Source organism: uncultured Draconibacterium sp. (genome assembly GCF_913060805.1).
Classification (GTDB): Bacteria; Bacteroidota; Bacteroidia; order Bacteroidales; family Prolixibacteraceae; genus Draconibacterium.
In genome coordinates this window covers 1-56,676 of the sequence record NZ_CAJXTC010000030.1, presented here as the reverse complement: position 1 = coordinate 56,676, position 56,676 = coordinate 1, and the positions used below count along the sequence as shown (strand labels likewise).

Below are 56,676 nucleotides of genomic sequence, written 5' to 3'. Positions count from 1 at the left end.
AAACCTCAACCTGTTGCTCATTCAACAAAAAGAACAAATCGGGAAGCTGGAACAATTAATTACGAACGACGAAAACCTGGTTGAACTGCGTGCCGGGATTACCAAAGCAGCCGCCTCAAAATTGGAAAACGAAACCATTACAACTTCCGACTATGTTCAGGAATTACAAGCAGAAACAGTAGCAAAACTTAAACAAGAAGTGCACAAGATTCAGCTCAACGAAGCCCGCGAGAAATACGTCCTGATAAAAGGAAAAACAATAACGGGCACATCAACACAGAACTAAATAAACGCATGAAAAACAAGATTACCATGAAAAAGATACTTTACATTATTTCGCTGCCATTACTTTTTATCGCCTGCCAATCGGATAACGATGCGGCCGACGCGTATGGCAATTTCGAGGCGGAAACCGTTATTGTTTCAGCAGAAACTCCGGGCAAGATCCTTGAACTAAATGTTGACAAAGGAGACAAGATTGATGCCGGTTATCCTACAGCTCTTATCGACACGGTTCAACTCCATTTGCAACTGTTGCAACTTGATGCTCAACAAACTGCCGTCGTGGCCAAACGTCAGTCGATTCAGTCGCAAATTGCTGTGTTCGAAGAGCAAAAAGCAAATCTGAAGATCAACGAAGAACGCATAAAAAAGATGCTGAAAGACGGAGCTGCCACACAAAAACAACTTGACGATATTCAGGGGCAGATTAGTGTAATCGACAAACAGATTGCCAATACCAAAACACAATTCACACTCGTCAGCAAAGAGCAGGAAGTTTTGGAGGCGCAAAAAGCTTCGGTTGCCGATCAGTTAAGCCGCTGTACTATAAAATCACCGGTTTCAGGAACCATTCTTGAAACATACGCTGAGCAAGGAGAATTAACTACTGCCGGAAAAGCGCTTTTCAAAATTGCAGATATCAGCGAACTGGAACTTAAAGTTTATGTAAGCGGTGCTCAACTTCCACATGTAAAAATCGGTCAGCAGCTCGATGTTTTGGTCGATCAGAATGCTGCCGAAAATCAACATTTCACAGGAACCATTACCTGGATTTCATCGGAAGCGGAGTTTACACCTAAAATCATCCAAACCAAAGAAGAACGTGTAAAGCTGGTTTACGCTGTTAAAGTAACAGTAAAAAACGATGGAACATTAAAAATCGGAATGCCCGGGGAAGTTCGTTGGAACTAATCAATGTCAAGTATTTCATGATCGAGATTAACAACATAACAAAGTCGTACAAGGAAACCATGGCACTTTCGGGTATCAACCTGCATGTGAATGAAGGAGAACTTTTTGGATTGATCGGTCCTGACGGAGCAGGGAAATCAACTTTGATCCGCATTCTTATGACGCTGCTTTTACCCGATTCTGGTGAAGCAAAATTAGATAATCTGGATGTGGTTGAAAATTACAAGAAGATCCGCAAAATGGTCGGCTATATGCCGGGGCGTTTTTCATTGTATCAGGATCTTAGCGTGGAAGAAAACCTGAACTTTTTTGCGACTGTTTTTGGCACCACGGTTCAGGAGAATTACGATTTGATTCGTGACATTTTTTACCAGATCGAGCCCTTTAAAAGCCGCCGTGCAGGGAAACTGTCGGGTGGGATGAAACAAAAACTGGCGCTTTCGTGTGCACTAATCCATAAACCCAAAATATTGGTACTCGACGAACCAACAACCGGAGTAGATGCTGTTTCGCGAAAAGAGTTTTGGGAGATGCTAAAAAACCTTCAGCAAAAAGGAATTACCATTTTGGTGTCGACACCTTATATGGACGAAGCCGATCTTTGCGACAGGGTAGCATTAATCCAAAACGGACAGATACTGGATGTGGATTCTCCAAAACAGATAACCGAAAAATTTCCACGAAAGATCATTCAGGTAGGCGCCCGAAATATGTATCAACTGATCAACGATTTACGTGCTTACGATAAAGCCGAAGCCGTTTATGCTTTTGGACAGTACGCCCATTTTACGGGACTGAATGATGAAGTGGAAACGAACGAGCTCGATAATTATCTTCAAAACCTGGGGCATGAAAAAATACTTGTAGAAGAAATTCCTGCCGGTATTGAAGATGTATTTATGAACTTAATGGAGCAGTAAGAAGTCGCAGTTGACAGTCTCAGCTTTCAGTAAAAATAAAATAAACAGTATGGATTTTAAAAGTTTAATAGTATATCAAAAAAGTTCTCGGAAGTACCCCGATTCTTTAACTGTAACTGAGACTGAATACTGAGACTGCAAACTATCTAATATGGAAAGAGAAACAATCATTTCAGCAAGAAACCTGGTCAAAAACTTTGGTCATTTTACGGCAAACGACAACCTGTCGTTTGAGGTAAGAAAGGGTGAAATTTTTGGATTTCTGGGAGCTAACGGAGCAGGTAAAACTACAGCTATTCGTATACTTTGCGGACTGTCATCACCAACATCGGGCGAGGTGGAAGTTGCAGGTTTTGATATTTATCGTGAAACCGAAAAAATAAAAAAGAACATCGGTTATATGAGCCAAAAGTTTTCGCTTTATGAAGACCTGACCATTTTGGAGAACATTAAGTTGTATGCAGGAATTTATGGAATCAGCAGAAAGCAGCGCAAAGAAAAAGAATCGGAATTGCTAAAAAAACTGGAGCTGGAAAATGTAAAAAACAAGCTCATTGGGGATTTACCGCTGGGATGGAAACAAAAGCTGGCTTTTTCGGTGGCTATTTTTCACGATCCGAAAATTGTATTCCTCGATGAACCAACAGGAGGTGTTGACCCGGTTACACGACGTAAATTCTGGGACCTAATTTACGAAGCAGCCCACAACGGTATCACCGTTTTTGTGACTACTCATTACATGGATGAAGCTGAATATTGCGACCGCGTATCGATAATGAATGCCGGTAGAATTGAGGCACTCGACACGCCGGCAAAACTGAAAGAAAAATACAATGCAACAAACATGGACGAAGTGTTTTTGAAGATAGCGAGATGAAAGCCACAGAACAATGTCATTTCGACGAGCCTGCGAGGAGAAATCTGTAACCAATGAAATAGATTTCTCAGTCATTCTTCCTTCGAAATTACAACTGGTAATTAATAAAAAATGAAACAACTAAGATCATTCATAAAAAAAGAATTCTTCCACATTTTTCGTGATGCGCGGACGATGCTGATTCTATTTGGTATACCGGTCGTGCAACTGCTGGTTTTCGGAACGGTGATTAAAAGCGAGATCAAAGATGTGCATATTGCCATTTATGACCAGTCAAAAGATGAAACCACACAGGAAATAACTAATAAATTGCTGTCATCGGGCTATTTCCTGTTAGATGAAAACCTTGACAACCTCGACGATATCGATGCCATTTTCCGGAAAGGCAAAGTGCGCGAGGTGATTGTTTTTGAAAACAACTTCGGGCAAACTCTCGGAAAAGAAGGCATTGCAAAAATGCAGCTGATAGCCGATGCTTCCGATCCGAACATTGCTAAGCTGGCTATATCCTACACAACTGCCATCGTAAACGACTACATCCGAAAACTGTATCCCGAAATGCAGTTACCCATGCAAATTACTCCTGAAGTACGTATGTACTTTAACGAAGAAATGAAAAGTGCTTACATGTTTGTTCCGGGAGTGATGGCACTGATTCTAATGCTCATTTCAGCCATGATGACTTCCATTTCCATAACCCGCGAAAAAGAATTGGGAACAATGGAAATTCTTTTGGTTTCACCACTTCGCCCCGTTCAAATTATTGTTGGCAAAGTACTTCCCTATCTTTTATTGTCAATCGCCAATGCTTTTATCATTGTGCTGATCGGGCATTTTGTGTTTGGCGTACCGGTGAGCGGCAGTTTCATTTTGCTCATGCTGGAAACCATTCTTTTCATCATGATGGCACTTTGCCTGGGAATTCTGATATCGACGGCGGCAAAAAACCAAATGGCAGCCATGTTTATCTCAATGATCGGATTAATGCTGCCCACCATTTTATTATCAGGTTTTATTTTTCCTATCGAAAATATGCCAGTGGTGCTGCAATATTTCAGTCACATAATGCCCGCCCGATACTTCATAACGATTGTAAGAACTATCATGCTCAAGGGAACCGGTATCTTTTTTATCTGGAAAGAGACAGCAGTTTTGATTGGCATGACATTGTTTTTTATTGCGGTAAGTGTGAAGAAGTTTAAGATTAGATTAGAATAGCTGATAGCCATTAGCTTATAGCCGCGAGCAAATGAAATAAGAATTAATACATATAAATATTAACCTTAATAACAAAAAAGATGAAGAACTTCAAAAAGTTAAAAGTATGGCAGAAAGGAATTGAACTGGTGGTTGACATCTACAAAAGCACCAACACATTTCCTAAAGAAGAATTGTATGGTTTGACGAGCCAGATAAAACGTTCAGCAATCTCTGTTCCTTCAAATATTGCAGAAGGATCTGGGAGAGGCTCCGATAAAGATTTTAATCGATTTTTAGACATCGCATTAGGTTCATCATTTGAGTTAGAAACACAGCTAACAATTGCAAAAAGATTGAATTTTATTTCTGATAAAGATTTTTCAGAAATTATAAATAGTCTGGATGAAGAACAACGAATGATCACCGGACTTCAAAAGAATTTAAAACAAAGCTAATAGCTCGGGGCTAGAAGCCAGAAGCTCACTATGAAAACAATACTATACCTACTGCAAAAAGAATTCCGCCAAATATTTCGGAACAAGACCATCCTGCCGATGATCTTTGTTGTGCCGATCATGCAAATGCTGATTTTAGTATTTGCGGCCACTTACGATATGAAACGTATCGATTTGGTTGTGGTCGACCACGATATGTCCGAAAACTCGCGGCAGCTGATCGCCAAATTTGATGGAATTCCGTTTTTTCATGTGCATCATTTAGAGCAATCAGAAAAGCTGGCCGAAGACAAATTATTGAACGATGAAGCAGATGCTATTCTTGTTTTCCCGGTTAATTTTGAACGTAACCTTATTCGTGACGACGAGACAAAAGTGCAACTTTTGATAAATGCCATCGAAAGCAACTCGGCACAACTGATTTATGCTTATTCCGCAAACATCATCAGCGATTTTAACAAAGACATAATTGCCGAATGGAAAGGAATTCCGGAATTTACACCCCCTACAAAAGTTGAAATTACAGAGAATTACTGGTACAATCCCGAGCTTGATTACAAATGGTTTATGGCGCCCGGTATTTTGGCGATTCTTGTTACCATTATCGGAATGTTTATGTCGGGGATGAACCTGGTGCGCGAAAAAGAAATCGGCACCATCGAGCAACTGAACGTAACACCGCTAAAAAAATACCAGTTTATCATTGGTAAACTTATTCCGTTTTGGATAATTGGTCTGTTTGACCTGGCTTTTGGTTTAACCATCGCCTGGCTGGTTTTCGACCTCCCAATTGTTGGCAGTTTGTTCACCCTGTTTTTTATGGCTGGCATATACCTCATCGGGGTGCTTGGTCTCGGACTGTTTATTTCAACTTTAGCTGATACACAACAGCAGGTAATGTTTGTCAGCTTTTTCTTTATGATGATTTTTGTATTGATGGGAGGCATTTTCACTCCGGTAGAAAGTATGCCCAACTGGGCACAAACCATCGACCGGCTCAACCCGATCTACTATTTTATGCGGGTAATGCGTATGGTCGTTTTAAAAGGCTCCAACATTACCGACCTTTTACAAGAACTCGTTTCCCTGTCGATTTTAGGCATTACATTCTTAAGCCTTGCTATTTGGCGTTACCGGAAAACGGCATAACTTACAGCGGTTAACCTTTTTATACCGAACTCGTTTATCTGTAAGCAGTCTGATGGTAGTGTCAATAGTTCAAAGCGAAAAGAATGAGTGAAGATTTTAGTCTGGAAATAAAAGAACGTGAATATTTTGAAGAGGGCATTTTTCGTGTGCTCGACAAACTACATTCCGATTCTGCCAGATTTATTGTTCATACCAATCGACAGCATTACTACATTCACGAAGTTCGCACCAATGTTAAAAAGATACGCGGATTGTTGCGTTTGCTTCGTCACGAAATCGGGGAAGACAGCTACAATGAAATGAACGGCCATTATCGTGATCTTGCATTGGAAGTTGCTCCTTTGCGCGACGATACTTCGCAAATTGAACTTCTACAGGAAATAAAAGTAAAACTACGTAATCCGGCAGTTACAAAAGCGCTCGATAAAATTATTTCCCAACACCGGCGAAACAGGAAAAAAGCATTTGACCATTTTAAGGAGACAGGGCATGCCGAAGATATAAAGCAAATGATACTGAGTCTTCAGCAATTGATACACAGCCTGAATTTTACAGGCGATCCGGAATTTTTTATTCTCAAAAGTCTGCAACATATTTATAAACGTGCGCGAGGTGCATTTGAAACTACTGAATTTTTGAATGACGACGAAATTTACCATTACTGGCGGAAGCAGGTAAAATACCTGACCTACCATTTAATGCTACTCAACAAAGCCTGGCCAAATTCCATTCGGGTCTACCTTAGCGATTTGAGTTTATTGGGAAGCACCCTTGGAAATTTGCACGACCTGGATTTATTTCACGAGGCGATTAAATACAATAGCATTTCAATTACCGATAAAGATTCGCGCAAAAAGCTGATGCGTTATTTGTATAACCGTCGATCGGTTTTAAGAAAACGTGTTCAGGCGCTTGGCGAACAATGTTTTGCAGAAAGCAGCGACGCTTTTGCCCTGCGCATTTTCAAAAACTGGGAAAATTCGGTGATGCATAAAAATCATCTCAAGCTTTTTAGAAGCCGCAAAACAAAGAATGACATTCAATGCAATTGTGACGACGATTAAACTTCAGTTTTATTCGCCATTTCCAACAACTTCAAGGTAGTTTTCCAATTGCGAGTAGTTGCAGTCACTTTCAGTTGACTTTCAAAAAAGTTATTGTTGAGTTTGGTTTTTCCATAACCGTGCGGACAATACAAATAAACTGCACATTCGGAAACCTCAAATTCCTCTTCGGCTTTTACATACGAGTTGATTTTTTCGTTATTCACATTTTTCGGAGTTTCCTTCAAGAAAGTAACATGCAGGAACTGAACTTCTTTACTTTCGTCGCCAACAAAAGGATTGTTTTTAACAATTGTCTCCAACTGCACGGAATCCAAAACTAAAACCGGTACATCAAATCCAAAGTCATCCAGAATTTGTTTGTTTATCAGTTCTGCTAAATCTTCGCTACTCATCTCTTGATATTTAAAAACCACATTCCCGCTTTGAATATAGGTCTGTACCTGTTCGAATCCAAGACTGGAAAAAGAGGATTTCAGCGCATCCATCTTTATTTTGTTTTTCCCGCTAACATTTATTCCGCGCAAAATGGCTACATACGTTTTCATACTTTCATAACATCAGGTGCTAAACATAGTTTTTATGTTTCTTCTTTTTACCAAAAACTAATTTTCTTCAACAGAAAGAACAAAGGTTGAAATGTAAGCGTTAAATTTGAAGCGAAAGCAAAACAGACATGACAGCACCAACAGATCACAAACTGATTTACTACATAAAAAAATGGGTAAAAAACATTTCTGAAGACGATGAGAAGTTGATTCTTTCCGCTTTCGAACCGATTACAGTAAAAAAGAAAAAAGACCTGTTGGAACCCGACGAAACCTGTAAATACATTTATTTCGTGATTAAAGGTTGTTTGCGCTCGTATTACGTTGATGCCAAAGGAATCGAACATATCTACCAGATTCGATTAGACAACAGCTGGATAAGCGACCTGGAAAGTTTCTTTTCGCAACGCCCCTCGAAATATTACCTCGAAACCTTGGAAGATTCGCAACTGCTACGCGTTTCATACGAACGGCTGGAGCAACTTTATGACGAAGTACCAAAACTGGAACGTTACTTTCGAATACTTTTCCAAAAGGCATACATTAATGCATTGGAGCGGTTAAATGCTACAATGTGGGAATCGGCAGTTGACCGGTATAACGACATGCTAAAAGAACATGGCGATATTTTCCAACGCGTGCCTTTGGTTTACATCGCCTCATATCTTGGAATTACGCCCGAAAGTCTGAGCCGGATACGTAAGAAACACTAAATCAACACTGAATACATCTCGAATAATTCAAACTTTAAAATTATTTCTCCTATACAACTTTTAGGATTTTTACCCCATCCCTAAAGGGAGAAATCCTAAAAATCAATCGAGCTCCCTTTAGGGATTCAGGCTTAAACATATTGATTTTAAAGGACTTTCAACAAATCCACCAATATTAAACTAACCTAGATCAATTTCATTTCTTAACATAGGTCAAGTGTGCGAGGCATGCCTGTGCCCTACTTTTGTATCGTACAATTAAAACAAATGACGATGCGAAAAATAGATCCAAAAAAATTATCAGTTCAGGAGCGAGTCGAAAAGCTAAACGACATGATCCTTGGAGGACACATTTTAGAAGCATTCGAAAAGTTTTATGCCGATGATGTCGTTCGAAAAGAAAACGACGAAGCAGTTGTAGGAAAAAATGCCTGTCGTTTACAGGAAGAAAACCTGGTTACCGGCATAACAGCGTTCAGAAAAGCCAATGTAAAAAATGTAATTATTGGCGAGAAAGTTTCGGTGGTGGAATGGGAATTTGATTTCTGCCACGAAGAATGGGGCGACCGTAAATACACCCACATTGCAGTGCAGCAGTGGAATTGCGACGGACAAATTATTAACGAATTAATTTATAACAACAATAAAAATTTAGAACAATGAAAAAATTAGGATTAGTAGCAGTGCTTGTATTAGCAGCGAGTGTAGCAACATTTGCACAGAAAAAAGAAGTAAAACAAGAAGCGTCGGTTGTAAAATGGACCGGTAAAAAAATTGGCGGTTCTCACCATGGCGAGATCGATGTAAAAAGCGGGTATTTCGAATTCAAAAACGACAAAATCGTTGGTGGCGAAGTAGTAATCGACATGAGCTCCATCGTTAATAAAGACCTTGATAACGAAGAGTACAACCAAAAACTGGTGGGTCACTTAAAATCAGATGATTTTTTTGGCATTGAAAAATACCCGACATCAAAATTTGTGGTTACCAAAGCAACAAAATTTGAAAATGGTAAAGCCAGCGTAACCGGAAAACTGACCATCAAAGAAAACACCGAGGAAGTTACTTTCGATGTGGTAAAAAACGGAAACACTTACAACGCAGAAGTTGAAGTTGACCGATCGAAATTTGATGTACGTTACGGATCAAACTCGTTCTTCGATAACCTGGGAGACAAAGCGATTAACGACATTTTTACGCTCGATATCTCTCTTGCACTTTAATGCGCAAGAACAATGTGAGGCATTTATCGGTTTTGAGATAACAGCCGACGGGCCCGAAAACAATTGCTAATACACGAAAACATGGAACGGAAACAATTTTTAAAAACAGTAATGGCAGCAGTGCCTCTAACAGTTGCAGGTATGAAACTCAACGCATTAAATAAAATAACAGAATCGTTGGAGAATACTCCAAAAATGCCGGTGCTTTTTCTTGGGCACGGAAGTCCGATGAATGCAATCACTGAGAACGAATTTGTTCAGGGATTCAGAAAAGTTTCTTCCGAAATTGAAAAGCCAAAAGCAATTGTAGTAGTGTCGGCACACTGGGAAACACAGGGAACAAGAGTTACCGCGATGGAACAACCATCAACCATTCATGATTTTGGTGGTTTCCCACAGGAACTTTACGAGGTGCAATATCCCGCACCGGGAATGCCACAATTGGCACAGGAAGTAAAAGACATGGTTCAGAATACTCCAGTTCATCTCGATGATAAGTGGGGCCTCGATCACGGTGCCTGGTCGGTAATCCGACACATGTACCCTGAGGCCGATGTTCCGGTGATACAGTTGAGCCTTGATTACCGAAAAACACCGCAGGAACATTATGCACTGGCGCAAGAGCTGAATAAACTACGCGAAAAAGGAATTTTGATCGTGGGCAGTGGTAACAATGTGCACAATTTACGGATGGTACACTGGGGTAAACTCAACGAAAACTTCGGTTTTGATTGGGCCAATGAAGCCAACGAAAAAATGAAGGAATTGATACTGGCCGGCAATCACCAGGATTTGATCAATTATTCAAAACTAGGCAGGGCTTTCCAGTTGTCGATACCAACACCGGAGCACTATTTGCCTTTGCTTTATGCACTGGCATTGCAGGACAAAAAAGATGAAATTAGTATTTTTAATGATGAACCGGTTGGAGGATCATTAGCAATGACTTCCGTAAAAATCGGATAAAACGTTGCACGCAGATTGCGCAGATTTTCGCAGAATTTGAATTTCTAAAATCAACGAAATCTGCGAGAAACAAAAAGGAATAATTTAAGTATAAACAATTAAAATTTTAATAAGATGAAAATAGGAGTAACAGGAGCAACAGGTCAATTAGGACAATTAGTTGTTGAACAATTGAAACAAAAAACAGCAGCAGAAAATATAGTAGCACTAGTGCGCACACCCGAAAAAGCTGCAGGACTTGGCGTTGAAGCACGCGCTTTCGACTACGAAAAACCGGAAGGACTGGCCGGAGCATTAGAAGGTATCGATCGTTTATTATTGATTTCGGGAAGCGAGATCGGTAAACGCGAACAACAACACAAAAATGTTATTGAAGCTGCGAAAGAAGCCGATATCAGCTGGATCGTTTACACCAGTTTATTGCATGCCGATACTTCATCGTTAAGTTTGGCTGGCGAACACCTGGCTACAGAAGCATTATTGAAAAACTCGGGCATTGAGCATACAATTTTGCGTAACGGTTGGTATACTGAAAACTATACCGGATCGATTGAAGGAGCACTTGGAGCAGGAGCATTTGTTGGTAGTGCAGGTGATGGAAAAATCTCATCGGCAACACGTGCCGACTTTGCAGAAGCAGCTGCAGTGGTGTTGACAAACGATGAATATAAAGGCAAACAATTTGAGTTGGCCGGCGACGAAAGTTATACATTAACCGACCTTGCTGCAGAGATATCGAAACAAACAGGAAAGGATATTCCATACAATAACCTTCCGGAAGGCGAGTACGCTAAAATTTTGAAAAGCGTTGGTTTGCCGGATATGTTTGCTGATGCAATTGCCGGATGGGATACAGGAGCGTCAAAGGATGATCTTTTTGATGACTCAAAACAACTTTCAAAATTGATTGGAAGACCAACAACGCCATTGGCTGATGCAGTAAAAGCCGTATTATAATTCGATCAAAATAGCATTTAATAAAAGCTGTTTGCAAATTCCGAAAAGGAAGTATGCAGGCAGCTTTTTTTATTACAACTCAATATTCAGGAACACGGCAGGAGTAAACGAAATCGCATCGGAATAAACACCAAGCACACTAACTTCGTCGATGGTGCTAATCCTGATATTTGAGTATTTAATATTTTCGGTATTTAAAATATTAAGTACTGAAATTCCGGCTTCGGCCTTAACTTTCCCCGGTCTGAATTTATAAACCAAAGCCGCATCCAGCCTGCTGTAAGCTTTATCAAAATTTAAGTCGTTATCAACCACAAAATCGTAACGTTCAAAGCCGGAGCCGTAAACGTAATTGGCCGACAGGTAAAACGATCGATAATTATAAACTCCGGCAAATTTCAACTCGTGTTTTTGCTGGTGAGGCGCGGGCTGCCAGGTGCTTAGCCGAAAATAAGGAAATCGCTCTTCGGTATTACTCAAGGTGTACGAAATCCAGGCCATGTTCCGCTTGTACTCCTTTTTTACAAAAACATCGAGCCCTTTACTTCTCGCCTTTCCCTGATAAAAACCCTGACGAACAAGGAAATTGCCATCCACATAGCGACTCAATCCATCGGTTGTTTTATAAAAAGCCTCGGCACTTGCTGTGAATCCATTTTTGTTATAGGATAATCCGGCCACAAAATGTTCGGCACTTAAAACAGGAATTTGCTCATCATCGGAATTTGACCAAAATTCGGTGTAATTATTTGTACTGTCGAGAACCGTTGTTTTCGATAAGAACTGGTTATACAGCCCCCATGAAGCATTTATTTTCATGTCGTCGAAAACAGAAAACGATGCCGATACTCGTGGCTCAAAATACCATTTACCGGGTTTGGTGTTATAAATAACCCGCACACCGGTTTTTAATTCCAGCAACTCACCAAGCGGATATTCGTCCTGCAAATAGGAATAAATGCGGGGCGACTGATTGTTAATGTCAATCTCCTGATCGCCTTCGGAAAAACGCGACAATTCAACCTTGTTATTAATTGCACCGGTACCAACCAGCAAGCGATGCCCCTCGCGAAAATTTAAAGTATGTTCTGCATTAAAACTCAGTTCATCCACGGTGTTTTCCGAATCTAAATCAGTTAAAATTCTGACATCCCCGTTTTGAGTACTTTCCAGCTGGCCTTTTTGATATAACTGACGCTCGAAAGCCGAATAAGCGAAAGTCAGATTCGTTGCATCTCCATTGTTCCACGGATAATTTAACTGCGCCGATCCGCCCAGCTGATTGTTCTTTTCCTGCTCTTCACGCGTCCATAAAAACCTGGTCAAACGAGCATCCGTATCATAGCTAAAGTCATCTCCTCCACCATATAAACTCAGCGAAATCCGGCTTCCGTCGTCACCTTTAAACGTATATTTCAGGTTGGCATCGCGAAAAACAAAATCGGGCTTCACATCTGTAAGGCGTTTGGTTGAAAAACCACCTCCATGAGAATTTCCGTAGCCTGATCCTGATGTCGGAATTTCTTCGCTTGAGACGATACTTATTCGTGTTGGATCGTACAACTGGTGGTAGGTTTGACGGTAGGCAGCCAGTAACGATGATTTTTTTGAAAGCGGCAGTTGCACCATCGAATTTACTGTAATCGAGTTAATGCTAAAGGTAAATGTAGGTTTTAACAGGGTTCCGTCTTTGCCCTGAATATCCACAATTCCACCAACTCGGTCGCCGTAGCGGGCTTCGTAACCACCTTTCATTACTTCAATATTTTTTACCACCAACGGATTTACGACGGCAATGTTATCGTTAAAATTCTTCAGTCCGAAAACCGTAAATCCATCAAATTGAATTTTGCTGTGGCTTTCGTACGCACCCCAAATAAGCAAGTCGTTGGATTGCTCGCCCGATGCCATAACTCCGGGCATTAAACGCAAAAGGTTAAACACCGAGTTATCGCCAAAGCCGGGCAGAATGGGCGCAATTTGGTGGTTAATTTTCATTCGGCCGGCATTGTAGCCAATAAGCGTTGATTTTTCGATGGGATTACTGTAAATCTGCACTTCTTCGATACGTTCAATTTGCGGATAAAGCAAAAAATTACGACTGAGACTTTGAGTTACAACCGTATCGTAAACAAAATAACCGAGGTGCGAAATCTGCAGATTATAGGAAGTATCGGCAGAGGCTATAAAATTGAAATGTCCCTGAATATCGGATTGTACCGGCCGGCGGTTAATAAGAATGTATGAATACGGAAGCGGCTCAAAAGTGTTGGCTTCCAACACCTGCCCTGAAATTTGTGTGAGCCCCGGTTTGTGTTCCCGTTTTGGAATAATGAGCAAAACATCGCCCGAGCGTTCAATTTCAAGCGGAAAATCTTTGATAAGATAACGCAGCGCTTCTTCATCGCTGCTGAACGTTTTGTTGTTGGCACTCACTAAAAAGCCGGAGAGTAAATCGCTGTCGTAAGCAAACTGAAAGCCATACTTTTCCTTTAAATCGATTAAAACCTGATTTAACGGGGTTTTGCGTGTGTTGATTTCTATTTTTTCCTGGTTTTGTGCCGCCAACTGCATTACGGTCAACAGCATTACTAAAACCACGACGGTTAACTTGTTCATTAACTTTCGTCTGTCACGATGTAAACATTATTCGATTGTTTTTCAAACTTCAGATTCATTGGTTTGCAAACAAAATCCAACACATCTTCAACGCTGTGCTGTTTCGAAAAATTACTTCCAAAGTTACGATTATTTAATTGCGGATCGAGTTTTATAGTTACGGCGTACTGGCGTTCAATTTCGTCAATCACCTCTTTTAACGGACGTCCGGTGAAATAGAAATAATTTTGTTTCCAGCTTATCGCTTTTTCCGGTTCAAACATTTTGGTAACCACCAGTTTTCCTTCTTCCAGTTCAACATGATTTTGCGGCAGCAGAATTACTTTTTCGTCGTTTGGCGATGTTACCTGCACTTTGCCCGTGAGGCAGGTTACGCGATAATTTTCTTCGCGGGCGTAAATATTAAACGATGTTCCGAGCACCTGTGTAGTTCCATTATCAGACTGAACAGTAAAAGTTGATCCTTTTTCCACATTAAAGAAACCTTCTCCTTCGAATTCCAGTTTACGTTGCCATTTCCATTTTAACGGATGATAAACCAGTTTTGATGCTGCGTTTAAATCTACACTCGATCCGTCGGGTAATTCGGCTACCAGGTGTTCACCCGGTAAACATTCAATGGTTTTTTGCCAGTACGAAGTGACTGCCCCGAATCCTAAGATTAACAGAACTACCGCAGCCGCTGCCCACTGAACCCATTCGTGTCGGAAAGAGACCACTTTAGCCGGTTTTTCGTCTAACTTGTTTTGAAGCTCATTCCAAACATCAGCCTCCGACTTCTCCCAGTTTATCTTTCCTTTTCCGAAAAGATCTTTTTCGAAATCGTTTAACGGATCGCTATGTCTATTTTTATCATTCATTTGTTTTTAAACTAGTTCGTAAAAAGTGAAGCGCGAGTTTCATTCTCTTTTCTACGGCTTTTACACTTACCCCAACCATTTCGGCAATTTCGCTGTAGGTGAGTTGATCAACGCGGCTCATCAGGAAAACGGTTCGTTGTTTTTCGGGCATTTTTTGCAGTGCGTGACTGTAATTTTCCTTCAATTGCTCGAAAACCAAATCCTCTTCCGGCGTGCGCGATTTCTCCTCCGGTTCATAATTTTTAAAGAATTCAAAAGAACGTTTTTCTTTTCGGTAGTACGACACAAACAGGTTGTTGGCAATTTTAAAAAGCAGGCCTTTCACCCTCGCGTCGTCAATTTTATTTTGCTTCTCCCAAATCTTCAGAAATGTTTCCTGCGCAATATCAGTAGCCAGTTCGGTATCTCCCGAACGATAGAACATATAGTTACGAACCTGGTTAAAATGTTCATCAAAGAGCTTTTTGAAATCTTCTTTTGTCAAAACGCAGCAACAATGATTAGAAAGTTAAAGTTACAGCAATTTGCGGGATTGAGAAATACCGGGAGACCATGAAATACATCCCGGTATTATCTCCCACTACTCACTATCCGTTGCCGTTATGGTTATTGTTTCCATTCTGATTTTGGTTCCCGTTTTGATTCTGGTTACCATTTTGATTTCCGTTTTCACCAGTATACTGATGTTGGTTTTGATGCATATTCTGTTTTGCCAGACCGTTATAATTTTTTTCCGAAAGGTCGATAACTTCTTTACCGGCATCGGTTGACAGCTGTGCATAATGGTCGCAATCCTCGCCACTTTCGTTATAACCGTAATCCAGTAACGAAACCACATCGCCTCCAACTTGAACTTCAACCAGACCTTCAACCATGTATCGGCACATTGCCAGTCGTTTTAACGGAGTGGTAATTATTTTGCTGTAGGTTTCTTCGGTTCCATCGGGCCAAACAATTAACCCGGTAACTTCGCCGGTAATGATCACAACATCATCACTTTGAATTTCTGGTGTATCAAGTCCTTCCAGCCACTGCCAAACACGGTCGGCACTTCTTGTAACGGTGGTTCCGTCAGGATAAACAAAAGTCATTTCCGATTCGAACTTGCGGAATGTACTATCCAGTTTGTCAACTACAACTTCCGAGGTTCCGTAAATCAACATCGAATCAACCGTAAAATCGTTGAAGCTCACAAATCGTGAATAATCCTGGCTATTTCGTGGCGCCGAGATTATCATTACAATTTCTCCACTCAACACTTTGCCATTGTTCAACACGGTGCTATCGCCATAATTCAGCGTAATCGTTAGCGGATAACCTGTATCTCCACCTTCTTCGATAGTTACATCCGGACACTGATTTTCGAAATAACGCAGATTGTTACTCCATCCAAAAAATTTGCCCATTTGCCACCAACGTGTAAGTAGAGGTTCGGCGTTGGCAAAAAATTCAACTTCGTAATTACATTCGGTAACTGCCGCTTCGGCCTGCACTTCGGCCACTGCAATTTCGGCCGATTTTAAGGTCTGTTCATCATTCATCTCAGGAATATCAATACCTTCGTCGGTGTTTGTATTACACGAGAACATGAACATTGCTAATGCAACAACTGAAAATCCAATAATTTTTTTCATGACATTATATTTTAATGATTATTTCTAACTCTAATCCGCACCAGAATCCCCACACCCTAATCTTTTGCGCACTTTTTTCAGAATTATTTTTGATCATTAGCTCAATCTTCTGACAAACAATATTTTGTGTTAGCTATTTTTTTATTGGCTTTATGAAAATCCTTTGTTGAAAGCATTCAAATTGTTTACTTTTGGCTGCTCAAATCAGTTTAGAATATGAAGGCAGGTGTAGTTCTAGTTTTAGGTTTTATTCTTTTATTTCATGGTGGCCAAACTCAGGCCCAAAACAATGAACCGCTTAATAGCGATAAACCCAAAGTAGTAATTGGTATTGTTGTTGAAAACATGCGCCCCGATTACATTCAACGTTATTGGGACAAATTTCAGCCCAACGGATTTAAAAAAATCTATACACAGGGGGCAGTTTGCCAGAATGTAAAACTTACGCTGCACGAACAAAACTACGCCAGCGGAACAGCAACACTTTTTACCGGAGTTCATCCGTCAATTCACGGAATTGTTTCGAATACATGGTACGACCGCCTGAAAAAAAAGGAAATTGACAGCACCGAAGACGATTACTATTTTACGGTTGGTGCCGATACCAAAGCCGGTGCCGCATCGCCTCAGAATCTGCTATCGACAACACTTACGGATAATTTGAAAATATTAAGCGGAGGAAAAGCTAAAATATTTAGCGCTGCTTTAAACCGCGAATCGGCGATTTTTGCTGCCGGCCATGCTGCCGACGGAGCTTACTGGTTCGACACCGAATCGGGAAGAATGATCTCGAGCTCGTTTTATGTAAGTACATTCCCGGACTGGGTGCGTTTGTTCAACAGCGAAAATTATGCTGATATTTATAGTCACCGCACCTGGACAACGCTGCTTCCGGAAACCGAATACACTGAAAGCCTGCGCGACGACTACCTGCTCGAGCGTGGTTATTTTGGAGAGTTTAATACTTATCCGCATTCCATAAACAAATACATTAGCCGCACCAACGATTTCAGACCGTTTAAAACAACGCCTTCGGCCAATATGATGATAAAGGATTTTACCCTGCGTTTGTTGGAAAACGAGGAAATTGGAACGGATAACGTAACCGATTTTGTTACGGCAGTATTTTCAAGTATGGATTATGAAAATGGTTCATTCGGTCCGGCATCGCTCGAAATGGAAGATACTTACCTGTATCTCGATCAGTACATTGGCGAATTGATTGATGCCGCCGAACAGAAATTCGGAAAAGACAATGTACTGTTTTTCCTTACGGCAAACACATCAGCTTCGTACCCAGTTGAGTACCTGAAAGAGGAATTTCACCTAACGGTTGATTATTTTAATGTGGAGAGTGCCATCGCGCTGCTAACTTCTTATCTGAATATTACCTACGGCGAGGAGAAATGGATCGAACATTATTCCAATCTTCAGTTGTATCTCGATCACGATATTATTAGCAATAACGATAATGTAACCTTGAATGAATTGCGCGAGGTTTCGTCAAATTTCATTAACCAGTTTACCGGGGTGCAGGTATCGATGCCCGCTTTCCAGTTGGAACAGGGAAGTTCGGCAAACGGATTGTTCGAACCACTGTATAATACTTACCACAAAAACCGCTCGGGCGATTTTATTTACACTTTAAAAGAAGGCTGGCAACCCGGTTATAAATACAAACGCGCCAACTACACCGATCAATCGCGGATTCCGATCGTAATCTGGGGAAAAGGAATAAAAGCACAAACAATTAGCACAACGCACAACGCTGTTGACCTGGTACCAACACTGGCCGAATTAATATCAGTGCCGTTACCCGATAAGTGCCAGGGAAAAATTATTAAAGAAATTGTGGAAAGAAAATGAAAATAACTGTCGGCGATATAAATCGCTAGAATAGTTTTAATCCCTTTCGATCGTTCTTCTTCTCAGGTTTTAGCTCTGCATGTACCTGATCGTTCTTCTTCTGTCGGTTTTTGCTGCTCAACAGCGGCTGAAGACTAACTACCAATGTTGTGTCGGAAACTGCTTCAACATGGTGCGAAACCGATTTAAATCCACCGTTTGTAATGGATAAATCAATATCGCCCTCATCGAGAATTAGCTTATAAAATCCATTCTGATTGGTAATTGTTCCGATTCCCGAATTCTTTTCAAAAATACTTACATTTTCCATTGCTTTTCCGTTGGAACCATTATTAACATAACCTGTTATGGTTACTATTTGGGCCCAACTCATGCCGGGAATAATTAATAATAGCAATGCGAAATGGGTGATTAATACTGTTTTCATTTTAATGAACTTGTTAAATTGTTATATGGCTCTATAAAATTAGACAAAAAAGACCATAAAAAGGTTGCTTCATCCTTTAATTTTCTTTAAATAAATTGTTAACGAATCTCAAATCGTAGCAGTAAAAAATTATCCTTATTTAGACTACATTGCATTCTTCACCCTTTTGAACCGTTTATAGAACACATTTATACATGACAAATATTAGGATATCCGATCTATTTAAAATCGGATTTAATTACGATTTATGTTTTCTGCTGAATAACATCATGTTATGAAACAAAAGCACTATTTTTTTTTGAGATTACTACTTACATTTGTTTATAATAAAATAAAGAATTATTTCTTTATTCAATACGACAACTAGCAACTGATCTTGCCTTAGCCGGCGCTCTATTTAACAATAACAACTAAAAACCAATTTTAAAAACTAAAACTTGCCTCATGGATCCAATCCAAACGTTAGTTAAAGACCTGGCGGAGAAACATGGTCGAAGCCGGGAGAGTGTTTTACCCATTTTACAAGGAGTGGTTGAACAGGAAAAATTCCTTTCGGAACGTTCGATGATCGAGATCGCCCGGGAAATTGATATTCCGGCTGCCGACGTGTACGGAACTGCCACCTTTTATTCATTCCTTGAAACCAAACCTACCGGAAAGTTCATTATTCGTGTGTGCAAAACCATTACCTGTGCCATGAAAGGCAAAAACCAGATTTTGTTTGCCATACAAGACATGCTGAAAATTAGTTTAGGGGAAACCACCCCCGACAAACAATTCACGCTGCTTGAAACCAACTGCCTGGGCTGGTGTCATAAGGCACCGGCAATGCTGATAAACGATGAAATTTATACCGAGCTCACGCCAGAAAAAGTGCGGGAGATTTTAACGGGTTATATGAAAGTAAATGTGAATCACTAAACCGGCAATTATGGCAACTTCAAATCAATTAAAACGTGTAGATTTCATTTTCAGAAATGAAAACGACTGGGAAAAAATTCTCTCATCAACACTAAAAAAGAAACCACAAGATCTTATCAACGAGCTGATCAGTTCGGAGTTAAAAGGACGCGGTGGAGCCGGTTTCCCGACCGGACTAAAATGGAAACTTACCGCCGAATCAAAAGAAAAAGAAAAATACGTAATCTGTAATGCCGACGAAGGCGAACCCGGCACTTTTAAAGACCGCGAGATTTTATCGCGCGTACCGTACAAAGTACTTACCGCCATGGCCATCTGCGGTTATATTACGGGAGCCAAAAGAGGTTATATCTACCTGCGGGGCGAATATAAATTTCTGTTGCCCGAATTAAACAAAGTCATCGACGAGTTCGACTACTACTGCAAAGAAACGGATCTCGATTTCAAAATATCGATTTTTATGGGCAGCGGTGCCTACATTTGCGGCGAAGAAACGGCTTTGATGGAATCGATGGAAGGCAAACGTGGCGAGCCGCGTAACAAACCTCCATTTCCCACGCAGTCCGGTTTCAAGGGAAAACCTACCGTAATCAACAATGTGGAGACGTTGGTGCACACTTTCACTATTTTTAAATACGGTGCAAAAAAATTCTACGATTTGGGTGTTCAGTACTCACGTGGCACCAAGTTGTTCTCGGTATCGGGCGATACACCAAAACCGGGTATTTACGAGTTGGAACTGGGAATGAGTTTGCAGGATTTTGTTTACGAATTTGGCGATGGCGATACCAAAGCGGTGCAGGTTGGCGGAGCTTCAGGCTTTCTTGTTCCGCGCAAAAAATTTAAAGATGCTGCCATTGGATTTAAAGGCAAACTTACGGGCATTTCGCTGCCCACCGGAGGCTCGATGATGCTTTTTAATAGTTCGCGCTCGATGTTTAATGTGCTCGATAATTACCTCGAATTTTTCCGCGAAGAATCGTGTGGCCAGTGTACACCGTGCCGCGTTGGATGCCAGCAATTGCTGCTGGGCATTAAAGCGGTGAAACGAGGTGAAAAACCTGCTTCCTACCTCGACAAACTATTGCGTCTTACCGAAACGATGCAATACACGGCTAAGTGTGGATTGGGGCAATCGGTGGCCAATTCGTTCTCGTCGATTGTAGAGAACTTTAGAGAAGAGATGATTTATTAATAAACCGGAAAAAGAAAGATTATGAGCAAAAAAGTAAACATCACCATAAACGGTTTTCCGGTTGAGATTACAACAGGAAAAACCATTCTGGAAGCAGCAGAAGAACAAGGAATTACCATTCCAACACTTTGTCATCATAAAGATTTGTGCGTTGCCGGAAACTGCCGCGTTTGTGTGGTTGAGGTAGCCGGGCAAAACCGATTGTCGGCGGCCTGTGCAACACCGTGCGAAGAAGGTATGGAAATCCTTACCAATAGTTTAAAAGTTCGTAATTCGCGCAAACAAATCATTGAACTGCTGTTGGCCGAGCATAATGCCGATTGTACCAAATGTTACCGAAACGGAAACTGCGAACTGCAAACACTTGCTTCGGAGTATAAAATTATGACCCAGGATTTTATCGAACTGGTTCCCTTAAAACATTTCTCGATCGATGCTTATTCGCCGTCGATAATTAAAGACGACAGCAAATGTATTCGCTGCCAGCGTTGTGTGCGAACCTGCGCCGGATTACAGGGCGTAAATGCGCTTACTGTGGCGCACAAAGGCGATAAAATGAAGATCACAACCTTCTTCGAAAAAGCCATGCGCGACGTGGTTTGTACCAACTGCGGACAATGTGTAAACCACTGTCCTACCGGAGCGCTGGTTGAGAAAAACTACATTGAAGAAGTTTGGGAAGCCATTGCCAATCCGAACAAACATGTTGTGGTGCAAACAGCGCCTGCCGTGCGTGTGGGATTAGGCGAAGAGCTGGGAATGAAACCCGGGAAAAGCATAACCGGCAAAATGGTGGCCGCTTTAAAACGTTTGGGATTCGATTCGGTCCTTGACACTGACTTTACCGCCGACCTTACCATTATTGAAGAAGGAACCGAACTACTTACCCGCCTGAAAAAAGCGTTAGTCGATAAAGATGAATCGGTTTCGTTGCCAATGGCAACATCGTGCTCGCCGGGATGGATTAAATACATTGAACACATGTTCCCGGAACATTTGAAAAACCTGTCGACCTGCAAATCGCCGCAACAAATGTTCGGAGCGCTGGTAAAAACCTATTACGCCAATGCTCGAAATATTAAACCGGAGGACATTGTTTCGGTTTCGATAATGCCGTGTACCGCTAAAAAATATGAAGCCTTCCGGCCGGAAATGCACGATAGTGGCTACCGCGATGTCGACTATGTTTTAACTACGCGCGAGCTGGCGATCCTTATTAAACAGGCCGGTTTGGATTTCAATAAACTGGAGCCGGCAAAATACGATCGTTTAATGGGAGAATCATCGGGAGCTGCAGTAATTTTCGGAGCTACCGGCGGCGTTATGGAAGCCGCTTTGCGTACTGCCTACGAGATTGTTACCGGCCGTGAGGTTCCGTTTGAGAATCTGAATATTACTCCGGTACGGGGAAGCGATGGTATTCGCGAAGCAACCATAAAAATTGAAAATCCGGTTGAAGAGTGGGCATTTCTAGATGGTGTTGAACTAAAATGCGCCATTGCTCACGGATTGATAAATGCCAAATCTGTTATGGAATCAGTGCGTGCCGGAACTGCCGATTATCATTTTGTTGAATTTATGGCTTGCCCGGGCGGTTGCCTCGGTGGTGGTGGACAGCCAATTCCTACCAATCCGGAAATCCGGCAGAAACGCGCCGAGGCGATTTACGCCGAAGACGAAGGATTGCCGATTCGTAAATCGCACGAGAATCATGAAATTACGAAGTTGTACAAAGATTTCCTGAAAGAACCACTTGGTGAAGTATCGCATCATTTATTGCATACAAAATATACGAAACGCGAAAGGTATTAACCTGCTAACCTAACTTACAGTAAAATCCGGTATCTTTGGTACCGGATTTTTTATGGCACAATTTACCCGATATATGGATTCTCCGGTTGGCTGGCTCAAACTTCAGTCGACAGAAACGGATTTAACGGCCATCTATTTTGATGCTGAAAAAACTAAGGATTCAGATATTCAACCAACAATTTTAAAAGAGACGGAAAGTCAACTACATGAATATTTTGCCGGCGAACGAAAAGAGTTCAACCTGCAATTGGCTCCTGAGGGGACAGAATTTCAACAAAAGATTTGGCAACTGGTGCAAAAAGTAGATTTTGGGGCAACGGCCAGCTACCTCGATATTGCCATTCAATCCGGGTCGGAAAAGAATACGCGAGCAGTTGGGCTGGCCAACGGAAAAAATCCAATTCCGATCATAATTCCTTGTCATCGTATTGTTGGAAGCTCAGGAAAACTTACCGGTTATGCCGGTGGTTTACACCGCAAACGCTGGCTACTAAATCATGAACTTTCGCACACGCCTTCTACTACCCGATTATTCTAACTGAGGGAATATTGTCCCAAAATGAAGTACTCCTTCAGCATTATAAAAATGCTACACCTCTGAATACTTGCACATTAAAGATTGTGGTATACTGTTTGCACATTTCTTATCGAAATCAGGAAGATAAAAAATAAGGAAACTGATAAAGTTAACCTTAAGAAATGGAGCTCAATTTTGGGTTCCATTTTCTTTTGATGGAAGTCTGAGATATCTTATATTCACACAAAAAATTTTATGCATAAAAAGTTAAGCCTCGTTGTTCTGTTGTTCTTCCTGGTTGGCATTTCGATTGCCCAGGAGCGATATACAGCCGACTTGTTTGATGAAATACGGGTAGAAACAGCTACTTACGCGACCAAGGATGGCGAAAATCTGGACATGGATATTTACCTTCCGCAAAACGATTACGAGCAGGAACGTGCCACGATTATTTATGTGCACGGCGGCGGTTTTAGCGGTGGCGAAAGAGACGGAGAGAATATTAAAACATTTTGCACCCGACTGGCTAATTACGGTTATGTGGTGGCTTCCATTTCGTACCGTTTAACGCGCAAAGGAAAACCAGAAGGTTTTGGTTGCGATTGCCCTGCTACCGAAAAACTGAACACCATTTATGCCGCCAATGAAGATTTACTGGATGCCGCTTATTTTCTTATCGAGAACCGTCATCAGTATGCCATTAATCCACAACAGATTATTCTGTCGGGAAGTAGTGCAGGAGCCGAAGCTGCGTTGTACACCGCTTACCAGCCTCCTTATTGTTATGGTTTGGACTCGGGTCCGGTTTCATTTGTAGGTGTAATTGGCATGGCCGGAGCCATTCCCGATACCACGGCGTTGTACGATGAATCGGCAATCCCATCGCTGTTATTCCACGGAACAGATGATAACCTTGTGCCTTACGGAACTGCTCCGCATCATTATTGCGATGAGGATGCCAAAGGTTACTGGTTGTTGCACGGATCGTACACTATTGCAGAAAAAATGGAGCAATTGGACGCTCCTTACTGGTTGCACACAACTTGCGGCGCCGGTCACGAAATAAACATCACACCGATTACGGATTATTTCGATGAGATTATTGAATTTTGTAAGGATTTTGCCATCGACAAGAAAGATGAGCAACGCGAAACAATCATTGAAGGAAAACAAAACACGGATAAATACACCACTTATAATTTCTGTTCAGAATGAAACGATTAATTTTAGGACTACTTTTAATCTTCCCAACAATATTATTTGCACAGCAAATGAATGTAATGACCTTTAATATCCGAATGAATACGGCTAGCGATGGCGTGAATGCCTGGCCAAACCGTATTGAAATGGTGAATGGCTTATTGCATTTTTACGATCCCGATGTTTTTGGTTTACAGGAAGCCTTATACGGTCAGCTTTTAGACATTGAAAAAGGTTTGCCCGAATACAAATGGTTTGGCGTTGGCCGCGACGATGGTGATAAAGCCGGCGAATTTATGCCAATCTTCTACAATCCGAAAAAATTGATTCTGGAAGAAAAAGGACACTTCTGGTTATCGGAAAATTGCGAAGAACCGGGACTGGGTTGGGATGCAGCCTGTAACCGAATTGTTACATGGGGAAAATTTAAATCGAAAGTTACCGGAAAGAAATTCTTCGTTTTTAACACCCATTTTGACCACGTGGGTGTGGAAGCCCGAAAAAATTCAGCAAAACTGATTCATGAGAAAATGGAAGAATTTACAGCGGGATCGGGTTTGCCGGTAATTTTAACAGGCGATTTTAACTTAAGACCGGATTCAGAACCAATAGCACTGATAAAAGGTTACATGAGCGACAGCCGCGAAGTTACCAAGGAAGCACCGTACGGACCTGTTGGAACTTACAACGGTTTTAAACCGGGCAGCGAAGGCGATAACCGCATCGATTACATTTTTGTGAACAACAAAATTAAGGTGCTGGAATACGCAGCCATCAGCGATACCAAAGAAGGCCGGTCGCCGTCTGACCATTTACCGGTTTTTGTGCAACTGCAGTTGAAATAAGAACCGTTCTCGCAGATTACGCTGATTTTCGCAGATAGGTCTCCTACAAGATTCTGCGTAATCCGCGTAATCTGAAAGAAATGTTTTCAATCTGAATTATCCAACTCAAAGATTTCATTCACCGGCTTTTCAAATATTTTCGAGATTTTTAGGGCTAAAACTGTTGACGGCACATACCTACCCTTTTCGATCGAATTAATGGTTTGGCGCGAAACACCAATTAATTTTGCCAGATCGTCTTGTGTGAGGTTTTTAATTGCACGTTCTATTTTAAGCCTATTCTGCACTTCGTATTTTTGATTTTGTAACGTAATAACTCACTAAGTATATTCCTAAAATAGTTCCCAGTAATGTGTCCGCTGAAAGTTGACTAAAACCATCTGAAACCCTATTTTCCATCCAGGTTAGAAAAAAGAATCCTACAATCCCTGCCACAAAACTACGATAAAATGATTTTAGCCTTATAAGGTTTGACATTTCGTCTTCAACCTTGTCTCTCGAAAAACAGATAACAGACAATCCAAAATTTACATATATCATTCCCAAATGGTTAGTCCCATCAACCAATAAGCGTTGAAAAATCCATGGCAAAGAAACCGAACAGAGAATAATTACCAATCCAATAAATTTAAACCATCGCGGAAGTAATTTGAGTTTCTTAAACACCGCCTCTTCATTCTTTTCTTTAAAAAGCAATGAAAATAGTCCGAGAGAGAGAATGAAAACTACGAACAATAGTGTTTGTAATAGTTTTGTATCCATAATTAATTCTGATTTTTAAGTGATCGGTATTTTGTGAAATGGAAGTAACCAAGATACACGATTAGGGTCGCATTTAACAACATCATAAACCAGGTAAACGAGTTCTCTGAAAATGAGTTTGGTTCAATAATTTCATAAGCAGAGTAGATTCCGACAAGCATAAACAAGGAAATTACTGAAAGAAACATCGCTTTTGTTCTTGTCTGTTCGGCAAACTCATCTTCATTTTTTTCTTTTGAAAAAGAAATCTGTATCAAACCAAAATACATCCCTGAAAGTAGAAAGGTACTTGTACTGGGATTAAAATCACCTTGATATAAAGAATAACCAAAAACAAAAAGAAGCCACCCGATTCCAACAAATTTCCACCAAAAGGGTAACAATAAAGGGATACGTTCAAAAACATCCATATTACTTTTTGCTACCGGAAGCATTCGTACTAATATCACCAAATAACTAATGATAATGATTGTTCCTAATATTGCATTCATAATTAATTATTTTCTTTTCTCAGTTTATAAAGGGTAAAATAAAAGTAGAGTGTGGCAATTAGCAATCCTCCTCCTATAAATGCCTGAATGATAAAATTACTCCAGTCTCTGTTACCGGAATCATTAATTTGTGAAGCCCCTAATGCACAACACATGGCAACAAAACCTACAAACGAATAGGAAAAGGCTTTAAACCTAACTTGTTCCGAGAATTCATCTTCTGTCTTTTGTTTCGAGAAGAACACTAAGAATAATGCAAGGTTAAAAACTGAAATTATCATTTCATTCTTGTTTACTATTGAGTTTTGAAAAATGAATATTGCCAATAAAGCAACAACCGCAAAGATTAAGGCCGCCGGTTTAAACCAGTGAGGTAACAATCGAAATTTACGCTCATATAAATCAAAATTTAAAGCGGAGGATGGAATGATGTAATAAAGTAATCCGATGTAAATACAAAAAACGATTATGCTGTAGGCTTCCATAATTATAAGATTAATCGTTACTGTTATTTGAGGCAAGCTTCGCGTAATAGAAGTAAAAAAGGTATACCGTCAGAATATAAGTAATAATTATAAGGCCAGAGACTCGTGCTATCCATGGTTGAATATCAAAAATTAAAAATAAATACATTGGGAAAAGGCCTCCAAAAACTGCTATAGTTCCTATAGAACTAACAATTAACGCTTTTAATCTGATTTGATGAATGAACTCATCCTCTATTCTTTCTTTTGAAAAAACAATAAAAAACAATCCAATATTAAGGAAGTAAAATGTTAATTCTTTACTGTATTCATATTTGTTCCAATAAACTATTCCAAATGCAAGAATTAACACACATAAAATTATTCCAATCCACTTAAATAGATAAGGAAAAAACCGAAGTTTCATACTCATTATATCGCTGGCAAAGGCTTTTCGTCGTACCAAGAAACTTGATAATCCCAGATAAAGAAAAAATGCACCTGTGTATATATACTCTTCAATACTCATTAGTGTAAACTTTACTGTTCAATATGACAAACATACTTTACATTTCCTTAAAAGTCAAGTATTCTTTACATTTTTTACAACATCTTTATGCCCAATAGTATTTCAATCATTTTATCACAAAACATGACTTTTATCTTTCATTCTGCTGTTTGATAATTGATAAGTTTTACATTTCTTAGCGGAATGTTTGAAAATATTGGTGAACTCATTATAAAAATCTCCGATGGCATTTGGGGAGCTCCTATTTTAATTTTGCTACTTGGTGGCGGTTTTTACTTTTTGGTTTATTCGCGTTTGGCACCACTGCGTTACATTGGTCACGCCATTTCCATTTTAACAGGAAAGTATGACGATCCGAACGAAGCAGGTCAATTGCGGCACTACCAGGCACTTTCAACAGCCCTTGCCGGTACGGTAGGAATGGGAAACGTTAGTGGTGTTGCCGTAGCGATTACCATGGGCGGCCCGGGAGCCATCTTCTGGATGTGGGTGTCGGCATTGCTGGGGGTGAGTACCAAATTCTTTACCTGTTCGCTGGCCGTTATGTTCCGCGGAAAAGACGATGCCGGCGAAATTCAGGGTGGCCCCATGTACTACATCACCGAAGGGTTGGGAAAACAGTGGAAGCCCATTGCCGTATTTTTTGCCATTATGGCTATGATCGGTGTTTCGCCACTTTTTCAGGCCAACCAGCTAACACAAATGGTGCGCGATGTGGTTTTGGTTCCCAATGGAATTGAGGGCAACTTTACCTCCAATATTTTAACCGGTGTGGTTATTTCCATTCTTGTGGGATTGGTTGTTATCGGCGGAATTAAACGAATTGGAAAAGTTACCGGCCGCCTGGTGCCAACCATGGTGGTGGTATATACAGTTACCGTTTTATACATTATCTTTTCCAACTCTTCAGAAATTGTTCCTGCGTTTAAAACAATTTTCGAGGATGCATTTACCGGAAATGCTGTTCTTGGCGGATCACTCGGCGCAATTATCATTACCGGTGTTCGTCGTGCTGCATTCTCGAACGAAGCAGGATTGGGAACTGCACCAATGGCACACGGAGCCGCCAAAACCAACGAGCCGATCCGCGAAGGTCTGGTAGCCATGTTGGGACCGATTATCGATACGATTCTTGTTTGTACCATGACCGCCCTGGCGATCATCATCACCAACACATGGCAGGTAAGCAGCGCCGATGGAATTACACTTACCGCTCAGGCTTTTGATGCCAGTATTCCGGTTTACGGAAAATACATTCTGGCTACTTGTGTAATTTTCTTTTCCATGTCAACCATGTTTGCTTTTCCATATTACGGGGTAAAATGCCTCGGTTTTGTTGCCGGAACCAAATACCAGCACATTTACAACTACCTTTTTGTTGCCGTAATTTTACTGGGCGCCGTTGCCAATTTGCGCACGATCATTGGCTTAATCGACATTGCTTTTGCACTGATGGCTTTCCCTACTGTTATTACAACTATGTTGCTTTCGCCACATGTAAAACGAGCAGCTAAAGATTATTTCTCACGGTTAAAACTGGAAAAACTAAGTAGCAAATAATTTTCTTTCCTTTATTTTCAAGGCCTGCAACTCCCTTATGCTGAACAACATTCAATAAGATGATGCTATTTCTGAAATATTATTGTACTATTGTAGTATTACAATGTATTTTTATAACATTATTTCAAGATGATAGATTTCAAATTAGATCCAAAAGCGGGCGTTCCGTTTTACCGACAGATCATCGATCAGATAAAATTCGGTATTGCGACAGGAAAACTTAGTGTGGGAGAACAGCTGCCAACAGTGCGTGCACTTGCTGTAGAGTTGAAGGTAAATCTGAATACCGTTTCAAAAGCCTACAAGGAGCTTGAAATCCAAAACATTCTTGAGACTCATCTCGGGTCGGGAACTTTTATTGGCGATACCGACTTAACTATCACGCCCAAACAAAAACACGACAAATTGCACAGCATTTGCCGCGAATTTCTCACCATCGCATCAAGCTACGGCTTCACCAACGACGACCTCATCGACGAGCTAAAAAATATGAAAAACCACAAAAAACAATAACCTTTAAATTTTTACGTCATGAAATCTGTTTCCAGAAACCTTCGGATATTCAATCCGATTTCCGCCACAATTCTCATTGTATTACTACTCGGCACCGCAACACTTTACTACGTGCAAAATCTTGATCTCATTTTGACAATCGTGCTGGCAGTGGCCTCCTTTTTAATCGCATCGTCGATACACATTGCCGACCAGTGGGAAAAAGCAGTAGTTCTGCGCATGGGAAAATTCACCGGATTACGCGGCCCGGGTCTTTTTATTATTATTCCAATAATTGATAAAGTAGATAGCTACATCGACCAGCGAATCAGAGTAACCGATTTTAAAGCCGAAGAAACATTGACTAAAGATACCGTTCCGGTAAATGTAGATGCCGTGGTTTACTGGACTGTTTGGGACGTCGAAAAAGCCGCATTGGAAGTTCAGGAATATATACGCGCAGTTAGTTATATTGCTCAAACCGGACTGCGTGAAATTATCGGGAAACATGAGTTAGCCGATCTTCTTCAAAACCGCGAAAAAATTGCAGGAGATCTTCAGGTTACACTCGATGAACACACAAATCCCTGGGGAATTACTTGTCAAACGGTAGGAATAAAAGATGTTGTAATTCCGAAAACACTTGCCGATGCAATGAGTAAACAAGCGCAGGCAGAGCGCGAACGCCAGGCCCGAGTAATTCTGGGAACGGCCGAAACCGAAATAGCCGTAAAATTTGAAGAGGCCAGTCGAAAATATGTCAACAATCCGGTGGCACTTCAACTGCGTGGGATGAATATGCTTTTCGAAGGACTCAAGGAAAAAGGATCGATGGTAATCGTTCCCAGCTCAGCACTCGACTCCATGAATCTTGGAGCGATGGGGGGCCTGGTTTCGCTTGCCAAAAGCAATGAACAATAACTAATTTCAACATCAACTAAAACCAAAAACAATGTCAGTAGCCGATTTATTAAAACAAAACTTTATGGATGGAGGTCCGGGGTTTATGACTCTTCATTACCTGATGTGGATTCTGGTAATCATCTTTTCGGTTCGTGCCGTAAAGAATATTCGCTCAACAAAATGCGATTACCGGAAACTGGAAAAACTGAACACTACCATCCTTTTTATCGGAGGACTTGGATTACTTCTTTCCTTACTTTATCGGACAATGGGTATGTATAATGCCTTTTCAGTTCTGGAAACCACTAGCGACATTTCTCCAACACTTGTTGCCGGCGGATTAAAAGCATCACTAGTCGCTCCTTTATACTCATTATTCCTGTTTCTTGTAACGGGCATAATCTGGTTTATTTTCCGACTAAAAATTATTGATAAAAGAAAAGTAACGCAAATGAGTTAACCTGTCGCCCGACAAATAAACAATGTTCAAAAAATCAGGAGAATCTTCTTACATATGGGAAGATTCTTTTTTGTTTTTGTATCTTGATAAAAATTAATCTTATGAACACCAACCCGCAATTTGAACAACTCGAAAAAGCCTTTTTCCACGATGGGCACCAACTGGCCATGAAAGCTGTTGAGGCCAACATGGAGCAGGAAGTATTGCATCAATCTTTAAAAGAAATGTATGCTGCCATCGACAGATTGATTGATTCGTTATTTGTTTATGCCCGGCAGCAAAATCAAAGTATCGATTGTAAACGAGGCTGCAGCTGGTGTTGCCATCAACCGGTTTTTGCGTTGGATTATGAGCTGAATTATTTAAAGGCGTTTATTGAGAAATCTTTTGATGCTGAAACGATTTCCGAAGTAGCCGAAAAAGCAAAACAAAAGCAAGCCAAGCTCGGAAACTTAAAAGGCGATGAATTGATGAATGCCAAATACGCATGCCCTTTATTAAAAGACAAAACCTGCATGGCTTATGATGCGCGACCAATGGCCTGCCGCATTTATCTTTCGTCGGATGTAAAAAGTTGTGTGCACTTTTATAATCAGCCCGATGACAAAACCACCTACCCTGCCCTTTTGGACATGCCGATGCGCCTGGGACGAATGATGAACGAAGGATTTAAATCGGCGCTAAAAACCAATGGTATTGAAGCAAAGGAATTTCGTATTGAAGAGAAACTAATAAAATAAACTGGTTATGGGATTTGGGGGATCGGTTCTTGCAATGATACAGTCGTTACGCGCCAATGCGCGCCCCAAACATCATGCTTATCAAGACTGGGACAAGGGCGAAAAACGAATCTTCAAAAACAAATACAAGCTGGTCTCAAAACAAGTTTCGCCCGAGAAACTTGCCCAATTAAAAGCAAAATACCGAAAGAAAATTGAGCGAGATCAAAAACGTACACAAACCATTACAATTGTTTCATTGATAATTATTATTCCGCTGATAACTTTCGGAATTTTTCAATTTTTCTTTAGCAACAGCCAACGAAATTATCATCCTTATGTTTCCGAAGTAGAGAAGCAAAAAACTGAAATCACAATCGAACAAATCAACTATTTGCTTGACTCCGGTTATGAATGGTTAAATAAAAGTCATTATAAAAACGCGAGATTTCAGTTCAACCGGGTTTTAGAAGTTAATCCCGGTAACAAAGATGCTCTTTTTGGAATGGCAGCCAGCTATATTTACGAGTGCCAGAAAGAGCATACCAATTGCGAAAAAGCCAAGACCTCATTACAGGATTATATCTCAAATTTTGGGAGCGATACGAAAACCGATCATTTAAGTACCATACTCAACAGCAGCAACTAGACTTCCTCAATAGCAATACCTGCCTCTTCAAATTTACTTTCCAGAATTTCGGGAGAAAGTGGTCGGCCATTTCTTGTAAGTACTGAAGTTATGCGGCCTTTTACCATTAGCTTATCATCGGCTTTACGAATTACTTCCTGCAAAAAAACAATTCGTAAACGGCCTTGTTTCCCAATTTTCAGGCGAACTAAAAAATCGTCGCCGGGGCGCAGCGGAAACTTGTATTCCAACTCAGCTTTTATAACCACTGCATCAATTCCTTCGTCGTGCAATTTGGCAAAGTCGAGCCCAACATGGTTCAGAAATTTATGGCGTGTATGTTCCAGGTAATTCTGATAAACAGCGTTATTTACAATGCCTTGAATGTCGCATTCGTAATCGCGCACCTGCATTTCTAATTGAAAGTGATGATTTTCCATTCTTCAAGATTAAGGGCTAAAGCCCGGTGTAACACTTTACTAAAAACCCCGGCTTAAAAGCCAGGGCTATATATTTTTATCAGGCTCCTATTTCACTTCGAAATCAAACAATTTCTTGTTTTCCAGATACCCTTCCAAACGATCGCCAATTGCAACCGGACCAACATTTGCCGGTGTCCCGGTGTAAATCAGATCGCCAATTTTAAGGGTAACGTATTTCGAAATATGAGCGATCAACTCGTCAAAATCAAAGATCATCAAACCCGAGTGAGATTCCTGAACGGTATCACCGTTTATATCCAATCGAAAACCAATGGCCTCCTGATCAGGGAAAATTGATTTTGGCAAGAAGGTATTACTTAATACCGCCGACTTATCAAAAGCTTTTGCTTTTTCCCAGGGCAGTCCTTTTGCTTTGAGTTGCGCCTGCACATCGCGGGCAGTGAAATCAATTCCCAAACCCACCTCATCGTAATAACGGTGCGCAAAACGTTTCTCAATGTTTTTGCCAATACGATTTATCTTGATCACCAATTCAATTTCGTGGTGCACCTCGTTGGTCCAGTCCGGGATATAAAACGGATCGTTATTTCGCAACAAGGCCGTGTCGGGCTTCATAAAAAAGATGGGTTCTTCGGGTACGTCATTTCCCAACTCTTTGGCATGAGCCACGTAATTTCTTCCTATGCAAATTATTTTCATGATAAAAAGCTTTTCAATTTCAATGTCATTTCGAGCAAAGCGAGAAATCTATAACAATGTAGAGAATGAAGTAACAGATTTTTCAGTCTTCCCTCCTTCGAAATGACAAGCTTTACTTACTCATCATTTTTAGTTTCAACTGTGTTAAAACTTTCTTTGTATACAGCGGGAATTCGCTATTTAATATCCAGCCAAAGTAACCGGGTTGCTCTTGCAAAACCTGTTCAACCGGCACTCCTTTGTTCTTTCCAAAATTGAATACTTCAACACCATTTTCGTCGTAAACAATACGGCCTACAAAATCAACGTTCCTATCATACGACGAGAATTCGCTTAACTTATCCACATCGTTTTCAATCGGCGTCGATTTTTTCCCTTTGGCATCTTCATACTCCACATCTTTGTATTTATCGAGCTGCGATTTCAGCACTTCGTAAGTTGCTTTTGTATCGGCCATGGCACTGTGCGCATCGGTTAATTCCTGGTTACAATAGAACTTGTATGCCGCTGCCAATGTTCGCTTTTCCATTTTGTGGAAAATAGCCTGCACATCAATAAATTTGCGCTTTTTAAAATCAACATCCACCTCGGCGCGTAAAAACTCTTCAGCCAGTAACGGAATATCAAAACGGTTGGAATTAAAACCTGCCAGGTCGCATCCTTCCAGAAATTTTGCCAGCGTTTTTGCCACCTCTTTAAAGGTTGGAGCATCTTTCACATCCTCATCGTAAATTCCATGGATCAAAGAAGCCTCAATCGGAATCGGTTGTTCAGGATTTATACGCATCAGTTTTTCTTCCTCGGTGCCGTCAACATTAACTTTTACCAAAGCAATCTCCACAATTCGATCCGTAACAATGTTTATTCCGGTGGTTTCCAGATCTAAAAAAACCAAAGCGTTTTTTAAATGTAACTTCATGGTGGGTATGAATTAAAAAAGGTACCCTAAAACCTGCGTTCCCGGATACCTTTTCGGTTTATCGTCGTAAATTTTTAAACGTTTATCATCATTGGCATCAACAGCATCAACATGTCTTCGTCTTCCTCATTTTCAGCCGGAAGTAACAAACCTGCGCGCGTTGGATCGCTCATTTCAACCTTCACATCGCCGGTTGAAATATTGGTAAGAATTTCCTGCAGGAACGTTGATTTGAAACCAATTTCAATTTCTTCGCCCTCGTATTCGCAATTGATACGTTCAACTGCCGAAATAGAGAAGTCGATATCTTGTGCCGACACCACTAACTGGTTGTCGGAAATATTCAGTTTTACCAGGTTGCTCGCCTGGTTCGAGAATACTGAAACACGTTTTACGGTGTTGAAGAAATTCAGGCGGTCGATGATCATTTTGTTTGGATTGTTTGTAGGAATTACCGAGTTGTAGGTTGGATAATTTCCTTCTACCAAACGACAGATCAGTTTGTAGTTGCTTAACGTAAAAAAGGCGTTTTTATCGTCGAATTCCAGTTTTACATCAAACTCTTCTTTCGGCAGCAGGTTTTTCAATAAACTGGCCGGTTTTTTAGGTAAAATAAACGAAGACTCGAATTCAGCTTTTGCATCCAAACGACGGTAACGTACCAGCTTGTGCGCATCCGATGCAACAAAGCTCATAAAATCAGGCGTTAGCTCCACGTAAATACCATTCATTACCGGGCGCAACTCATCGTCGGCAGTAGCAAACAAAGTTTTTTCAATACCTTTTTGAAGTACAACGTGGCTAACATCGATCGACGAAGCACCTTCCTCATCCAGCTGTGGTTGCTCCGGAAAATCCTCGGCATTTTGTCCCATAATGCTGAATTTACCATTGTCGGAATAAATTTCAACAAGGTACGACTCACCATCGATTTGGAATGTAAGTGGTTGCTCCGGAAATTCTTTCAGCGTATCGGTGATCAACTTGGCCGGAACTGCAACGGCACCTTCGCCTTCAATATTATCCAACTCGAGGCTGGTAATTAAAGTCGACTCCAGATCGGAAGCTGTTATGGTTAACTCTGTTTCGCTTAACTGAAACAAGAAGTTATCGAGAATTGGCATTGTACTTTTACTGCTGATTACCTTACTAATTGCAGAAAGGTGACTCAGTAATTCGGTGCTTGAAACTACAAACTTCATTTATTTCGATTTATTTTTTTGAATTTTCGTCTTATTTACAACTAATCTAAGTATACGAATATACAAACTTTCAGGAATTATCCCTATCGCGCTTGGCTTGATTTTACCCGATTTTATGAACGATTGTATCGGTATTTACGAACAAGGTTGTAAACCAGTGCAAAAACAGTGATCAAAAGCAGTGGCAGCAATACATTCAACCATTTCCAGAAAGCCGCTTCTTCGCGCAGTTTTACTTTATCGAGCAAACGTAATTTTAGCGAGCGGCCCCGCAACTGCATAATTCCCTGCTTATCATCGAGGTACGAAATAGCATTGATCAAAAACTCCTTATTTCCGAAAACCTGCCCCGACACTTCGTCGAAACCAAGTTCCTGAATTTTATGCGGATTGGTAGAATAGTTGACTTTGTTGGTAATCATTCCCCCATCGGCAATCACGATCATTTGTGTGGGCTGACTTTCGGTAATTATGTCGGCTGAAGAATAGCCGTAGTTTTCCACCATCCGGTTTTTGTAGTTCGATGTAAACACGCCTTCCAACAAAACGCCAACCGGAATATCCGACTGCGTAAACAACTCGCGTGCCGGCGGATTATTAATGTTTCCAAGACTCACCGACGACGGTGCTTTTATCCGGCGGGCATAAGGCGATGTACTCAGAATTACCTCTTTTCGGATGGTTGAATTGGCAGAAACCGTATCGAGCGACGAAACAAATTCTGTTTTTACCCAGTTCAGGTTTCGGCTTATCGGGTGATTATCGTTGGGCGTTAGCAACGGCGAATAATACCACGGATGTAAAGTGTAACGTGGCGGATTACCCGGCGCCGCAGTATTTACCCGAATTTGAATACAGTTCACATCCTGCAACAACTCGTAGTTTAAACGAACGCCGTAGCGAAATAACTGGTCGCCAATATTCATATCGTTTGGGAATGAATAGGTTTGAAATCCTTTGCTTAAACTATCCAAACTCACCTGAACCGGATCAACCAGCCACATTAGTTTCCCACCTTTCATCAGGTATTGGTCGATGGCAATTTTAGAGGTCTCCGGAAATTCCTTCTTAGGATTGGCAATCACCAAAATATCAACGTCCGAATCTTTCAGGTCGGCAGCTTCCATCATGTCAATTTCAAAATCGGCAGAAAGTGCCCGTGCTATATCGGCCACTTCGTATTGATTCGCCTCATCGTGTCCTTGCAAAAATGCCAGTACCGATTTTTTCTTTCGCATCAGTTTATGAAATGCATTTACCAATTCGAACTCGATGGTTTCCACCGAATGATTAAAGTTATTTTCGTAACTAGTGTACGGGTTATTTTTTAGGAAATTAACCGCCAGCTCTTTGTTCTGGTAACGAATAATGGCCCCCGGAAATATAAAACGCGAACTCACACCTTGCTCGGTTTTATGCCCGAAATTAATTCGCGGCACACCTCTGTTTACGATGTCGGTAATAAATTCTTCCTGCTTTTCGATGTTCCCGATGCTGTACGGATTAAAAATGCGTACCCGAATCGGCGCCGTACTGTAAGCATTCAGTACGGCAATTTTCTCCAGTACTTCGTTTTGTATTTTTCGTAATCCGGCTTCCAGTTCTCCACTTAAATACAACTCCACTTCCACGGGACCTTCCAATCCGCTTACCATTTGTTTGCTTACATCTGATAAAGAATAACGTTTTTCGGCAGTCAAATCTATGCGGTATAAAAAGTTCGATGAAATCGCAAGTACGAGCAAAACGACAACCGGAATAACCACCGCACGAACTTTTGCCTTTGTTTTTCGGAGTTTTCCTTTTCGCAAGATCAGCGTAGTGCCGTACAAAAACAAAAAGGCCATACCGATAAAATAGAGAATATCGCGCATATCAACCACTCCCCGCGAAATGGAAAGATAATGATCGTTAATGCTTAACCACGAAAAAAGTTGCTCCAGCAAATACGGAACTTCTGCCGACGCCACAAACTCGAAACCGAGGTAAAAAATAAACGACAGCGACATTCCGAAGATGAAGGAAACGATTTGGTTGTCGGTGAGCGACGAGGCAAAAATACCAATGGCCACATAAATAGTTGCCAGGAAAAACAGCCCCATAAACGATCCCCAGGTTGCTCCGGTATCGATGCTCCCAACCGGATTTCCCAGCCAGTAAACTGACAAGAAATACAACAAAGTGGGTAACAACGAGAAAACAACCAGCACCAATCCGGCCAGAAACTTTGCCATTACCAGCTGAAAATCAGCCAGCGGTCGCGTAAGCAGAATTTCGATGGTACCACTGCGTTTTTCGTCGGCAAACATACGCATGGTAATGGCGGGCACCAAAAACAGGTACAACCACGGCGCCAGCGTAAAAAGCCCTTGCAGCGTTGCATAGTTATTATCAGGAATATTGTAATTGCCCGGGAAAATCCACAGAAACAAACCGGTAACCAATAAAAAAACCAGCACGGCCAGGTAACCGATCAGCGATCCGAGGAAAGTTTTTATTTCTTTTTTAAATAAGCTATACACTTCTGTTGCTTTTAATTAGAACATAAGATAACGCACCATCGCATAATTCATTGCAAGTGCAATTATTCCGTAGATGTACAAAATTATCACACCTTTCTTTTTCTCAATGGTTTTGATCAATTCTTTTTCATTCCGTTCAACAACCCATTTTTTTGAAAATGGTTTATTTTTCTTTCTCCAGTTATTTTGCCCAATATACCCGAAACATTCGAATTCCCTTGCCTTGATGAACTCATAAAAATCCTTGTAATTATCAATTATCGGATCGGCAACCTGATAGCGTTTCCCATCATCAAACTCTAAAATTACGGAATGAGCCATAATGTAGCGACCATTTCCATAAACGGCAGTTGCATATTGTTTGAGTTGGTCTAACCTATACTTTTTTTGATTGAGCAAAAAGAAATGAAGAATAAAACAATCCTTCTCAATTTCAACTTCTTTTACCTGAGTTTGCAGTGTAATTACAATAGCATTTATCATCAAACCAAATCCCAAAAGGATACCTAACGACCACAAATATGAATGTTTCAAATTCTCAGCAAATGCCGATAAAACAATCATTAATAAAAAACATACCACGAGGTTAAAAAGAAAAAATCCGGCGGCATTACTCCATCTTCTATTTAAATAGAATAATTTCTTCATTGCAGTAACGAAACCATTTTTTCAGCGGCCCGTTTTGAGCAGCCCGGCTCGCCCATTAACTTTTGCATTTCACGGTAATCCGACAGAATCCTTTCGCGATATTTTTCGTCGCCAAGTAAACGATCCAGTTCTGCCGTTACTTTTTTAACGGTCATATCTTTTTGAAGCAGCTCTTTAACCGCCATTTTTCCCAAAATGATATTAGGTAGCGACACCCACTTAATTTTTAAAACGGCAGCCATAATGTAATGCACCAACACGCCGCCTTCAACTTTGTAAAGCACGGTTTGCGGCACATGAAACAAAGCCGTTTCCAAAGCTGCCGTTCCGGAGGCCACCAAAGCTGTATGCGCGTTATTCAGTAAATCGTAGGTGGATTCGTAAAGCACTTTTATGTTGCTCCCCTGCAAAATTCCTGAATACAATTCTTTGTCAACCGACGAAACACCGGCCAGCACAACCTGGTAATCATTCCGGCCTTCAACTGCCTTTTTCATCACAGGCAAAGTTCCTTTAATCTCCTGTACACGACTTCCGGCCAGCAGAGCAATAATCGGGCGATTATCTAAATTATTTTTTGCTCTAAATTCTTCTGCCGACTGTGCATTTTTTTCAAATTCCTTAATCGAATCAAACAGCGGATTTCCCACATAATTTACGTCGATACCATGCTTTTTGTAAAAGGCCGTTTCAAAAGGAAAAATGGTAAACATTTCATCAACAAAAGCACGCACCTTTTTAACACGGTATTCTTTCCAGGCCCACAATTTTGGCGAAATGTAATAGTAAACTTTTATATTGTTTTGTTTGGCAAACTCGGCAATTCGCAGGTTAAATCCTGGGTAATCGATTAAAATAAGTACATCGGGTTTGTAGTTGAGTAAGTCTTTTTTACAAAACTCCATGTTACGTTTTATGGTCCGAATGTTCAATATCACATTCACAAAACCCATAAAGGCCATTTCGCGATAATGCTTAACCAGCTCGCCACCAACAGCCTGCATTTTATGGCCGCCAAAAAAACGAAAATCGGCTTCCTTGTCGGCAACTTTCAGTTCCTTCATCAGGTTTGAGCCATGCAAATCGCCCGATGCTTCGCCAGCTATAATGTAGTACCGCATATTAAACTGCTCTTGAAATTAACACCACAATGGCATAAAGAATGGTGGCTCCCAACACACCGCGGGCAGCCTTTTCGTATTTTAATCGCAGGAAAATCCAGAAAACGCCAACGTTGGTAAAAACGCACAGGCTTCCGATTTTAACGAGCGCCTGCATTCTTCTCATTCCGGCAAGGTAATCCAGGAACGACATATTGTTTTCGCCAACCAGGTAAACAATAAAAAAAATGATAAGCGGTAAAACCAGTCCGGTTAAAACGCCTACCCCAACTTTGTCGTATTTATTTTGTTTGCTTTTTGGCATATTAAAACTTCCACGACTTAATTTGATCCATGGTTTCGTAGCAAGTCATATCAACCCGAACGGGAACCACAGTGGCAAAATTATTTTCTAATGCAAAAATATCGGTGTCTTCGGTGTCTTCATCCAAATTCTGGAAATATCCTGACAGCCAGTGATATGCTCTTCCGTGCGGATCGGTTCTTTTTTCAAACTCTTCCATCCATTTTCCGTGCGCCTGCCGGCAAACTTTTATACCCTCTGGTTTTCCCTTCGGAATATTCACATTTAAGCAAGTAAACGCCGGAATTCCATTTTCAATTACACTCTGAAAAACACGGGCAACAACCAGTTTGGCTTTCGAAAAATCTGCCTCTGAATCGTAATCATCTAGCGAAAAACCAATCGACGGCACACCATGCAAACCACCTTCAATGGCAGCTCCCATTGTTCCGCTGTAAATTACACTTATCGACGCATTTGAACCGTGGTTAATTCCCGAAACCACATAATCTGGTGTCCGTTCGAACAAGCTGTTAAAACTCAATTTTACACTGTCAACCGGCGTACCGTTGCATTTGTAGGTAGGCACACCGTGAATCTTTTCTACAGGCACTGCCCGCAGCGGCTGATCAACTGTAATACCACAAGCTTTCCCCGACATGGAAACTTCGGATGAAATGACGACTACATCGCCAAAAAATTGCATTACCTCCACCAGTTCACGCAAACCTTTTGCATGAATTCCATCGTCGTTTGTAACCAAAATCAATGGTTTTTCAGAATCGTTTTTTTGCATGAGAGCAAAGATAATTAGAAAATATAATCTTGTACTATCATCGCAAATTAATACAAATCATTCATTCCAAACATCCGGTTTCAATTTTTCGCAGACCACCACTTAATCAGCTCTACTAGTTGTTACATTTGTCTGTCGACATTTAATTCTGCATCTTAGCACATCCATTTCGAACTCCAACTTGTAGAGGCAAAACATTAACTATTTGTCAATTCAGGCAAAATGGTAAACCAATCGTTTATCTGGCTAGTTGTAAATGCTAAACTTTGCACGTGTTAAAAAGAAACAATTTTATGCCGAAGATTCTGAATAAAAAAGAGGGAATGCAATACCGCCGTTTTGGGAAAACCGAAAAACACCTGAGTACCATAACACTTGGCGGCATGCGTTTTAAACATGGCTGGGATGATCCCCGTCGTGAAATTCCTGAGGATACATTGGAAGAATGTTTGAATTCGGTTCAAATGGCATTCGGTGCGGGCATTAACCACATTGAGACCGCATGGGGCTACAAAAAAAGCGAGACCGTTTATGGCAAAGTTTTAAATGAAGAGTTGGCCATTCCACGTACTTCATACCATTTAATGACCAAAGGAAGCCCGCTGACAGCTGACGACACCTACGAAATGGTAGAAAATCAGTTGCGCGATTTACAAACCGATTACCTCGATTTTTACGGCTGGCACGGAATAAACACTCCCGAATTGCTGGAACAAAGTTGCAAAAGCGGAGGAGCGGTTGAAGCCCTGCTAAAACTAAAAGAAGAAGGCATAATACAGCATGTTGGTTTTAGCACACACGCTCCGTTGGAGGTTATTGTGCGTGCTATTGAAACCGGTTTGTTCGAGTTCGTGAACCTACATTATTACTACTTCAACCAGCGAAACTTAGCAGCGGTACAAATGGCAGAAGTGCGAGACATGGGCGTTTTTATTATCTCGCCAAACGATAAAGGCGGCCAGCTTTTTAATCCTTCAGCCAAGGTAAAGGATGCCACTTATCCGCTTACACCAATTCAGTGGAACGCGCGATTTTGTTTAAACAATCCGGCCATTCACACGCTCTCATTCGGCATAACAGAGAAGGAACATTTCGAGGAAATGAAAGGCATTTTCCCAACTACATCGCCATGGAGCCAAACGGAATACGAAACAAAACTAAAACTGGATAGCTTTTTATTCGACGATCCATATTCCGTATACGAGGGTTTCGAAATGCAAAACGATCCGTCGGGAATAAACATTCCGGAAGTATTGCGTTTGCGCAGGCTTTGGAAATCGTACGACATGATCGATTTTGCGAAATACCGCTATAAAACCTTTAAAGAAAAAAGTCACTGGTTTCCGGGAGAATTACCTACTCAACCCAATTTGGATAAAATAGATACACGTAAAATTCCGGCGCATATTCCGTTAAAGGAACTACTTACCGAAACTCACCGGGCTTTGTATCAGCCGGAATATAAATTAGCTAAAAATTAATACCTTAGAGCGGTAAACCAAAAACCGTTCAAAATGAAATCTAAACGAATTCTTTCAATCGCAGTTTTTATAATTGCACTGTTTTCTTATTCGCAACTTTTTGCCGGCAACTATTACCAAATAAAAGTGTATAGTTTGGACAATCCCGGTCAGGAAGAACGCGTAGACAATTACTTAAAAACCACTTTTCTGAAAGCTGCACACGAAGCAGGAATCGAAAATGTTGGCGTTTTTAAACCCATTGAAACCGATCCGGATTACGGTAAAAAAATATTTGTGCTTATTCCATTAGAAGACCTGAACGACGTTGTAAAAATTGATGATCAACTCCTTCAATTTGAATTGAATTCGGGAAATGACGACTACATAAATGCCGCACACGACAATCCGCCATTTAAGCGCGTTGAGACCATTATTTTAAAAGCATTTTCGGAAATGCCGAACTACCACAAACCGGCTTTCGACACACCAAAAGCGGAACAGATTTTTCAGATACGAAGTTATGAGGGACCTACCGAAAAACTATATCATAAAAAAGTTGAGATGTTTAACGAAGGCGGAGAAGTTGCCCTGTTTAACGACCTTGGTTTTAATGCCGTGTTTTTTGGCGAAGTATTGGCCGGGGCAAATATGCCCAACCTTATTTACATGACTTCGTTTAAAGACATCGAAACAAATAAAAAACTGTGGGAAGCATTTGGTGCACATCCGAAATGGGAGGAATTAAAAAACAATAAAGCATACGCCAATACTGTTTCGCATATCGATAACTGGTTATGCCACCCAACCAGCTATTCCGATTTTTAAAAGATTCATAAACAACTCTTAATAATCCTTAAAAATAATTGAAAGAAATAGTCAACCTCCAACAAGGCTTGTTGTTATATTGAAATAATTCTATTTTTGCAGCATGCTGTATCACAAAGTATTTCCACATAAGTCGTCTGATACCTGGGTAGTGTTCGTACACGGCGCCGGAGGCAGTAACCTCGTATGGTTCAGACAGCTACGCGAATTCAAGAAGCATTTCAATGTGCTTTTGGTTGACTTACGCGGACATGGAAAATCAAAAAAAGAATACACCCGCGAAGAGATTTACGCCTTTGATGAGATTGCTCTGGATGTAATCAAAACAATGGATCACCTCAATATTGAAAAGGCTCACCTTGTAGGTATTTCTTTGGGATGCATTGTTATTCGTGCCATGGATAAACTGGCTCCGGGACGTGCTGAATCCATAATTCTGGGCGGTGCGGTAGTACAATTTAACTCGCGAATTAACGCGCTTGTATCGGTGGCCAAATTATTGCAAACGATTTTCCCGTACATGTGGTTGTATAAAATCAATGCATGGATTTTGATCCCGTATAAAAAAGACATTGAATCGAGAAAGCTGTTTATTAAAGAAGCGATTCGTTTAGGCGAAAAAGAGTTCAAAAAATGGCTGCGCATGTCGACCGAAATTAAGGGTAACTTACAGGAATTCCTCATTAAAGAGGCATCGGCTCCGGTTCTTTACCTGATGGGTGACCGCGATCATATGTTTTTACCCACCGTATCAAATCTGGTAAAAAATCATTTTAACTCGAAACTGGAAATTATAAAAAACTGCGGCCATGTTTGCAATATCGATCAACCCGATATTTTTAACGAACGCAGCATACAATTTATCAAAAGCCTGTCAACCTGATCAGGCGCTCATTCCATCAACATTATAAGTCACAAAAAAACTGCTCCCTCTGTGCTATACACATCGAGAACAGTTAATTGTATTTTGTTTTATCCTACCGAAAACCTATCGGTTATGGTATTCTGCGATAATCTTTTTCACATCGGTTGGTGCTACACGGCCATAGACTTTTTCTCCAACGGTTACCACCGGAGCCAAACCACAGGCTCCCACGCAGCGTAAGCAGTTAATCGAGAATTTACCATCTTCGGTCGACTCTCCAACTTCCACTTTTAACTGGCGTTTGAATTCGTTTAATACCTGCTCGGCACCACGAACATAACAGGCGGTTCCCATACAAATCGAGATTGGATTCTCGCCCTGAGGAATCATCGTGAAAAAGCTGTAAAAAGTTACAACACCGTACACTTTTGCTACCGAGGTTTTTAGCTCTTTTGCAATTACTTCCTGCACCTCAGCGGGCAAATAACCCAATTTACTTTGCACCTGGTGAAGCACATTTATCAGTTCGCTTTCCTTATTTTCAAATTCAACACAAATATCTTTTATGAGCTGTACTGTATTCTCTGCTAATTTAATTTTTGGCATCTTTTAGACTTTTAGATTTTAGACAATTAGATACTTTACAAATATTAATACTATGTACGATCAAAGTATTCCGTATGCAACAGATGATGTGCTTTTTCACTCATCGGTTCACCCAGGAACTTTTCATACAACTCAATAATATGTGGATTCAAGTGCGATTTGCGCAGCGTCTTGTTCTTGTCTTCAGTATACAAGGCAGCTTGACGCTTTTTCAGAATACCCGCATCGCCATGGTGATAAGGTTGACCACCACCACCGATACAACCACCGGGGCAGCTCATAATTTCAATGGCGTGGAATTCGCTGTTTCCTGCCTGAATATCTTCCAGCAGTTTACGTGCGTTACCCAAACCATGCGCAATTCCAATTTTTATTGGTAATCCGTCAAAATCGATGGTCGCTTCACGGATTCCTTCCATACCACGCAGTTCATCAAAATCTAATTTTGGCAATTCTTTTTTTGTATGAACTTCATACGCTGTACGAACTGCCGCTTCAATTACACCACCTGTGGTTCCGAAGATTACACCGGCTCCTGTAGATTCCCCCAGTGGATTATCAAAGTCTTCGTTTGGAAGTGCGGTAAAATCGATATTCGAAAGTTTGATCAGTGCTGCCAACTCGCGGGTTGTAATGGCATGATCAACATCCGGGTTGTCGTTGGTTTTAAACTCATCGCGGCCACACTCATATTTTTTTGCCACACATGGCATAATCGAAACAACAACCAAATCCTCACGTTTAATTCCCAACTGATCGGCAAAATAAGTTTTGGCAATTGCACCAAACATTTGCTGTGGCGATCGTGCTGTTGAAGGAATATCTTTCATTTCCGGGAATTGGTGCTCGAAGAATTTCACCCACGCCGGACAGCAAGAAGTTAGTATTGGAAGTTTAACATCTTTATCGCCTGCCAAATGTTTTCCCAAACGATTCAGTAATTCGGTACCTTCTTCCATAATGGTAAGGTCGGCAGCAAAGTCGGTATCAAAAACATGATCGAAACCTAGACGGCGCAAAGCAGCCACCAGCTTTCCGGTTACCAAAGATCCGGCTTCCATTCCAAACTCCTCGCCTAATGCAGCACGCACGGCAGGAGCTGTTTGAACAATTACAGTTTTTGTAGGGTCGGAAAGCGCACGAATCACTTTTCCGGTTTCGTCAACTTCAGTTAATGCTCCGGTTGGACAAACGGCCACACATTGACCACAATACGTACACACCGAGTGATCGAGGTTCATTTCGAAAGCGGGTGAAACAACCGATTCGAAACCACGATTAATGGCCGATAAAACACCTACGGTTTGCACTTCGTTACACATGGTTTCGCAACGACGGCACATAATACATTTGTCCACCTCGCGAATAATAGCCGGAGAAGTATCTTCGCGGTAGGTCGACTGCTCTCCTTTATAATGAATTTCGCGAATTCCGAGATTGTGCGCCATATCCTGCAAGTCGCAGTTACCCGATTTTGCACAAATCAAACAGTCGAATGGGTGATCTGAAAGAATCAACTCCATTACCGTTCTGCGTGCATTTATCACCCGCATCGAGTGGGTATTGATCTTCATTCCTTCGCTCACATCGGTACAACAAGCCGGCGCCAGGTTTCTTCGTCCTTCCACCTCAACCACACAAATACGGCAGCCACCAGGTTTGTTTTCAATGTTCAGATCATCAAGTTTCATGTGGCAAAGCGTTGGAATATGCATCCCAACACCCGATGCCGCTTCAAGAATTGTGGTCCCTGATTTTACCACAACCGGTTTATTATCTATCGTAAGATTTACTGTATCCATAATTTCCAGGTTTCTGATTAGGTTAGGGTTATTGCATTGAATTTACATTTCTCGTAACACACGCCACATTTAATACACAATGTTTGATCGATAAAATGCGGTGCACGGCGCTCGCCGGAAATGGCTCCAACCGGGCAATTGCGGAAACAAAGTGTACAACCGGTACACAGATCCTCTACAATATCGTAACGCAACAGCGATTTACACTGCCCCGCCGGACATTTACCGTCGTGCACGTGAGCATGGTATTCGTGCTCGAAATTATTTATGGTTGAAAGCACCGGGTTTGGAGAAGTCTGTCCCAAACCGCAAAGTGCCGTATCTTTAATTACCACACTTAAATCTTTCAACTTTTCAATGTCTTGCTCTTCTCCTTTTCCCTGGGTAATTTTATCCAGCAATTCGTAAAGGCGTTTGTTTCCAACACGGCATGGCGTACATTTTCCACACGATTCTTCCAGCGTAAAATCAAGATAGAATTTCGCAATGGAAACCATACAATCGTTCTCGTCCATAACGATCATTCCGCCCGATCCCATCATTGAACCGGATGCCAGCAGGTTATCGTAATCAATCGGGATATCCAAATCTTCTTTCGTTAAACAGCCGCCCGACGGGCCACCGGTTTGAACGGCCTTAAACTCTTTTCCGTCTTTAATTCCGCCACCGATATCGTAGATCACTTCGCGTAGTGTTGTTCCCATTGGCACCTCGATCAAACCAACATTGTTGATCTTTCCGGCCAGGGCAAACACTTTTGTGCCTTTCGATTTTTCGGTACCGATTTTACTAAACCATTCAGCACCTTTATTCAGAATTACCGGAATGTTTGCAAAAGTCTCCACGTTGTTTACGTTGGTAGGTTTTCCCATGTAACCTGAAACGGATGGGAACGGCGGTTTAAAAGTTGGTTCTCCACGCAAACCTTCCATCGAGTGGATCAGCGCGGTTTCTTCGCCGCAAACAAAAGCTCCGGCTCCATAACGTAATTCAATATGAAAATTAAAACCGGTTCCTAATATATCATCGCCGATCAAACCATATTCTTCGGCTTGTTTAATGGCGATTTTCAAACGCTGAATAGCCAGCGGATATTCGGCCCGGATATACACGAGTCCTTTGTCGGCGCCAATACAATAGCCGCAAATGGCCATTGCTTCCAGCACCGAATGCGGATCGCCTTCCAAAATCGAGCGGTCCATAAATGCACCGGGGTCGCCCTCGTCGGCATTACAAACCACATATTTCTGGTCGTTTTCCACATTTTTTGTGATCTCCCACTTTAATCCTGTTGGGAAACCGCCACCACCGCGGCCACGTAAGCCAGAGTCTTTCACCTCCTTAATTACCTCTTCGGGAGTCAGTTCAGACAAACATTTTCCCAAAGCCTGGTAACCATCGCGGGCAATGTATTCGTCAATATTTTCGGGATTGATAAAACCACAATTCTTTAAAGCGATACGGATTTGCTTTTTGTAGAAATCCATGCCTTTTGAATCGCTGATTTGTTTATCGTTAGTGGGATCGGTATATAATAAACGTTTTACCGGCCGGCCTTTTACAATGTGTTCCTCAACAATTTCAACAACATCGTTTGGCGACACCTGCACGTAAAAAGTGTTGTCGGGCAATACTTTTACAATGGGTCCTTTTTCGCAAAAACCAAAACAACCGGTCAGCACCACCTGAACTTCATCTTCGAGCCCAAGATCGTGAATCAATTGGTTTAGCCTGTTTTTAATTTCGTCGCTTTCCGATGCTTTACACCCGGTACCACCACAAATTAAAAGATGCATTTTGTAGTCAGTCATAAGTTAAAGGTTTAAAGTTTTTAGTCGTCTATGGTTTTAAAGCTTACCGGAATAATTCCATCAACCAGCTCGCCGCGTTTAATGTATGAGTCGATAATTTCGCGGGCTTTTTCTTTTTTCACGTGTCCGTAAACCACCGGTTCTTTTCCCGGCAATTTTACTTCAACAGTGGGCTCGGCATAACAGTATCCCATACAACCGGTTTGAGTAACAACCGCATCAATGGCTTCCTGTTCCAGCTCTTCCACAAAATATTTCATGGTTTCTTTTGCGCCGGATGCAATTCCACATGTGGCCATACCCACTTTAACCTGCACAACCTGATCGGGATTCGCACTGTTTTCCCTGAGTTTGATTTTCGACTGAGCTTCTTCTTTCATCTTCCGAAGATCAGCCAGTGTTTTAATTTTAGTCATATCGTTTTCTCGTTTATTCGTTACTTCGTTGCCTCTATTTCTTCTAAATTCGATTTTATCAGTTCCAAAATCCCTTCGCGTATTTCCTTTTGCTGATACGAAACATCGCCCAGCACTTCTTTCAACTCATCGGAACTTATCCGAAACTCACCCTTTTCTGTTTTATGGCGGTACACCAAATTCCCGTCGGTGTAGCTTAAAAACGTTAGGTACAAGGTTTCTGCAATGTCGCCACGTGGTGGTCGGTCGATGTTCGACAGCTGAAAACGGGCCGTTAAAACAGTACCCACATTCAACTCCGATTCGAGGGAAAAACTGCCACCGGCAGCCTCAGCACTATGCTTTAAAAGCGGAATGCCCAAACCTACTTTTCGGGTAGTTCGCGATGTAAAGAACGGATTTATGGCTTTGGCCAGCGTTTCTTTGCTCATTCCGCAGCCGTTGTCTCTGATTACTAATGAACAAAGGTCTGCTATTTTGTCCTCCTCAACTATGATTTCAATCAATGTCGCTTTTGCGCTAACCGAGTTCTGCACAATATCCAGAATATGTTCGGACAGTGTTTTCATATAATTTCAACAAATCGTTCATCTTGCTGATTCAGAGCCATTTTAACTTCACAAAAAGTTAATTCCTGAATATTAAAAACAGAATATCGGGTTCCAATCTGTTCTAAAAAATGAGCATCTGAATTATAAATTAACGAAATTTTATCACCTAAATCATAATGTTTTCGAACATGCTTTTCGCTGGTTTTTCCAGTAATTCCCATGGCATCAAATTCAAGGTCTTTCGGAATAAAACCCAGGTGGCTAAATAAACCGTTCAACGGCCGGTTAACATGTGCCGGAATAAAAATTCCGCCCAGCTCGTACACGTACTTTTGAACCGACGAAATACCTTTTTTTAATGCTGATGTGAGGTAATATGGAACCAGTTCCAACACTTTCTCATCCTCATCAACAACCGGCTGATAACCAAAGTGTCCATCCGGATTTGGAACATGCATAATGTTCTGTTCCAAATACTGCTGGAATTTATCCAGCTTCTCGTCATCCTCGAAAAACGCCAGGCAATGCACCTCTTCTTTGGTAGTAATTTCTACGCCGGTAAGTGCAAGAATTCCCTTTTCGTGCGCTAAATCGCGAATTACTTTGGCGTTTAAGGTCGAATTATGATCGGTGATTCCAATAATATGCAATCCTGCCTCCCGGGCTTGTTCCACAATTTTACGCGGAGCCATTTCCAGGTCGGCACAGGGCGAAAGTACGGTATGAATATGTAGGTCGGCCCTGAATTTTTGCATCGGATTACGTTAAGGTGATGAATAAATTTCCTGCCATTTCGAATGTGGCTTTGTCGGTTCCCAGTACAGGAATACCTTCTTCGTTACTACGCTCGAGTGTGTCTTCTTCGGGTTCAAAACCTTTCACCAGGATCACTGCTGCGAGCTCTTTCAGCGAGGCGATAGCCATTACATTTTGGTGGGTTTGAAGTGTTATCCACACCTGCCCTTCCTGCGCATTTCCCATTACATCACTCAGCAGATCGGAAACATACCCGCCGGAAATTTCATTCTCAAGTCCGGATTCGCCGGAAAAGACTTTTAATCCAAATTTTTCAACCAGTTCAGAAACCTTCATTTCTACCTCCTCTTCTGTTACAGTCAGCGTCAAAACGATTTTTCCCCCAGGCTTTTTCCAGGTTTTTTGTCGCTTTTTCGATGTTTATTTTATTCTCGTTTAAGTACCTGTTTTGTAAGAAAATACAATCTGTCATTTTTGCTTTTCCCTGCACCATATCTTCAGCAAGTGCATGACAGTTGGGCGCGCCACAACTACCGCAATCAATTCCCGGAAGCTGGCATAAAATCCGATCTACTTTCTGCATTTTTTCCAGTGCTTTAAGTCGATCGGTATCCAGCGCAAAAACATAACGCGGTTCAATAGGATTGGCTTTCATTTTATCCTTTATTCCCAGGCAGCTCACTGCCGAGATATCGATGGATGAAGCATGCGGATAACGTTTCGATCGTTTTTGCAGACGCTCAACAGTTAGAAAACGGTTGCCAGTAAGCAAAATTCCGCCTGCACATCCCTGGTGGCACGATTTCAGTTCCAGAAAATCGAGCACCGGAACTTCATCATTTTCCATTCGTTCCAGAATTTTAACCACATTGTGGATGCCATCAACCGCCATCGAATTGCGTTTAAAGTGCCTTGCTTCGCCACGCGGAAGACTCCACAAAATACCATCGAGCGTTAGGTTTTTGCGCAACGGAGCCGTATCGGTTTTTTCTTCCTTGTCGATTACCCGCATAATGTGATTGTATAAATCACTCATTTTAATCAGGCCATCCACAGCCGATACTTCCTCGCCCAAAGGACGCTTTACAGCCGCCATTTTTGCCGAACACGGCGACACATAAAAAGTGCCTATTTCTTCGCGTTTAACACCTTGTTTTGCCAGTAACTCGATAGCATGACAAGCCGCCAAATCATGCGGTGCTTTCACCGGAACAATATTATCGACCAGCGACGGATAGCGCGATTGTATCAAACGAACAATGGCGGGACAAAACGATGAGATCATTGGTTTACGTGTCGACTTTTCAACTTCACGTTTAATCTCATTAATCAACATCCCGATGGGTTGCTCCACCTCAAAAATATGGGTAAAACCGAGTTTCAACAGGGCTTCGTAAATTTTGCCTTCGGTATAAATTTCGGGAAACTGCCCGATCATTACCGCCGGAAAAAGCACCACCCGGTATTTGTATTTATTTAGTTGTTCCAAACTATCGTGCTCTACATAAAAAGCATCAACCGGACATGCACGCAGGCAGTTTCCGCAATCCACACAACGGTCGGAATTTATATTCGCCACTCCCCCTCGTATCCGAATTGCCTCGGTTGGACAGGCTTTCATGCAGTGCGTGCAGCCCGTACATTTATCCGTGTCAACTGTTATGGCATGATATTTTTCTACAACCTTCATCTCCTAAAAATTATTTCTGAAAGTTAAAACTGTTCCCTCTCCTACCTCGCTTTCAATGGTAAATTCATCGGTGTTTCGGTTAATATTTGGCAAGCCCATTCCAGCGCCAAATCCCATATTTCGCACGGCTTTGGTAGCGGTTGAGTAGCCTTCCTGCATTGCCTTCTCAATATCTTCAATGCCGGGTCCGTTATCCTGAACAACCACAGTAATTCCTGTGCCGTCGATTTCGGCCAGCATTTTTCCTCCAACAGAGTGAGCAACAACATTTACCTCGGCTTCGTAAATGGCCACAACAATTCGTTTGATCACTTTCGGATCAACCTGCAATTGTTTCAGCATCTTTTTTATTCGGCTCGAAGCTCTTCCGGCCTTGCTAAAATCGCCACTCGCTATGTCGAATTCCAACTTCATTAATAAACCGGGTCTAAGCCGTTTTTAAACAGCACCCCGCTCGAACGATAAATAGAATATGGAGTTTCCAACAGCACCAAACCTGTTTCGTTGGCCAGCTCGATCATTTCGGGCGTGGCAGTTTTGTTACGTGCCAGCAACACCACTTCAATGTCGGCCATTTCGGCTGTGCGAACAATTTGCAAATTGGTCAGTCCTGTAATTAAAAGTATATGCTCCGTATCCAGCGTTAATACATCGCTCATCAGATCGGAACTAAAAGCTCTCTGCAAATTGTGGTCTTTTTCGGTATCACCGGCAACCACTTTTGCGTTGGTCAAATCAATAATCTTAGATAATTTCACTTGGTCAGTTTAAAACTTGGCACAAAGATAATTCTACCACTACTTATTTTTACTGCTGCAAGTCAAGTTATTCCGAATTTATAATGAATAAAAACAAGCCACATTCGTCGGTATTTCTGTCGGAAAATTTTTCAGAAAAGTGTTTTTAAACAATTCCTCGAAATATAAAGCGCCTGCGGTTTTATATGCCTTGTAAATTGCGTATTTTTCAGTAGTAAAACTTGAAAAACCGAAACATGATTTACGACAAAGAATCGTTTCTGACTAGCAATATTGAAGATCCGGCCATTCATCAGAAAATTATTGATGCGCTGCCGATACCTATTTTTTACCGCGACACCGAAGGAATTTACCAGATGTGCAACGCCGCACACGAAAAATTTACGGGCAAAACGAAGGAGCAAATTCTGGGCAAACCTTTACACGAAGTTCATGTAAAAGAAATGGCCGATAAATATTTGGCGCAGGACAAAGAACTGATTGCTAACCCTGATGTTCAGGTGTACAACACACAGGTTCGTCATGGCGATGGCACATCTCACCACGTTATTCTGAATAAAGCAGTGATTCGCGACAACGAGAATAAAATCGTTGGAATTGTTGGCTCCATCAACGATATAACTGAATTGAAAAAAACTGAGAAACGCCTGGAAAAAGCGCAGGAAACGATGCAGGTTTCGTCGCAAATGATCCACAAAATATCGTCTGGAATTGTGATGGTAGACAGCAATTTTAAAATTGTAGACTCCAATGAATATTTTGCCAAACTGATGGGAGAAGACACGGAAGAATTGTACGAAACCATTCCCGGACTTACCGGTGCCGATGTTAAAGGACTGGTACCGGATCTGATCTACAAAATGATTTCGAGCGTTCTTACTTCGGGTGACGAACTGGCTGAACGCGATTTAAAATTCAACAATAAGCTCATGCACGTTTCAGTACGAACACTATACAAAAACAAGGTAGTTGGCGTTGTTTTCCGCGATATGTCGGCGCCAATGCTGGTACAAGACGAGATCATTAACCGGGCACGAAAAATCAACAAACAAAATATTGAAACGGTGCAGAAAATCGCCTTTCTGCTCGGCGAAAATGCTGCCGAAACCGAAGAATTGCTAAACTCCATAATTGAAACCTATCGCTATGGTGACGACGACAAATCCTGATTACCACGTTGAAATAGAGTTTCAGCAAAAGCGACCGAAAGGCGAAATTGCCTGTGGCGATGTGTTTCAGTCGAGCATAATTCGCGAGGAAGGACGCACCATTTTAGTACTGAGCGACGGCATCGGGCACGGAATTAAAGCGAGTGTTTTAGCAACACTAACTTCCACCATGGCTTTAAAATATTCATTGCTGCACACCAAACCAGAAGTGGCCGCGCGCATAATTATGGAAACTCTGCCAAAAAGCAGCGACGGAAAAGAAAGCTATGCCACCTTCACCATTATTGAACTGGACGACGAAGGACAGGTGCGAATAGTAAATTACGACAACCCGGGAATTTTGGTGCTCCGAAACGGAGTGGCCATGCAGGGAAAAGAATACAATTTAACTATTGAGGGCGAAGAAAACCGGGGCAAAGTATTGCACTGCAAAGAATTTACTGCGCGTAAAGAGGATCGAATAATTTTTATGTCGGACGGTGTTGAACAATCAGGCCTCGGAAACCAGCGTTATCCACTTGGGTGGGGAATGGAAAACATCGAGGATTTTGCGCTGAACCAGATAAAACGAATGCCGGATATTTCGGCCACAAAACTGGCACGTAAAATTGTCAACCAGGCAGTAATGAACGACCAGTTTTCGGTAAAAGATGACACAAGTTGCGGCGTAATGTATTTTCGTGAGCCACGTAAATTTATGCTGATCACCGGGCCGCCATTCTATAAAATAAAGGACTACGATTTTGTTGGTCGCATCCAGGGTTTCGAAGGAAAAAAAATTATATGCGGAGGAACCACTGCCGAAATTATTGCCCGCGAACTTGACCTTACGGTTGAAATTCAGCATGGTAACAAAAACCTGGAGAAATTACCTCCAACGGCAAAAATGCAAGGTTTTGAAATGGTTACTGAAGGAATTCTCACCTTGGGAAAAGTGGAAGAAATACTGGAAAATTACGATAGCGACACGCGGCTTACGGATAGTACGCCTGAAGAGATTGTGAAGCTTTTACTGCAACACGACTGCATCGATATTATTGTTGGAACACGTATTAATTGGGCACATCAGGATCCGGAACAACCGCTGGAATTGGAGCTTCGGAAATTTGTAGTAAAACGCATTGTTAAATTACTGATACACAAATTCTTCAAAAAGGTAAAAATTGAATACGTATAAAATATTGGCAAAGAAGAAGGTGAATAGCTTGAACAAAGCAGCCCGAATTTCGTACTACTACTGAGGGTCTTCCCCATGATTTGAATAACGATTCTTTCAAAATTAAAACAAGACCGGATATGAAAACGCTATTTACAATTTTATTCTCGATTCTGTTTCTCACTTCGTTTGGGCAAATCAAACGTTTTCTGATTCAGGGACAGGTAGTCGATCAAAACGACAATCCAGTCAGTGATGTTTATATTGTAAATCTCGATAACCACGACAAAGATATCAGCCAAAAGAACGGCGTATTTTCAGTATGGGTATCGCCCAGCGATTCGCTGGTACTTTCGCATATTTCGTATTTCAGAAAAATAGTTTCGGTGCACTCGCTGCTGGTTAATCCGAAAGTGGAGCTAGTTTCCGAAAATGTCGACATTCCCGAAATTGTTGTGTCGCCCGATCAGGTTTCAGAAACTGACAAGGCCCAGGAAAACCTTGCGTTTATGCAAGAATACAGTCCCCCAATTAAATTTCGAATGGCACAAGAGGAGGCCGATCCGGTTATTACGATTATGACTGAAAACAATGATTATATGCGCTCCGAAGCCTCATCGATAAGTATTGCCCGTTTTTCTCCATCGGAAAATATTGGCAAACTATTTACCCGTTGGAAAAAACATGATCAATCGGACGATTATTTTTCTACACCAAAAACCCGCGAGGAACTGGAACAAAAGAAAAATAAATAACAGGAATTCAACATAGAAATTTTCGTCGCTATTCCAATCCTTTTCATTATTTACAATGTGCCACAAACTTTTGAATAGGCTAACTGTTCTTTAGTTGTACATAAATTGAAAAACATGAAAAAGCTATTTCTTATAAACGTATTACTATTGGCTGTAATTACAGCTTTCGCGCAAAGTTCGCTGCACGATTTTACCGTGAAAGACATTGAAGGAAATGATTTCGACCTTTCCACATTGAAAGGGAAAAAAGTATTGGTTGTAAACACTGCATCGAAATGTGGATTAACGCCGCAGTTTGAGCAATTGCAAAGTGTGTTTGAGCAATACGGAGGCGATGACTTTGTCATTATTGGATTTCCGGCAAATAATTTTGCCAATCAGGAACCCAAAAGCAACGCCGAAATAGTTGAATTTTGCGAGATGAATTACGGAGTTACTTTCCCGATGATGTCGAAGATATCAGTGAAAGGCGATGATATGCATCCGGTGTACCAGTGGCTAACCCAGAAAAGTAAAAACGGGAAAGAGGACTCGGAAGTTAGTTGGAACTTTCAAAAATACCTGATCGACGAAAATGGGAAGTTAGTTGAGGTAATTGAGCCAAAAGTAAAACCTGATGATACTAAAATTATTAGCTGGGTTACAAATTAATTGCAGAGATACATATGATTATAAAACAAAAAAAGGCCGACGTTAGTCGGCCTTTTTTTTGTGGGGAGTACTGGATTCGAACCAGTGAGCCTATCGATTGCATCGGGATGCTCTGAACCAAATGAGCTAAAACTCCTCTATTAATTTCAAAATTGTACTTCTACTTTTCCATTTTTTAAGTTGCATCTCGCGTTTCATTGCATCACTTTTTTCATCAAAGGTTTCATAATATTTTAACTCCCATGGTTTCCCAGTTGAAGTGAATCCTTTATTTGAAGTATTATGGCGTTGCAATCGGCCTTCGAGATCAGCTGTAGAACCGATATAGAATTTGTCCAATTTTTGAGAATATAGTATGTAGCAAAAATACATGAGGTTAAAATACAAAAAAGCGAACCAAATGTCGACTATTCTTGCTGGGAGTAATTGATTCCATCCGGTGACCCTCCCGATGCAAATCGGGATGCTCTGAACCAACCGAGCTTTTTGAAAACAAAAAAAGGCCGACTAACGTCGACCTTTTTTTTGTGGGGAGTACTGGATTCGAACCAGTGACCCCCTGGGTGTAAACCAGGTGCTCTGAACCAACTGAGCTAACC

Annotated in this window: 64 protein-coding genes and 1 tRNA gene (1 of these 65 only partly in view); 33 read left to right on the top strand and 32 right to left on the bottom strand. The window is 41.3% G+C overall.

The features are described 5' to 3' along the window. From QZ576_RS16855 to QZ576_RS16820, 8 genes are all read left to right on the top strand, one after another. On the top strand, positions 1–286 hold the 3' portion of the coding sequence (locus QZ576_RS16855) for a TolC family protein (RefSeq protein ID WP_297099129.1). Its footprint begins 992 nt before the window's first position; only the last 286 of its 1,278 coding nucleotides appear in the window; its start codon lies beyond the left edge, outside the window; its stop codon occupies positions 284–286. 26 nt (positions 287–312) lie between these two features. Then, positions 313–1,194: an HlyD family efflux transporter periplasmic adaptor subunit gene (locus tag QZ576_RS16850; RefSeq protein WP_297099127.1), complete on the top strand. Its 882-nt coding sequence runs from the start codon at positions 313–315 to the stop codon at positions 1,192–1,194. Positions 1,195–1,211: 17 nt separating this feature from the next. After that, complete coding sequence (locus tag QZ576_RS16845; RefSeq protein WP_297099125.1) at positions 1,212–2,114, top strand: ABC transporter ATP-binding protein; 903 nt, start codon at positions 1,212–1,214, stop codon at positions 2,112–2,114. A gap of 151 nt (positions 2,115–2,265) precedes the next feature. Then, positions 2,266–2,991, top strand: coding sequence for an ABC transporter ATP-binding protein (locus QZ576_RS16840; protein ID WP_297099123.1), 726 nt, complete (start codon positions 2,266–2,268; stop codon positions 2,989–2,991). A 111-nt stretch (positions 2,992–3,102) separates the two neighbouring features. Then, on the top strand, positions 3,103–4,209 hold the full coding sequence (locus tag QZ576_RS16835; protein WP_297099121.1) for an ABC transporter permease: 1,107 nt from the start codon (positions 3,103–3,105) through the stop codon (positions 4,207–4,209). Between the two features lie 80 nt (positions 4,210–4,289). Next, positions 4,290–4,646, top strand: coding sequence for a four helix bundle protein (locus tag QZ576_RS16830; RefSeq protein WP_297099119.1), 357 nt, complete (start codon positions 4,290–4,292; stop codon positions 4,644–4,646). Between the two features lie 30 nt (positions 4,647–4,676). Then, complete coding sequence (locus QZ576_RS16825; protein ID WP_297099118.1) at positions 4,677–5,795, top strand: ABC transporter permease; 1,119 nt, start codon at positions 4,677–4,679, stop codon at positions 5,793–5,795. 83 nt (positions 5,796–5,878) lie between these two features. Beyond that, on the top strand, positions 5,879–6,859 hold the full coding sequence (locus tag QZ576_RS16820) for a CHAD domain-containing protein (RefSeq protein WP_297099116.1): 981 nt from the start codon (positions 5,879–5,881) through the stop codon (positions 6,857–6,859). On the opposite strand, the gene QZ576_RS16815 is transcribed toward QZ576_RS16820, so the two are convergent. Then, a complete protein-coding gene (locus QZ576_RS16815) occupies positions 6,856–7,407 on the bottom strand; it encodes a DUF1697 domain-containing protein (protein WP_297099114.1) in 552 nt (183 codons plus the stop codon). The genes QZ576_RS16820 and QZ576_RS16815 overlap by 4 nt on opposite strands. A gap of 128 nt (positions 7,408–7,535) precedes the next feature. Here QZ576_RS16815 and QZ576_RS16810 point away from each other — a divergent pair, with 128 nt between their 5' ends. The 5 genes from QZ576_RS16810 to QZ576_RS16790 all read left to right on the top strand — a co-directional run bounded on the left by QZ576_RS16810 (position 7,536) and on the right by QZ576_RS16790 (position 11,266). Further along, positions 7,536–8,120, top strand: a complete 585-nt coding sequence (locus QZ576_RS16810; RefSeq protein WP_297099112.1) for a Crp/Fnr family transcriptional regulator — start codon at positions 7,536–7,538, stop codon at positions 8,118–8,120. Between the two features lie 273 nt (positions 8,121–8,393). Beyond that, positions 8,394–8,783 (top strand): hypothetical protein, encoded by a 390-nt coding sequence (locus QZ576_RS16805; RefSeq protein ID WP_297099110.1) that lies wholly within the window; start codon positions 8,394–8,396, stop codon positions 8,781–8,783. Continuing rightward, entirely contained in the window at positions 8,780–9,343 is a 564-nt protein-coding gene (locus QZ576_RS16800; protein WP_297099108.1) for a YceI family protein, read from the top strand. The genes QZ576_RS16805 and QZ576_RS16800 overlap by 4 nt, the downstream gene beginning before the upstream one ends. Before the next feature lie 81 nt (positions 9,344–9,424). Further along, positions 9,425–10,309, top strand: coding sequence for a 4,5-DOPA dioxygenase extradiol (ygiD, locus tag QZ576_RS16795; protein WP_297099090.1), 885 nt, complete (start codon positions 9,425–9,427; stop codon positions 10,307–10,309). A 114-nt stretch (positions 10,310–10,423) separates the two neighbouring features. After that, positions 10,424–11,266, top strand: coding sequence for an SDR family oxidoreductase (locus tag QZ576_RS16790; RefSeq protein ID WP_297099088.1), 843 nt, complete (start codon positions 10,424–10,426; stop codon positions 11,264–11,266). Between the two features lie 72 nt (positions 11,267–11,338). On the opposite strand, the gene QZ576_RS16785 is transcribed toward QZ576_RS16790, so the two are convergent. From QZ576_RS16785 to QZ576_RS16770, 4 genes are all read right to left on the bottom strand, one after another. Continuing rightward, positions 11,339–13,885 carry a TonB-dependent receptor gene (locus tag QZ576_RS16785; RefSeq protein WP_297099086.1) on the bottom strand — a complete coding sequence of 849 codons (2,547 nt, stop codon included), beginning with the start codon at positions 13,883–13,885 and terminating at the stop codon, positions 11,339–11,341. After that, entirely contained in the window at positions 13,885–14,745 is an 861-nt protein-coding gene (locus QZ576_RS16780; RefSeq protein WP_297099083.1) for a FecR family protein, read from the bottom strand. Before QZ576_RS16780 ends, QZ576_RS16785 begins: the two co-directional genes overlap by 1 nt. Beyond that, entirely contained in the window at positions 14,738–15,229 is a 492-nt protein-coding gene (locus QZ576_RS16775) for a sigma-70 family RNA polymerase sigma factor (RefSeq protein WP_297099081.1), read from the bottom strand. The genes QZ576_RS16780 and QZ576_RS16775 overlap by 8 nt, the downstream gene beginning before the upstream one ends. Positions 15,230–15,332: 103 nt before the next feature. Then, positions 15,333–16,379 carry a hypothetical protein gene (locus QZ576_RS16770; protein ID WP_297099079.1) on the bottom strand — a complete coding sequence of 349 codons (1,047 nt, stop codon included), beginning with the start codon at positions 16,377–16,379 and terminating at the stop codon, positions 15,333–15,335. Between the two features lie 216 nt (positions 16,380–16,595). Between QZ576_RS16770 and QZ576_RS16765 the strand changes: the two genes are divergently transcribed. Beyond that, a complete protein-coding gene (locus QZ576_RS16765; RefSeq protein ID WP_297099077.1) occupies positions 16,596–18,245 on the top strand; it encodes an alkaline phosphatase family protein in 1,650 nt (549 codons plus the stop codon). A 25-nt stretch (positions 18,246–18,270) separates the two neighbouring features. Here QZ576_RS16765 and QZ576_RS16760 read toward each other — a convergent pair whose 3' ends face one another. Beyond that, on the bottom strand, positions 18,271–18,672 hold the full coding sequence (locus QZ576_RS16760) for a carboxypeptidase-like regulatory domain-containing protein (protein ID WP_297099075.1): 402 nt from the start codon (positions 18,670–18,672) through the stop codon (positions 18,271–18,273). 444 nt (positions 18,673–19,116) lie between these two features. On the opposite strand from QZ576_RS16760, the gene nuoE reads away from it, so the two are divergent. The 6 genes from nuoE (at position 19,117) to QZ576_RS16730 (ending at position 25,162) form a co-directional block, all read left to right on the top strand. After that, a complete protein-coding gene (gene nuoE / locus QZ576_RS16755) occupies positions 19,117–19,593 on the top strand; it encodes an NADH-quinone oxidoreductase subunit NuoE (protein ID WP_297099073.1) in 477 nt (158 codons plus the stop codon). Between the two features lie 10 nt (positions 19,594–19,603). Beyond that, a complete protein-coding gene (locus QZ576_RS16750) occupies positions 19,604–20,788 on the top strand; it encodes an NADH-ubiquinone oxidoreductase-F iron-sulfur binding region domain-containing protein (RefSeq protein ID WP_297099071.1) in 1,185 nt (394 codons plus the stop codon). 21 nt (positions 20,789–20,809) lie between these two features. Further along, on the top strand, positions 20,810–22,600 hold the full coding sequence (locus tag QZ576_RS16745; RefSeq protein WP_297099069.1) for an NADH-dependent [FeFe] hydrogenase, group A6: 1,791 nt from the start codon (positions 20,810–20,812) through the stop codon (positions 22,598–22,600). 52 nt (positions 22,601–22,652) lie between these two features. Then, on the top strand, positions 22,653–23,138 hold the full coding sequence (locus QZ576_RS16740; RefSeq protein ID WP_297099067.1) for a methylated-DNA--[protein]-cysteine S-methyltransferase: 486 nt from the start codon (positions 22,653–22,655) through the stop codon (positions 23,136–23,138). A 234-nt stretch (positions 23,139–23,372) separates the two neighbouring features. After that, positions 23,373–24,332, top strand: a complete 960-nt coding sequence (locus QZ576_RS16735; RefSeq protein ID WP_297099066.1) for an alpha/beta hydrolase — start codon at positions 23,373–23,375, stop codon at positions 24,330–24,332. Further along, on the top strand, positions 24,329–25,162 hold the full coding sequence (locus tag QZ576_RS16730; RefSeq protein ID WP_297099065.1) for an endonuclease/exonuclease/phosphatase family protein: 834 nt from the start codon (positions 24,329–24,331) through the stop codon (positions 25,160–25,162). Before QZ576_RS16735 ends, QZ576_RS16730 begins: the two co-directional genes overlap by 4 nt. Before the next feature lie 86 nt (positions 25,163–25,248). On the opposite strand, the gene QZ576_RS16725 is transcribed toward QZ576_RS16730, so the two are convergent. The 5 genes from QZ576_RS16725 to QZ576_RS16705 form a co-directional block, all read right to left on the bottom strand. After that, positions 25,249–25,449: a helix-turn-helix transcriptional regulator gene (locus QZ576_RS16725; protein ID WP_297099063.1), complete on the bottom strand. Its 201-nt coding sequence runs from the start codon at positions 25,447–25,449 to the stop codon at positions 25,249–25,251. Next, positions 25,439–25,924 (bottom strand): hypothetical protein, encoded by a 486-nt coding sequence (locus QZ576_RS16720; RefSeq protein WP_297099061.1) that lies wholly within the window; start codon positions 25,922–25,924, stop codon positions 25,439–25,441. The genes QZ576_RS16725 and QZ576_RS16720 overlap by 11 nt, the downstream gene beginning before the upstream one ends. A 2-nt stretch (positions 25,925–25,926) precedes the next feature. Beyond that, positions 25,927–26,415 (bottom strand): hypothetical protein, encoded by a 489-nt coding sequence (locus QZ576_RS16715; RefSeq protein WP_297099059.1) that lies wholly within the window; start codon positions 26,413–26,415, stop codon positions 25,927–25,929. A 2-nt stretch (positions 26,416–26,417) separates the two neighbouring features. Then, complete coding sequence (locus tag QZ576_RS16710) at positions 26,418–26,696, bottom strand: hypothetical protein (protein ID WP_297099057.1); 279 nt, start codon at positions 26,694–26,696, stop codon at positions 26,418–26,420. A 214-nt stretch (positions 26,697–26,910) separates the two neighbouring features. After that, positions 26,911–27,408 carry a hypothetical protein gene (locus tag QZ576_RS16705; RefSeq protein WP_297099055.1) on the bottom strand — a complete coding sequence of 166 codons (498 nt, stop codon included), beginning with the start codon at positions 27,406–27,408 and terminating at the stop codon, positions 26,911–26,913. 183 nt (positions 27,409–27,591) lie between these two features. On the opposite strand from QZ576_RS16705, the gene QZ576_RS16700 reads away from it, so the two are divergent. From QZ576_RS16700 to QZ576_RS16675, 6 genes are all read left to right on the top strand, one after another. Beyond that, positions 27,592–28,968: a sodium:alanine symporter family protein gene (locus QZ576_RS16700; protein ID WP_297099052.1), complete on the top strand. Its 1,377-nt coding sequence runs from the start codon at positions 27,592–27,594 to the stop codon at positions 28,966–28,968. 129 nt (positions 28,969–29,097) lie between these two features. Continuing rightward, positions 29,098–29,481: a GntR family transcriptional regulator gene (locus tag QZ576_RS16695; RefSeq protein WP_297099050.1), complete on the top strand. Its 384-nt coding sequence runs from the start codon at positions 29,098–29,100 to the stop codon at positions 29,479–29,481. Positions 29,482–29,499: 18 nt separating this feature from the next. After that, entirely contained in the window at positions 29,500–30,381 is an 882-nt protein-coding gene (locus QZ576_RS16690; protein WP_297099048.1) for a slipin family protein, read from the top strand. Between the two features lie 31 nt (positions 30,382–30,412). After that, positions 30,413–30,823 carry a hypothetical protein gene (locus QZ576_RS16685; protein WP_297099045.1) on the top strand — a complete coding sequence of 137 codons (411 nt, stop codon included), beginning with the start codon at positions 30,413–30,415 and terminating at the stop codon, positions 30,821–30,823. 101 nt (positions 30,824–30,924) lie between these two features. After that, positions 30,925–31,563 (top strand): YkgJ family cysteine cluster protein, encoded by a 639-nt coding sequence (locus QZ576_RS16680; protein ID WP_297099043.1) that lies wholly within the window; start codon positions 30,925–30,927, stop codon positions 31,561–31,563. Positions 31,564–31,570: 7 nt separating this feature from the next. Beyond that, positions 31,571–32,191 carry a hypothetical protein gene (locus QZ576_RS16675; protein ID WP_297099041.1) on the top strand — a complete coding sequence of 207 codons (621 nt, stop codon included), beginning with the start codon at positions 31,571–31,573 and terminating at the stop codon, positions 32,189–32,191. Here QZ576_RS16675 and QZ576_RS16670 read toward each other — a convergent pair. The 9 genes from QZ576_RS16670 to surE all read right to left on the bottom strand — a co-directional run bounded on the left by QZ576_RS16670 (position 32,188) and on the right by surE (position 40,803). After that, entirely contained in the window at positions 32,188–32,610 is a 423-nt protein-coding gene (locus QZ576_RS16670) for a thioesterase family protein (protein WP_297099039.1), read from the bottom strand. The genes QZ576_RS16675 and QZ576_RS16670 overlap by 4 nt on opposite strands. Before the next feature lie 87 nt (positions 32,611–32,697). Then, positions 32,698–33,312 carry a fumarylacetoacetate hydrolase family protein gene (locus tag QZ576_RS16665; RefSeq protein WP_297099037.1) on the bottom strand — a complete coding sequence of 205 codons (615 nt, stop codon included), beginning with the start codon at positions 33,310–33,312 and terminating at the stop codon, positions 32,698–32,700. 112 nt (positions 33,313–33,424) lie between these two features. Further along, the gene (locus QZ576_RS16660) at positions 33,425–34,231 is read right to left on the bottom strand and encodes a 3'-5' exonuclease (RefSeq protein WP_297099035.1); all 807 of its coding nucleotides are present in this window, start codon (positions 34,229–34,231) and stop codon (positions 33,425–33,427) included. 74 nt (positions 34,232–34,305) lie between these two features. Further along, on the bottom strand, positions 34,306–35,433 hold the full coding sequence (dnaN, locus tag QZ576_RS16655) for a DNA polymerase III subunit beta (protein WP_297099033.1): 1,128 nt from the start codon (positions 35,431–35,433) through the stop codon (positions 34,306–34,308). A 113-nt stretch (positions 35,434–35,546) separates the two neighbouring features. Continuing rightward, positions 35,547–37,955, bottom strand: a complete 2,409-nt coding sequence (gldG, locus tag QZ576_RS16650; protein WP_297099031.1) for a gliding motility-associated ABC transporter substrate-binding protein GldG — start codon at positions 37,953–37,955, stop codon at positions 35,547–35,549. 15 nt (positions 37,956–37,970) lie between these two features. Then, positions 37,971–38,603, bottom strand: coding sequence for a hypothetical protein (locus QZ576_RS16645; RefSeq protein WP_297099029.1), 633 nt, complete (start codon positions 38,601–38,603; stop codon positions 37,971–37,973). After that, complete coding sequence (gene lpxB / locus QZ576_RS16640) at positions 38,600–39,724, bottom strand: lipid-A-disaccharide synthase (RefSeq protein WP_297099027.1); 1,125 nt, start codon at positions 39,722–39,724, stop codon at positions 38,600–38,602. The genes QZ576_RS16645 and lpxB overlap by 4 nt, the downstream gene beginning before the upstream one ends. Position 39,725: 1 nt before the next feature. Further along, entirely contained in the window at positions 39,726–40,028 is a 303-nt protein-coding gene (locus QZ576_RS16635) for a hypothetical protein (protein WP_297099024.1), read from the bottom strand. A 1-nt stretch (position 40,029) separates the two neighbouring features. Then, positions 40,030–40,803, bottom strand: coding sequence for a 5'/3'-nucleotidase SurE (gene surE / locus QZ576_RS16630; RefSeq protein WP_297099021.1), 774 nt, complete (start codon positions 40,801–40,803; stop codon positions 40,030–40,032). 293 nt (positions 40,804–41,096) lie between these two features. On the opposite strand from surE, the gene QZ576_RS16625 reads away from it, so the two are divergent. The 3 genes from QZ576_RS16625 (at position 41,097) to QZ576_RS16615 (ending at position 43,974) form a co-directional block, all read left to right on the top strand. Next, on the top strand, positions 41,097–42,284 hold the full coding sequence (locus QZ576_RS16625) for an aldo/keto reductase (RefSeq protein ID WP_297099019.1): 1,188 nt from the start codon (positions 41,097–41,099) through the stop codon (positions 42,282–42,284). A 33-nt stretch (positions 42,285–42,317) separates the two neighbouring features. Further along, entirely contained in the window at positions 42,318–43,091 is a 774-nt protein-coding gene (locus tag QZ576_RS16620; protein ID WP_297099017.1) for an NIPSNAP family protein, read from the top strand. 103 nt (positions 43,092–43,194) lie between these two features. Further along, entirely contained in the window at positions 43,195–43,974 is a 780-nt protein-coding gene (locus tag QZ576_RS16615; RefSeq protein ID WP_297099015.1) for an alpha/beta hydrolase, read from the top strand. A 105-nt stretch (positions 43,975–44,079) separates the two neighbouring features. On the opposite strand, the gene QZ576_RS16610 is transcribed toward QZ576_RS16615, so the two are convergent. Genes QZ576_RS16610 through QZ576_RS16565 form a run of 10 tightly spaced genes read right to left on the bottom strand, consistent with a single transcriptional unit; the run spans position 44,080 to position 52,346 of the window. Next, a complete protein-coding gene (locus tag QZ576_RS16610; protein WP_297099013.1) occupies positions 44,080–44,562 on the bottom strand; it encodes an NAD(P)H-dependent oxidoreductase subunit E in 483 nt (160 codons plus the stop codon). Between the two features lie 50 nt (positions 44,563–44,612). Then, complete coding sequence (locus QZ576_RS16605) at positions 44,613–46,364, bottom strand: NADH-dependent [FeFe] hydrogenase, group A6 (protein WP_297099011.1); 1,752 nt, start codon at positions 46,362–46,364, stop codon at positions 44,613–44,615. A 17-nt stretch (positions 46,365–46,381) separates the two neighbouring features. Further along, on the bottom strand, positions 46,382–48,175 hold the full coding sequence (locus QZ576_RS16600; RefSeq protein ID WP_297099009.1) for an NADH-ubiquinone oxidoreductase-F iron-sulfur binding region domain-containing protein: 1,794 nt from the start codon (positions 48,173–48,175) through the stop codon (positions 46,382–46,384). A gap of 20 nt (positions 48,176–48,195) precedes the next feature. Beyond that, positions 48,196–48,591 carry a (2Fe-2S) ferredoxin domain-containing protein gene (locus QZ576_RS16595; protein ID WP_297099007.1) on the bottom strand — a complete coding sequence of 132 codons (396 nt, stop codon included), beginning with the start codon at positions 48,589–48,591 and terminating at the stop codon, positions 48,196–48,198. Between the two features lie 20 nt (positions 48,592–48,611). Further along, positions 48,612–49,160, bottom strand: coding sequence for an ATP-binding protein (locus QZ576_RS16590; RefSeq protein WP_297099005.1), 549 nt, complete (start codon positions 49,158–49,160; stop codon positions 48,612–48,614). Next, positions 49,157–49,897, bottom strand: coding sequence for a PHP domain-containing protein (locus QZ576_RS16585; RefSeq protein ID WP_297099003.1), 741 nt, complete (start codon positions 49,895–49,897; stop codon positions 49,157–49,159). The genes QZ576_RS16590 and QZ576_RS16585 overlap by 4 nt, the downstream gene beginning before the upstream one ends. Before the next feature lie 4 nt (positions 49,898–49,901). Beyond that, a complete protein-coding gene (locus tag QZ576_RS16580) occupies positions 49,902–50,234 on the bottom strand; it encodes a DRTGG domain-containing protein (protein WP_297099002.1) in 333 nt (110 codons plus the stop codon). Beyond that, positions 50,221–51,588, bottom strand: coding sequence for a [Fe-Fe] hydrogenase large subunit C-terminal domain-containing protein (locus tag QZ576_RS16575; protein WP_297099000.1), 1,368 nt, complete (start codon positions 51,586–51,588; stop codon positions 50,221–50,223). Before QZ576_RS16575 ends, QZ576_RS16580 begins: the two co-directional genes overlap by 14 nt. A gap of 3 nt (positions 51,589–51,591) precedes the next feature. Next, on the bottom strand, positions 51,592–52,002 hold the full coding sequence (locus QZ576_RS16570; RefSeq protein WP_297098998.1) for an ATP-binding protein: 411 nt from the start codon (positions 52,000–52,002) through the stop codon (positions 51,592–51,594). After that, on the bottom strand, positions 52,002–52,346 hold the full coding sequence (locus QZ576_RS16565) for a hypothetical protein (protein WP_297098996.1): 345 nt from the start codon (positions 52,344–52,346) through the stop codon (positions 52,002–52,004). The genes QZ576_RS16570 and QZ576_RS16565 overlap by 1 nt, the downstream gene beginning before the upstream one ends. 236 nt (positions 52,347–52,582) lie before the next feature. On the opposite strand from QZ576_RS16565, the gene QZ576_RS16560 reads away from it, so the two are divergent. The 4 genes from QZ576_RS16560 (at position 52,583) to QZ576_RS16545 (ending at position 56,077) form a co-directional block, all read left to right on the top strand. Then, positions 52,583–53,515 (top strand): PAS domain S-box protein, encoded by a 933-nt coding sequence (locus QZ576_RS16560; RefSeq protein WP_297098994.1) that lies wholly within the window; start codon positions 52,583–52,585, stop codon positions 53,513–53,515. Continuing rightward, on the top strand, positions 53,493–54,692 hold the full coding sequence (locus tag QZ576_RS16555) for a SpoIIE family protein phosphatase (RefSeq protein WP_297098992.1): 1,200 nt from the start codon (positions 53,493–53,495) through the stop codon (positions 54,690–54,692). The genes QZ576_RS16560 and QZ576_RS16555 overlap by 23 nt, the downstream gene beginning before the upstream one ends. Positions 54,693–54,811: 119 nt before the next feature. Beyond that, positions 54,812–55,426, top strand: a complete 615-nt coding sequence (locus QZ576_RS16550) for a hypothetical protein (protein WP_297098990.1) — start codon at positions 54,812–54,814, stop codon at positions 55,424–55,426. Positions 55,427–55,540: 114 nt separating this feature from the next. After that, positions 55,541–56,077 (top strand): glutathione peroxidase, encoded by a 537-nt coding sequence (locus tag QZ576_RS16545; protein WP_297098988.1) that lies wholly within the window; start codon positions 55,541–55,543, stop codon positions 56,075–56,077. A 126-nt stretch (positions 56,078–56,203) separates the two neighbouring features. Here QZ576_RS16545 and QZ576_RS16540 read toward each other — a convergent pair whose 3' ends face one another. Both QZ576_RS16540 and QZ576_RS16535 read right to left on the bottom strand, forming a co-directional pair. Then, positions 56,204–56,449 (bottom strand): GIY-YIG nuclease family protein, encoded by a 246-nt coding sequence (locus QZ576_RS16540; RefSeq protein ID WP_297098986.1) that lies wholly within the window; start codon positions 56,447–56,449, stop codon positions 56,204–56,206. Between the two features lie 156 nt (positions 56,450–56,605). Further along, positions 56,606–56,676 (bottom strand) — tRNA-Val (locus tag QZ576_RS16535).

Excerpts from the sequence above, each read along its gene's own strand:
- QZ576_RS16850 (WP_297099127.1), top strand. The coding sequence starts at position 313 with ATGAAAAAGATACTTTACATTATTTCGCTGCCATTACTTTTTATCGCC.
- QZ576_RS16845 (WP_297099125.1), top strand. The coding sequence starts at position 1,212 with ATGATCGAGATTAACAACATAACAAAGTCGTACAAGGAAACCATGGCA.
- QZ576_RS16840 (WP_297099123.1), top strand. The coding sequence starts at position 2,266 with ATGGAAAGAGAAACAATCATTTCAGCAAGAAACCTGGTCAAAAACTTT.
- QZ576_RS16835 (WP_297099121.1), top strand. The coding sequence starts at position 3,103 with ATGAAACAACTAAGATCATTCATAAAAAAAGAATTCTTCCACATTTTT.
- QZ576_RS16830 (WP_297099119.1), top strand. The coding sequence starts at position 4,290 with ATGAAGAACTTCAAAAAGTTAAAAGTATGGCAGAAAGGAATTGAACTG.
- QZ576_RS16825 (WP_297099118.1), top strand. The coding sequence starts at position 4,677 with ATGAAAACAATACTATACCTACTGCAAAAAGAATTCCGCCAAATATTT.
- QZ576_RS16820 (WP_297099116.1), top strand. The coding sequence starts at position 5,879 with ATGAGTGAAGATTTTAGTCTGGAAATAAAAGAACGTGAATATTTTGAA.
- QZ576_RS16815 (WP_297099114.1), bottom strand. The coding sequence starts at position 7,407 with ATGAAAACGTATGTAGCCATTTTGCGCGGAATAAATGTTAGCGGGAAA.
- QZ576_RS16810 (WP_297099112.1), top strand. The coding sequence starts at position 7,536 with ATGACAGCACCAACAGATCACAAACTGATTTACTACATAAAAAAATGG.
- QZ576_RS16805 (WP_297099110.1), top strand. The coding sequence starts at position 8,394 with ATGCGAAAAATAGATCCAAAAAAATTATCAGTTCAGGAGCGAGTCGAA.
- QZ576_RS16800 (WP_297099108.1), top strand. The coding sequence starts at position 8,780 with ATGAAAAAATTAGGATTAGTAGCAGTGCTTGTATTAGCAGCGAGTGTA.
- ygiD (WP_297099090.1), top strand. The coding sequence starts at position 9,425 with ATGGAACGGAAACAATTTTTAAAAACAGTAATGGCAGCAGTGCCTCTA.
- QZ576_RS16790 (WP_297099088.1), top strand. The coding sequence starts at position 10,424 with ATGAAAATAGGAGTAACAGGAGCAACAGGTCAATTAGGACAATTAGTT.
- QZ576_RS16785 (WP_297099086.1), bottom strand. The coding sequence starts at position 13,885 with ATGAACAAGTTAACCGTCGTGGTTTTAGTAATGCTGTTGACCGTAATG.
- QZ576_RS16780 (WP_297099083.1), bottom strand. The coding sequence starts at position 14,745 with ATGAATGATAAAAATAGACATAGCGATCCGTTAAACGATTTCGAAAAA.
- QZ576_RS16770 (WP_297099079.1), bottom strand. The coding sequence starts at position 16,379 with ATGAAAAAAATTATTGGATTTTCAGTTGTTGCATTAGCAATGTTCATG.
- QZ576_RS16765 (WP_297099077.1), top strand. The coding sequence starts at position 16,596 with ATGAAGGCAGGTGTAGTTCTAGTTTTAGGTTTTATTCTTTTATTTCAT.
- QZ576_RS16760 (WP_297099075.1), bottom strand. The coding sequence starts at position 18,672 with ATGAAAACAGTATTAATCACCCATTTCGCATTGCTATTATTAATTATT.
- nuoE (WP_297099073.1), top strand. The coding sequence starts at position 19,117 with ATGGATCCAATCCAAACGTTAGTTAAAGACCTGGCGGAGAAACATGGT.
- QZ576_RS16750 (WP_297099071.1), top strand. The coding sequence starts at position 19,604 with ATGGCAACTTCAAATCAATTAAAACGTGTAGATTTCATTTTCAGAAAT.
- QZ576_RS16745 (WP_297099069.1), top strand. The coding sequence starts at position 20,810 with ATGAGCAAAAAAGTAAACATCACCATAAACGGTTTTCCGGTTGAGATT.
- QZ576_RS16740 (WP_297099067.1), top strand. The coding sequence starts at position 22,653 with ATGGCACAATTTACCCGATATATGGATTCTCCGGTTGGCTGGCTCAAA.
- QZ576_RS16735 (WP_297099066.1), top strand. The coding sequence starts at position 23,373 with ATGCATAAAAAGTTAAGCCTCGTTGTTCTGTTGTTCTTCCTGGTTGGC.
- QZ576_RS16730 (WP_297099065.1), top strand. The coding sequence starts at position 24,329 with ATGAAACGATTAATTTTAGGACTACTTTTAATCTTCCCAACAATATTA.
- QZ576_RS16720 (WP_297099061.1), bottom strand. The coding sequence starts at position 25,924 with ATGGATACAAAACTATTACAAACACTATTGTTCGTAGTTTTCATTCTC.
- QZ576_RS16715 (WP_297099059.1), bottom strand. The coding sequence starts at position 26,415 with ATGAATGCAATATTAGGAACAATCATTATCATTAGTTATTTGGTGATA.
- QZ576_RS16710 (WP_297099057.1), bottom strand. The coding sequence starts at position 26,696 with ATGATAATTTCAGTTTTTAACCTTGCATTATTCTTAGTGTTCTTCTCG.
- QZ576_RS16705 (WP_297099055.1), bottom strand. The coding sequence starts at position 27,408 with ATGAGTATTGAAGAGTATATATACACAGGTGCATTTTTTCTTTATCTG.
- QZ576_RS16700 (WP_297099052.1), top strand. The coding sequence starts at position 27,592 with ATGTTTGAAAATATTGGTGAACTCATTATAAAAATCTCCGATGGCATT.
- QZ576_RS16695 (WP_297099050.1), top strand. The coding sequence starts at position 29,098 with ATGATAGATTTCAAATTAGATCCAAAAGCGGGCGTTCCGTTTTACCGA.
- QZ576_RS16690 (WP_297099048.1), top strand. The coding sequence starts at position 29,500 with ATGAAATCTGTTTCCAGAAACCTTCGGATATTCAATCCGATTTCCGCC.
- QZ576_RS16685 (WP_297099045.1), top strand. The coding sequence starts at position 30,413 with ATGTCAGTAGCCGATTTATTAAAACAAAACTTTATGGATGGAGGTCCG.
- QZ576_RS16680 (WP_297099043.1), top strand. The coding sequence starts at position 30,925 with ATGAACACCAACCCGCAATTTGAACAACTCGAAAAAGCCTTTTTCCAC.
- QZ576_RS16675 (WP_297099041.1), top strand. The coding sequence starts at position 31,571 with ATGGGATTTGGGGGATCGGTTCTTGCAATGATACAGTCGTTACGCGCC.
- QZ576_RS16670 (WP_297099039.1), bottom strand. The coding sequence starts at position 32,610 with ATGGAAAATCATCACTTTCAATTAGAAATGCAGGTGCGCGATTACGAA.
- QZ576_RS16665 (WP_297099037.1), bottom strand. The coding sequence starts at position 33,312 with ATGAAAATAATTTGCATAGGAAGAAATTACGTGGCTCATGCCAAAGAG.
- QZ576_RS16660 (WP_297099035.1), bottom strand. The coding sequence starts at position 34,231 with ATGAAGTTACATTTAAAAAACGCTTTGGTTTTTTTAGATCTGGAAACC.
- dnaN (WP_297099033.1), bottom strand. The coding sequence starts at position 35,433 with ATGAAGTTTGTAGTTTCAAGCACCGAATTACTGAGTCACCTTTCTGCA.
- QZ576_RS16645 (WP_297099029.1), bottom strand. The coding sequence starts at position 38,603 with ATGAAGAAATTATTCTATTTAAATAGAAGATGGAGTAATGCCGCCGGA.
- lpxB (WP_297099027.1), bottom strand. The coding sequence starts at position 39,724 with ATGCGGTACTACATTATAGCTGGCGAAGCATCGGGCGATTTGCATGGC.
- QZ576_RS16635 (WP_297099024.1), bottom strand. The coding sequence starts at position 40,028 with ATGCCAAAAAGCAAACAAAATAAATACGACAAAGTTGGGGTAGGCGTT.
- surE (WP_297099021.1), bottom strand. The coding sequence starts at position 40,803 with ATGCAAAAAAACGATTCTGAAAAACCATTGATTTTGGTTACAAACGAC.
- QZ576_RS16625 (WP_297099019.1), top strand. The coding sequence starts at position 41,097 with ATGCCGAAGATTCTGAATAAAAAAGAGGGAATGCAATACCGCCGTTTT.
- QZ576_RS16620 (WP_297099017.1), top strand. The coding sequence starts at position 42,318 with ATGAAATCTAAACGAATTCTTTCAATCGCAGTTTTTATAATTGCACTG.
- QZ576_RS16615 (WP_297099015.1), top strand. The coding sequence starts at position 43,195 with ATGCTGTATCACAAAGTATTTCCACATAAGTCGTCTGATACCTGGGTA.
- QZ576_RS16610 (WP_297099013.1), bottom strand. The coding sequence starts at position 44,562 with ATGCCAAAAATTAAATTAGCAGAGAATACAGTACAGCTCATAAAAGAT.
- QZ576_RS16605 (WP_297099011.1), bottom strand. The coding sequence starts at position 46,364 with ATGGATACAGTAAATCTTACGATAGATAATAAACCGGTTGTGGTAAAA.
- QZ576_RS16600 (WP_297099009.1), bottom strand. The coding sequence starts at position 48,175 with ATGACTGACTACAAAATGCATCTTTTAATTTGTGGTGGTACCGGGTGT.
- QZ576_RS16595 (WP_297099007.1), bottom strand. The coding sequence starts at position 48,591 with ATGACTAAAATTAAAACACTGGCTGATCTTCGGAAGATGAAAGAAGAA.
- QZ576_RS16590 (WP_297099005.1), bottom strand. The coding sequence starts at position 49,160 with ATGAAAACACTGTCCGAACATATTCTGGATATTGTGCAGAACTCGGTT.
- QZ576_RS16585 (WP_297099003.1), bottom strand. The coding sequence starts at position 49,897 with ATGCAAAAATTCAGGGCCGACCTACATATTCATACCGTACTTTCGCCC.
- QZ576_RS16580 (WP_297099002.1), bottom strand. The coding sequence starts at position 50,234 with ATGAAGGTTTCTGAACTGGTTGAAAAATTTGGATTAAAAGTCTTTTCC.
- QZ576_RS16575 (WP_297099000.1), bottom strand. The coding sequence starts at position 51,588 with ATGAAGGTTGTAGAAAAATATCATGCCATAACAGTTGACACGGATAAA.
- QZ576_RS16570 (WP_297098998.1), bottom strand. The coding sequence starts at position 52,002 with ATGAAGTTGGAATTCGACATAGCGAGTGGCGATTTTAGCAAGGCCGGA.
- QZ576_RS16560 (WP_297098994.1), top strand. The coding sequence starts at position 52,583 with ATGATTTACGACAAAGAATCGTTTCTGACTAGCAATATTGAAGATCCG.
- QZ576_RS16555 (WP_297098992.1), top strand. The coding sequence starts at position 53,493 with ATGGTGACGACGACAAATCCTGATTACCACGTTGAAATAGAGTTTCAG.
- QZ576_RS16550 (WP_297098990.1), top strand. The coding sequence starts at position 54,812 with ATGAAAACGCTATTTACAATTTTATTCTCGATTCTGTTTCTCACTTCG.
- QZ576_RS16545 (WP_297098988.1), top strand. The coding sequence starts at position 55,541 with ATGAAAAAGCTATTTCTTATAAACGTATTACTATTGGCTGTAATTACA.
- QZ576_RS16540 (WP_297098986.1), bottom strand. The coding sequence starts at position 56,449 with ATGTATTTTTGCTACATACTATATTCTCAAAAATTGGACAAATTCTAT.